Source organism: Roseateles sp., from assembly GCF_019237615.1.
Taxonomy (GTDB): domain Bacteria; phylum Pseudomonadota; class Gammaproteobacteria; order Burkholderiales; family Burkholderiaceae_C; genus Pelomonas.
On the sequence record NZ_JAFAGT010000078.1, the window covers coordinates 1 to 50,870 of the forward strand.

Below are 50,870 nucleotides of genomic sequence, written 5' to 3' on the forward strand. Positions count from 1 at the left end.
CTCGAAACGCTGCGTCAGCATCATGTTCAGGCAGGTGACGTTGAGCCCGCTGCCCGTGAGGAAGAGCGCCAGCCCCCAGTACATGAGCCCGACGGTACCGCCCGCGATACAGGCGCAGCCGATCACCTGCAGCACCATGCCACCCACGAACAGGTTGCGGTTGCTCAGGAAGCGCCCGCCCAGGTAACCCCCGAACAGGTGCAGCCCGTAGTTGAAGGCGCCGAACAGGCCCATCATCAGTGCCGCGCCGTCGTTGCTGAAGCCCATGCGGCGGGTGGCGTAAAGCACCAGCGTGGACTGCAGCACCGCGAAGCCCAGCGTCGCGAAAACCTGGATCATGAAGAGCACGGCAGACCCTTCGGGAATGCGTGCCTGGAGCTGTCGGAGTCGGTTCATGGGGCGGCGATTGTCCAGGCGCGGTCGCGCCGCGGGCCCGGGAGTCATCCCTGGGAGATGATCGCGGCCCGTCCGCGCCGATTGCGCCATGACCACCCGCCTGGACCTCGTGCATGCCTACCTGGCCGCCTACGCCGGGCGCGACCTCGCCGCCATCGCGCCGATGCTGGCCGAGGGCGTCGTGCTGCGCGACTGGAAGATCCGCGTCGTGGGCAAGGCCGCGGCGCTGGCCGAGACGCGCCGCCACTTCGACGCCGCAGAGCAGCTGCGGATCGACGTGTTGGCGGCCTACGAGCGCGAAGGCGGCGTGGCGGCCGAACTGCGCATCATCGTTGACGGGCGAGACACCCTCTTCGTCGTGGACGTGTTCGACATCGACGCGGACGGCCGCATCTCGGCCATCCGCGCCTACATCGGCCGCGGCGATCAGGAGGAGGGTGCGGCGGCCGGCCTGAACGAGCGATAGACCCCGCCCCGCTCCGGCCTGCTCAGCACCAACTGCCAGAGCTGGCCTTGGCGCGAGCGAAAGAAGCCCGCGCAGCTCAGCAGGTAGTAGCGGAACATGCGGCGGAAGGCTGCGTCGTAGCGGGCGCTGAGCCGCGGCCAGGCGGCCTCGAAGCGCTCGGCCCAGCACATCAGCGTGCGGTCGTAGTCGAGGCCGAAGTTGTGCCAGTCCTCGATGATGAAGCAGCCCTCCAGCGCGCCGCCCAGCTCTGCGGGGGAGGGCAGCTTGCCGTTGGGGAAGATGTAGCGCTCTATCCAGGGGTCGGTGTGCGGCGTGCGGCGGTCCACGCCTATGGTGTGCAGCAGGAACAGGCCCGCGGGTGCCAGCAGGCGGCGCGCGGTGTCGAAGTAGGTGGCGTAGTTCTTCAGCCCCACATGCTCGAACATGCCCACCGACACGATCTTGTCGAAGCGGCCCCGTAGCGAGCGGTAGTCCTGCAGCAGCAGCGTGATTGGCAGACCGGCGCAGCGCTGCTCGGCGAGCGCCAGCTGCTCCTTGCTGATGGTCACGCCGGTGACCGCCACGCCATGCCGCTCGGCTGCGTAGCGGGCCAGTCCGCCCCAGCCGCAGCCGATGTCCAGCAGCGTCTCGCCGGGTCGCAGCTCCAGCTTGCGGCAGATCATCGCGAGCTTGTGCTCCTGGGCCTGTTCCAGGTCTTGCGCATGCTCCCAGTAGCCGCAGGAATAGATCATGCGCGAGTCCAGCATGGCTTCGAAGACGTCGTTGCCGACGTCGTAATGGCGCTCGCCGACCTGATGGGCGCGCGCCACGCTCTGCAGGTTGAACAGGCGCTGGCGCAGGCCTTCCAGCAGCAGCCTTAGCCGCGCCGCGGGGGGCGCCGTGCGGTCGAGGTCGGTGCGCAGCAGGCGCTCGAACAGCAGGTCCAGGCGCTCGCAGTCCCAGTCGCCGTCGACATAGGCCTCGCCTGCGCCAAGAGACCATTGCGTCAGCAGCCGGCGGTACAGGCGCGGGTCGTGCACCCGCATGTCCCAGGGCCGCGTGCCGTTGAAGCGCACGTCGGCGCGCGCCAGCAGCTGGCTCAGCACGGCCGGCGGTTCGACGTTGAGGGCGGGCAGGGACAACATGCGTGGCGTTCTCGAAGCTGTGCCCAAGTTTGCCCGCGCCGCACGGCCCTGTCGTCTCAAGTCGTCAATGCCCCCGATAGCGGCAGTGCATCGGCGGTCAGGCAGCGCGAGTCGTCCTAGAACGACGCCCATTCATGGTCGGCTGCCGCGGCGGTGGCGGGGGCGTCCTGTGCGAGCAGGGGGGCGGGGCTGGCCCTGGCAACGATGGCTGCGGGTCGTGGCGCGGAGCCCCTGGCCGGCCGCGGTGCCGCGTCCAGCTTGAAGGCCGCCACAGCCTCGGCCAGCTGGCCGGCCTGCACGCGCAGGCTCTCGGCCGCGGCGGCGCTCTCCTCCACCAGGGCGGCGTTCTGCTGGGTGACCTGGTCGAGCTGGCTGACGGCCTCGCCGATCTCGCCCAGGCCCTTGCTCTGCTCGCTGCTGGCGGCGCTGATCTCGCTGATCAGGTCGGCCACGCGGCGGACCTGGCCGACGACCTCGTCCATGGTGCGCCCCGCCTCGCCGACCAGGGCGTTGCCGGCCTGCACGCGCTCGACGCTGGCGCCGATCAGTGTCTTGATCTCGCGCGCCGCGGCGGCGCTGCGCTGCGCCAGGGTCCGTACCTCGCCGGCCACGACGGCGAAGCCGCGGCCCTGCTCGCCGGCGCGCGCGGCCTCCACCGCGGCGTTCAGTGCCAGGATGTTGGTCTGGAAGGCGATGCCGTCTATGGTGCCGATGATGTCGACGATCTTCTTGGAGCTGGCCGTGATCTGCTCCATCGTGTCGACGACCTGGCCCATGATCTGGCCACCGCTGCTGGCGACGCCGGCCGCGCTGTCGGCCAGCTGGGCGGCCTGGCGCGCGGTGTCGGTGTTGTGCCTGACGGTGGCGCTCAGCTCCTCCATCGACGCGGCTGTTTCCTGCAGGTTGCTGGCCTGTTGCTCGGTACGCTGGCTGAGGTCGGCATTGCCCTGCGCAATCTGGCCGCTGGCGGTGGCGACGCTGTCGGCGTTGCCGCGCACCGCGCCGACGATGCCGACGAGGGCATCGTTCATGCGCTGCAGCGCGCCGAGCAACTGGCCGGGCTCGTCGCGGCGCTGGGTGGTCAGCTTCAGGCGCAAGTCGCCCGTGGCGACGGTCTCGGCCGCATCAACGGCCTGCCGGATGGGAATCACCACCGAGCGCGTGATCAGCAGGGCCAGCGTCGCGCCGATGGCGATGGCGGCAGCGGCGGCGACGAGCATCGCGACGGCCGCGAAGTTCACCAGGCGGTCGGCGCTCTTGGCCGAGGACTGCATCAGCTCCTTCTGGAAGTCGATCAGGCCTTCGAGCGCCGTCAAGTAGCGCTGCTGCAGCGGCCGGGTCTCGCCGAGCAGCAGGTCGCGCGCGGCGTCGGCCTCACCCTTCAGGCCCAAGCCCAGCACGCGCTGCACCGACGCGTTGTAGGGCGGTCGCGCCTCGGTCACCTTGGCCAGCAGGTCGCGACCCTGGTCGGACCGGATCGAGGCTTCCAGCGTCTGCAGCAGTGCGGCGTTGCGCGAGCGCGCCTCCTCGATGGTGGCGATCTCCTTCTGCTGGGCCGCCGCGTCGTGCAGCAGCGCGACGTTGCGCACCGCGCGGGCGATGCGGTTGAGGTTGTCCTTGATCGTATGCAGCTGCTCGACCTTGACGAGGCGGTCCTCGACCATCAGCGTGAGCTCGTCGTTGACGCGCTCGAGCTGGCTGCGGGCATACAGTGCCAGCAGCACGCTGAAGGCGATCGAGATGGCAAAGGCCAATCCCAGGCGCAGGCCGATGCGCAGGTCGGTGAGCAATCTCATCTGTTTCCCTCCCTGTGACGTGATGCCCCCGCAGGGTTGTCGCCGCCTCGCCGTTGTGGCGACGCAAGTCTGTGCCATTCTGTTGGCGTGGCGCAAGACCCTGGCTGCGTTTGAGCCACGGACGGCGATGGAGTGCGGGCATGGGAATCGAGACGAATCTGAGCGAGAGGGTGCTGGCTCTGGTGGTGCAGCCGCCCGAACCCGGCTGCACACCGAGCCCGCGGCCGCGCGACGCTGCGGTGCGCGCCATCGATGGTGCGGCGGGCAAGGCGGCGCTGGCCGCCGGCACCCTGGCGCTGCCACCGGGCCCGCTGGGCTGGGCCACCATCGCGCCGGAGATGCTGGCCGTCTGGCACATCCAGCGCCAACTGGTCGCTGACATCGCTGCCCTCTATGGCCGCAGCGCCGAGCTGGGCCCGGCGCAGATGCTGTGGTGCCTGTTCCGCCACACGGCCGCGCAGGCGCTGCGCGACCTGGGCGTGCGCGTCGGCGAGCGCGTCATCGTGCGCCCGGCTGCCCAGGCGCTGCTGCAGCGCGCGGCCGAGGCGGTCGGCATCCACCTGGGCCGCAAGGCGGCCAGCCGGGCGCTGTCGCGCTGGGTGCCGCTGGTGGGCGCGGCGGGCGTGGGCGCCTATGCCTGGTGGGACACGCGCCAGGTCGGCCGCGCGGCGCTGCAGCTGTTCGAGCGTGAGCAGGTGATCGACAACCCTGTGTAACTTGTGCATCAGGCCGCTTCATACTCGGCCGATGCAGTTGCCGCCCATCCTCGACATCGAAGCCTCGGGCCTGGGCCGCGGCAGCTACCCCATCGAGGTGGGCTTCGTGGCAGCGGACGGCGACCTGTTCTGCGGCCTCGTGCGGCCGGAGCCCGACTGGCTGCATTGGGACCCCGCCGCCGAGGCCTTGCACGGCATCAGCCGCGAGCTGCTGCGACGCCACGGCCGCAGCGCCGCCTGGATGGCCGAGCAGCTCAATGAGCGTCTGGCCGGCCAGACCGTCTACTGCGATGGCTGGGGCCAGGACTACTCCTGGCTGGCGCGGCTCTTCGATGCCGCGGGCCGGAGGCAGAGCTTCCGGCTGGATGACCTGCGCCGGCTGCTCAGCGAGGCAGAGGCGCAGCGCTGGCGCGGTGTCACCGAGGCCGTGCGTCTGCGCGAGCAGCTCACCCGCCACCGCGCCAGCAGCGACGCGCGCGTGCTGCAGCTGGCCTTGGGCGAGATCAAGAACTAGGACAGGAACAGTCCGGCCTGCTGCTCGCGCAGCAGTTTCTTCTGCACCTTGCCCATCGCATTGCGCGGCAGCTCGGTCGTGACGATGACGCGCTTGGGCACCTTGAAGCCGGCGATGCGGGCCTTGAGCGTGCGGATCAGCACCTCGGGGTCGGGTCGGTCGGCTCCGCGCGGCGTGACGACGGCGACGACGGCCTCGCCGAAGTCCGGATGCGGCACGCCGATGACGGCCGACTCGCCGACGCCGGGCAGCTCGTTCAGCAGGCCCTCGATCTCGGCCGGGTAGACGTTGAAGCCGCCACTGATGATGAGGTCCTTGCTGCGGCCGATCAGCGTCAGATAGCCGTTGGCGCCCACGCGGCCGACGTCCCCGGTCTTGAACCAGCCGTCGGCCGTGAACTCCTCGGCCGTCTTCTCCGGCATCTGCCAGTAGCCGGCAAAGACGCTGGGCCCGCGCACCTGCACATGGCCGATCTCGTCCGTGGGGCAGGGGCCGCCGTCGTCGCGCACGATGCGCAGCCCGACGCCCGGCAGCGCCGGGCCGACGGTGCCGCCTATGCGTCGGCCCTGCTCGCCGTCCCCGGGCCTGCAGGGGTTGGAGGTCAGCATCAGCGTCTCGCTCATGCCGTAGCGCTCCAGGATCATGTGACCGGTGCGGGCTTGCCAGTCACGCCAGGTCTCGATGAGCAGCGGCGCCGAGCCGCTGATGAAGAGGCGCATGCGACCGCAGTCCAGCGCCTTCTCCTGCAGCAGCCGCACGTAGAGCGTCGGCACACCCATGAAGACGCTGGCCTCGGGCAGGCGGCGGGCCACGGCGGCGGCGTCGAAGCGGTTGAACCAAAGCATGCGACTGCCGTTCAGGAGCGCACCATGCGAGGCGACGAAGAGGCCGTGCACGTGGAAGATGGGCAGCGCGTGCAGCAGCACGTCATCGGGCTGCCAGTCCCAGAAGCCCTTCAGCGTCTGCGCGTTGCTCAGCAGGTTGCCGTGGCTGAGCATGGCGCCCTTGCTGCGCCCGGTGGTGCCGCTGGTGTAGAGGATGGCGGCCAGGTCGCCGCTGGCGCGCGCCACGGGCTCGTGCATGTCGCTCATCTGCATGGCGCGGTCCAGCAGCGTGCCGCTGCGGTCGTCGTTGAGCGTGAAGACCCAGCGCACGCCGCGCTGGAAGGCCAGCTTGCTGACCCAGCCGAAGTTCCGGCCCGCGCAGACGACGACGCCCGGCGCCGCATCGCCGATGAAATGCTCAAGTTCGCCGGCCTGGTAGGCCGGGTTCAGCGGCAGGTAGACGAAGCCGGCGCGCAGCACGGCGAGGTAGAGGAGCAGCGCCTCGACGCTCTTGTCCGTGTGCGCGGCGATGCGGCTGCCGGCCGGCAGGTCGAGTCGCTCCAGCCAGTTGGCCAGCATCGCGCTGCCGCGCTCCAGGTCGCGCCAGCTGTAGAGGGCGCCTTCGGCATCGATGGCGGTCGCGTCGAGGTCGGCCGGGAAGCCGGCGCGCAGGGCGGTGTAGAGGTTCATGACCGCGCGATTATCAAAGCCGGCGGCACGGCGTCCCCTCGGGGGACCACCCAAGGTACTCCCTGGGCGAGGGGCCCTCAGTTCTGCTCGGGCAGCTTCAGCCAGCGCTGCAGCCGCGTGCGCAGCGCGACGAAGTCCAGCGGCTTGGTCAGGTGCTCGTCCATGCCGGCCTCCAGGCTGGCCGCCACGTCGGCGTCCAGCGCGTGCGCCGTCAGCGCGAGGATGGGGAAGGCCGGCAGCCGTCCCTCGCGCTGCAGTGCGCGGATGCGGCGGGCGCATTCCAGGCCATCCATGCCGGGCATCTGGATATCCATCAGCACCAGATCAGGGGCGGCGGCGGCGCAGGCCGCCAGGGCTTCGATGCCGTTGCGGGCCAGGCGGGCCTGTACGCCCATCAGCGCAAGGAACTCCAGCGCGACGACCTGGTTGATGTGGTTGTCCTCGACAAGCAGAACTTGGGCCTGGCGCAGGCCCGGCGAGATTCCACCCTCGCCCGGTTCCGGCATGTCGACGCCGGCACCCTGGGCGGCGGCGTTCAGCCAGAACGGAACCAGCACCGGTGCTGGTTCGGGCAACCTCAACTTGTCCATCCCATGTCCTTGATCAGTTTGTTCTTCTACTCTGGCCCCGCATGGACCGTGAGCCATTGTTGCCGCAGCCGCAGCCCCGCGCAACCCACGAGCCTTCACAAAGCCGTTGAGTCGCGGTCGGTCGCCGATGCCGATCGACAGCCTGGCGGCCGTGTGTGCTGACAGTTTTCGTCAACCCGCGTCCCTACACTGCTTGCCTTCGTCGTTTTGGCCCCCTACCCAGCAATGTCTGACGGTCTGATCCGCATCCGAGGCGCTCGGCAGCACAACCTCAAGAACCTCGACCTGGATCTGCGCACCGCGGAGCTGACCGTCGTGACCGGGCCCAGTGGCTCGGGCAAGTCCAGCCTGGTGTTCGACACCCTCTATGCCGAGGGCCAGCGCCGCTATGTGGAGACCTTCTCGGCCTACGCGCGCCAGTTCCTGGATCGCATGGACCGCCCCGCCGTCGACAAGGTGGACGGCGTGCCCCCGGCCATCGCCATCGACCAGACCAATCCCGTGCGTACCAGCCGCTCCACGGTGGGCACGATGACGGAGCTGAATGACCATCTGAAGCTGCTTTATGCGCGCGCGGCCGAGTTGTTCGATCGCAAGACGGCGCTGCCGGTCAGGCATGACACGGCGCAGAGCATTTATGCGGAGCTGATGGCCAGGACCGCGGCCGAGGACCCCAGGCTGGTGCTCAGCTTCCCCGTCGAGCTGCCCGCCAACACGACGGCCGAGCAGGTGCAGCAGTGGCTGTCCGCAAGCGGCTTCACACGCGTGCAGGGCGAGCGCGAGGTGGAGGGCAAGAAAGTGCTGGACGTGGTGGCCGACCGCTTCCGCATCCAGGGGGCCGACAGACAGCGTGCGATGGAGGCCATCGAGCTGGGCCTGAAGCGCGGTGGCGGCCGGGTGAATGTTCACGTCGGTGACGATGGCGCCACGCTCTGGCGTTTTTCCACCGGCCTTCATTGCCCTGAAAGCGACATCCGCTACGCCGACCCGCAGCCGGCGCTGTTTTCCTTCAACTCGGCCTTCGGCGCCTGCGACAGCTGCCGCGGCTTCGGCCGCGTCATCGGCGTGGACCTGGGGCTGGTCATCCCCGACGAGCGCAAGACCTTGCGCAACGGCGCCATCAAGCCCATGCAGACGCCGGCCTGGAAGGACTGCCAGGAGGACCTGCTGAGGTACGCCGGCGAGGCCGGCATCCCGCGCGATACGCCGTGGAAGGAGCTGAGCCAGGCCCAGCGCGAATGGGTCATCGCCGGCACGCCGAACTGGAGCGGCAACTGGAACAAGCAGTGGTACGGGGTCAAGCGCTTCTTCGACTACCTGGAGAGCAAGGCCTACAAGATGCACATCCGCGTGCTCTTGTCCAAGTACCGCAGCTACACCGAATGCCCGGCCTGCCGTGGCGCTCGGCTCAAGACCGAGGCACTGTTGTGGCGCGTAGGCAGCAAGACCCTGGCCGATGCCGCGCTGCCAGCCGCGCAGCGCTTCCTGCCGGTCGGCGTGGACTGGAGCCGCGAGCAGCTGGAGACGCTGCCGGGCCTTTCCCTGCACGACCTGATGCAGTTGCCCATCCAGCGCCTGCGTGACTTTGTCGACGGCCTGCAACTGCCCAGCACGATGCTGGATGAGGCGCTGAAGCTGCTGCTGGACGAGATCCGCCACCGCAGCCGCTACCTCTGCGACGTGGGCCTGGGCTATCTGACGCTGGATCGCCAGAGCCGCACGCTGTCCGGCGGCGAGGTGCAGCGCATCAACCTGACGACGGCGCTGGGCACCTCGCTGGTCAACACGCTGTTCGTCTTGGACGAGCCCAGCATCGGCCTGCACCCGCGCGACATGGGCCGCATCAACCAGGCCATGCTGCGCCTGCGCGACGCCGGCAACACGCTGGTCGTCGTCGAGCACGACCCGGCCGTCATGCTGGCCGCGGACCGCCTCATCGACATGGGCCCAGGCCCCGGCGAGCGCGGCGGCCAGATCGTCTTCGACGGCACGCCCGAGCAGATCCGCGCGGCCGACACGCTGACTGGCGCCTACCTGGGCGCGCGCAAGCATGTGGGCATGGGGCTGAAGCGCCCCGTCGAGGAGGGCACGCCCAGGCTCCTTCTCGAGGGCGTGCGCGAGCACAACCTGAAAGGCGTGTCGGTCGAGTTCCCGCTGCAGCGCCTGGTGGTCGTCACCGGCGTGTCCGGCTCGGGCAAGAGCACGCTGATGCAGGACGTGCTCTACCCGGCCCTGGCCCGCCAGTTCGGCAAGGCCACCGAGGCGCCCGGCGCGCACGAGCGCCTGCTGGGTGCGGACCACCTGGCCGATGCGGTCTTCGTCGACCAGTCGCCCATCGGCAAGACGGCGCGCTCCAACCCGGCCAGCTACGTCGGCGCCTTCGACGAGATCCGCAAGCTGTTCGCCGATGCGCCGCTGGCCGTCGAGCGCAGCTACAGCGCCGGCATGTTCAGCTTCAATGCCGGCGACGGCCGCTGCCCCACCTGCGGCGGCTCGGGCTTCGAGCATGTGGAGATGCAGTTCCTCAGCGATGTCTACCTGCGCTGCCCGGACTGCGACGGCAAGCGCTTCCGCGCCGAGATGCTGGATGTCAAGCTGGCGCTGAAGGATCGCGACCTGAGCGTTTCCGACGTGCTGGAACTGACGGTCGCCGAGGCCGTGAACCTGTTCGGCGACTACCGCGCCGTGGTGACCAAGCTGCAGCCCATCGTCGACGTGGGCCTGGAATACGTGCGCCTGGGCCAGCCGGTGCCGACGCTGTCCGGCGGCGAGGCCCAGCGTCTCAAGCTCGCCGGCTTCCTCGCCGAGGCCGCGAGCAACCCGCGCTTCGGTGTCGCCAAGAAGGGTACGCTGTTCCTGTTCGACGAGCCGACCACGGGCCTGCACTTCGACGACATCGCCAAGCTGATGCGCGCGATGCGCAAGCTGCTGAGCGCCGGCCACTCGCTCATCCTCATCGAGCACAACCTCGACGTGATCCGTGCGGCCGACTGGCTCATCGACCTCGGCCCGGAGGGCGGCGAGGGCGGTGGCGAGCTGGTCTGCGTCGGCACGCCCGAGGCCGTGGCCCAGCACCCGACCTCGCACACGGCCGCGGCGCTGCGCGACTACGCACTGCACATGGACCGCCCGGCCGTCGTCGTGGAAGAGGGCCGGCCGCTGCAGTCCATCGTGCGCGCGCGTCGCGCAGCCGACGAGGCCATCAAGATCGTCAACGCCCGCGAGCACAACCTCAAGGGCATGAGCGTCGACATCCCGCGCGGCAAGTTCAATGTCGTGACGGGCGTGTCGGGCTCGGGCAAGTCCACGCTGGCCTTCGACATCCTGTTCAACGAAGGCCAGCGCCGCTACCTCGAATCGCTGAACGCCTACGCCCGCAGCATCGTGCAGCCGGCGGGCCGGCCCGAGGTGGATGCGGTCTGGGGCATTCCTCCCACGGTCGCCATCGAGCAGCGCCTGAGCCGCGGCGGCCGCAAGAGCACGGTCGCGACGACGACCGAGGTCTGGCATTTCCTGCGCCTGCTGTACGTGAAGCTGGGCGTGCAGCACTGCGTCAACGACGGCGCGCCGGTGCGGCCACAGAGCGTGGAGTCCATCGCTGCCCAGCTGATGCGCGACTACCGCGGCCAGCATGTGGGCCTGCTGGCGCCGCTGGTGGTCAACCGCAAGGGCGTCTACACCGACCTCGCCAAGTGGGCCAAGGGCCGCGGCCACACCCATCTGCGCGTGGACGGCGAGTTCCTGCCGACATCGCCCTGGCCGCGCATCGACCGCTTCAAGGAGCACACGCTGGAGCTGCCCGTCGGCGACCTCGTCATCGAGCCCGAGCGCGAGGCCGAACTGCGCGAGCTGCTCGCCAAGGCGCTGGACGCCGGCAAGGGCGTGCTGCACCTGCTGGCGCCGCTGGATGGATTGAGCCTGGAAGACGGTGCGACCGGCGCCGGTGTCGGCACGGTCAAGGTCTTCTCCACCAAGCGCGCCTGCCCGGTCTGCGGCACCAGCTATCCCGAGCTGGACCCGCGACTGTTCTCCTACAACTCCAAGCATGGCTGGTGCACCAGCTGCGTGGGCACGGGCCTGAGCCTGACGCGCGAGCAGCGCAAGGCGCTGGACGACAGCGTGCAGGCCGACGACAACCGCGGCCGCGAGCAGAGCTTCCCATCGGAGGAGGCCGAGGTCGAGGGGCTGACCGACGCCGTTTGCCCCGACTGCCACGGCACCCGACTGAACCCGACCGCGCGCTCTGTCGAGTTCGAGGACAAGGGCATTGGCGACGTCGCCGCCTGGAGCGTGGGCGAGGCGCGCGAATGGGTGCAGGGCCTGCGCCTCGAAGGCCGAGATGCCGACATCGCCCGCGACGTCGTCAGCGAGATCCTGGGCCGGCTGGAGTTCCTCGAAGAGGTCGGCCTGGGCTATCTGACGCTGGACCGCGCCGCGCCCACGTTGTCGGGCGGCGAGGCCCAGCGCATCCGCCTTGCCGCCCAGCTCGGCAGCAATCTGCAGGGTGTCTGCTATGTGCTGGACGAGCCCACCATAGGCCTGCATCCGCGCGACAACCAGATCCTGCTGAAGGCTCTGGCAACGCTGGGCGACAAGGGCAACACGCTGGTGGTGGTCGAGCACGACGAGGACACGATCCGTCGCGCCGACCACATCATCGACATCGGCCCCGGCGCCGGCAAGCGCGGTGGCCGCGTCGTGGCCCAGGGCACGGCGGCCGAGCTGGCGTTGCAGCCGGAATCGACGACGGGCCGCATGCTGGCCAGGCCGTTGATCCACCCGCTGCAGCCGCGCCGTTCGATCGACCGCGAAGCGCCCAAGCTGACGGTGCTGAACGCGGCGTTGCACAACCTCAAGGGCGTGACGGTGGATGTGCCGCTGTACCGCCTGGTGGCCGTGACGGGCGTGTCGGGCTCCGGCAAATCCACGCTGGCGCGCGACGTGCTGCTGGCCAACATGGCCGTGGCCGTGCCGTTGAGGAAGGCGCCCGCGACGTGGGCGGGTTGCGACGGCATCGCTGGCCATGCGCAGGTGGACCGGGTCCTGGAGGTCGACCAGACACCCATAGGCAAGACGCCGCGCTCCTGCCCGGCCACCTACATCGGCTTCTGGGACGCCATCCGCAAGCTGTTCGCCGAGACGCTGGAGTCCAAGGCGCGCGGCTACGCGCCGGGGCGCTTCAGCTTCAACACCGGCGAGGGCCGCTGCCCCGGCTGCGAAGGCCAAGGCATGAAGACCATAGAGATGAGCTTCCTGCCCGATGTGAAGGTGCCCTGCGACCAATGCCACGGCCAGCGCTTCAATCCCGAGACGCTGGGCGTCAGCTGGCGCGGCAAGAGCATCGGCGATGTGCTGGCCATGGAGGTCGACGAGGCGGTCGAGTTCTTTGCGTCCATGCCGTCCATCGCGCATCCGCTGCAGCTGCTGAAGGACGTGGGCCTGGGCTATCTGACGCTGGGCCAGCCGTCGCCGACACTGTCGGGGGGCGAGGCCCAGCGCATCAAGCTGGTGTCCGAACTCGTCAAGGTGCGTGACGACGTGACGCGCCGCGGCCAGAAGGCGCCCCACACGCTCTATGTGCTGGACGAACCGACGGTGGGCCTGCACATGGCGGACGTGGAGAAGCTGATCCGTGTCTTGCACCGCCTGGTGGCGGGCGGGCATTCGGTCGTCGTCATCGAGCATGACCTGGACGTCATCGCCGAGGCGGACTGGGTGCTGGACCTGGGGCCGGAGGGCGGGGATGCGGGGGGGCGTGTCGTTGTCGCGGGCACGCCTGAGCAGGTGGTGGCCGGCGGCAGCCACACCGGCGTGGCGCTCAAGCCGGTGCTCGCCAGGACGGCGGTGTGAGGACGCTGCGGGTGTGACGAGTGGGGGAGGCGGTGTGGGTTCCCTAGAATTCGCCGCCCCTAACCCTAGGGGGCGAATTCAGGAGACCCCCCTTGAAGCCCGTGACCTTCGCTGCCGTCGGCAGCCTGGCCCTTGCCCTGGCCTTGTCGGCCGCCCTGCCGTTGCAGGCGCAAACGCCCGCCGCCGCCGTTCCCTCGCTGGAGCAGATCTTCCGCGCCGAGCCCTATCGCAGCGAGCCGGCCAAGGATGCCGCCTTCAGCCGCAGCGGCCGCTACCTCGCCTACCTCTGGAGCCCCTTCGGCGAGCCCGGCACCGACCTCTGGGTGCATGACACCAAGACCGGCAAGACCCAGCGCGTCACCTCGCCGCAGGTGATGGCCGCCTTCGAGGCGCCCGAGGATATGGAGCGCTTCGACAAGAAGCTAAAGCAACGCCAGGCCGAGTACGCAGAGCGCCAGGCCCGCGAGGTCGCGCAGCAGGCCTATCTGCGCGGCGAGAAGGTCGACCTCTCGCAGTGGGAAACCACCGCCATCGAGACCTTGAAGAAGGAGCTGGCCGAGAAGAAGGCCAAGGACGACGCGCAGAAGGCCGCCGACAAGGCCGATGCCGATGCGGAGAAGTACGCCGCCGCCGTGCTGGCCGCCCAGCGCGCCGGCAAGCCTGCTCCGGCCCCGGCGGCCGCGGCCTCTGCGGCAGAGAAGAAGGACGACAAGGAGAAGGAGCTGTGGGAGCTGCGTGACGAGCTGAAGAAGAAGCTCGCCCGCGACAAGCTCAAGCCCGCCGACCTCTACCCCGGCCCGGTCCAGTTCGCCTGGGCGCGCAAGGCGGACGAGCTGGTCTTCCAGTACCGCGGCGGCCTCTACCGCTGGAAGGCGGACGACAAGGCGCCCACACCGCTGGTTGCCACGCAGCGCGAGCTGCGCCTGGTGGGCTATACGGCCGACGATGGCGGCGTGCTCTACACCGACGAGACCCGCGTGCTGCGCATGGGCTTCAAGCAGGCCGGCGTGCAGGTCGTCAACCGCGAGCTCATCCACCCGGACGACGAGCAGAAGAAGTACAAGATCGACCAGACCGCCGTCAGCGAGGACGGCCGCTGGATGTCGCTGCTGGCCAAGGCGCCGCTGAAGACGGCCGACGACAAGCCCGCGCCGGCCGGCCGCCAGGTCGAGATCATGAGCTACAGCGAGCGCTGGGCCACGGCCAAGAAGGTCAACCGCGAGGTGTCGGACGACAAGCGTACCCAGCCGCCGCTGGCCCTCTACATCCGCCAGGTGCCCGCTGGCGCCGGTGAGGCACCGCGCAAGCAGCCCGCGCCGGTGTTCACGAACGCAGGCGGCGACGTCTGGTTCGAGATGAGCGACGTGGCCTGGGCGCGCGACGGCAGCCGCTATGCGTTCACGACCTGGGAGCGCGACAAGGAGCTGCTGCGCGTCTACCTCGGCAAGGCCGATGAGGCCGCCAAGCCCGAGATGGTGCTGGAGCGCCGCGGCGACGTGGGCCACGAGGTCGTCAACGTTCTCAGGCCGCGCTTCACGCCGGACGGCAAGACGCTGGTGCTCGTCCTCGACGAGTCCGGCTGGCGCCAGCCCTGGGCCATTGACGTGGCCAGCAAGGCGCTGCGCCCGCTCGTCAAGGGCCAGTTCGAGGCCCACCAGATCGCCGGCTTCACGCCCGACAGCAAGGCGCTTTTCGTGCTGGCCAACCAGGGCGACATGGCGGCGATGAACGTGCTGCGCGTCGACATCGCCAGCGGCGCCACCCAGGCCCTGGGTGCAGCCGGTGAGTTCCACCGCGCCGCGGCGTCTTCGGAGGACGGCCGCTGGGTCGCCGCCAACGCAGGCAACTGGGCCCAGCGCCCCGAGCTCAAGCTGCTCTCCGCCGACGCCAAGGCGGCACCGCGCACGCTGACCGACAGCAGCGACAAGGCCTGGGCCGACCTGAAGCTGCTGCAGCCCGAGCGCTTCCACTACACCAACCGCCACGGCGACCGCATCGAGGGCTATGTCTTCAAGCCCGCCGGCTGGCAGGCCAGCGACAAGCGTCCCGCCGTCGTCTACGTCTACGGCGGCCCGCTGAACGACCGCCACATCGTCGAGGTCGACAGCTTCCAGGCCACCGCCTACATGTTCGGCCAGTACATGGCCGCCAAGCATGGCTACGTGACCGTTGCCGTGGACCCGCGCGGCCACAGCAACTACGGCCGCAAGTTCTCCGACGCCAACTGGGAGCGCGCCGGCGAGCCCCAGGCCGAGGACCTGGAAGACCTCGCCAAGTTGCTGCCCCGGCAGTTCGGCGTTGACGCCGGCCGCATCGGCCTGAACGGCTGGAGCTTTGGCGGCTTCCAGACCCAGTACACGATGTACACGCACCCCGACGTGTTCGCCGCCGGCATCGCCGGCGCCGGCCCGACCGAATGGGAGAACTACAACAGCTGGTACAGCGGCCGCACCATCGGCAAGGCCACGGACCGGACCAAGCCCGTGCTGCGCAAGTACTCGCTGCTGCCGCTGGCCAAGGGCTTGAGGAAGCCGCTGCTGCTGGTGCATGGCATGCAGGACCCCAACGTGCTGTACCAGGACACCGTCAACGTCTACCGCGAGCTGCTGGACTCGGGCAAGGAGTCCCTGGTCGAGCTGTTCCTGGACCCGGACGGCGTGCATGCCCTGGGCGGCGTCGTCAAGCCCGCCGGCTGGCATCGCAAATACGAGGCCTTCTGGCTACGCAACCTGGGCCGCGCGGCGCCCTGACCCGGCCCGGCCGGGGCGGCACGTTGCCATGGCGCCGACAGGCCCTAAGCTCTCGGCTATGGTGATCCCGCCCCCGCCGCCCGACGAAGACCGACGCCTCGAACGGCTGGCGGCGCTGTCCATCATGGACAGCGAGCCCGAGCCGCTGTTCGACCACCTGGCCGCGCTGGCCGCGCAGATCTGCGGCACGCCCGTTGCGCTGCTCGGCCTGCTGGACGAGAGGCGCCAGTGGTTCAAGGCCGCCGTCGGCTTCGGCCGCAGCGAGACGCCGCGCGCGCTGACCTTCTGCGCCCACACGCTGCTGGCCGATGGCCTGTTCGAGGTCCAGGATGCGCGGCTGGACGCGCGCTTCGTCGACCACCCCGACGTGCTGGCCAGCCCGCCGCTGCGCTTCTATGCCGGCGTGCCCATTCGCCTGGACGACGGCAGCCATCCCGGCACGCTGTGCGTCGTCGATTTCCGGCCGCGCGAGCTCAGCGAGGCCCAGCGCGAGGCGCTGACCCGTCTGGCCGATGTCGCTGCCGAGGCCTTGATGATGCGCGAGAGGACCCTGCATCGCGCCGACCCGGAGGCCGCCGCCCAACCCTTCGGCGTGCTGGCCGAGACGGCGCCGCTGGGCGTCTTCCGCACCGACGCCCGTGGTCGCTACATCTACACGAATGCGACCTGGCAGCGCCTGTGCGGACTGTCGGCGCAGGCCAGCCTCGGCGAGGGCTGGGCCGAGATACTGGCGCCACAGGACCTGGTCTCGGTGCTGGACCATTGGCAGCGCAGCGTCGCGCAGCGCCAGCCCTTCGAGATGCGCTATCGCCTGCGCCGCGGCGGCGGGTTGCGCCAGGTCTGGGCGCGTGCCCGGCCGCTGCTGGCGCCGGACGGGGCCTTGCGCGGCTTCGTCGGCATCGTCGAGGACGTGACCGACCGCATCAGCACCGAGCGCGAGCTGCGCGACAGCAAGGCCTTGCTGGACCGCACCGGCCGCGTCGCCGGCGTCGGTGGCTGGAGCCTGGACCTGCAGACCGGCGAAGTCATCTGGAGCGACCAGACCTGCCGCATCCACGACGTCGAGCCGGGCCACCGGCCGACGCTGCAGGAGGGCATAGGCTATTACAGGCCCGAGGCCCGACCGCTCATCGAGGCCGCCGTGCAGCGCGCCATCCAGCATGGCGAGCCCTGGAGCCTGGAGCTGCCCATGGTGACCGCACGCGGCCGCGAGATCTGGGTGCTGACCCAGGGCCAGGTCGACTGGCAGGACGGCGTGCCGGTGCGCCTGGTGGGCGCCGTCCAGGACGTCACAGAGCATCACCGTGCCGCCGCCGAGCTGGAGCGCAACCGCCAGCGCCTGCGCGCGCTGTACGAGTCGACGCCGGCGCTGATGCACTCGGTCGACGCCGACGGCCGCGTGCTCAGCGTGTCGGACCGCTGGCTGGAGCGCCTGGGCTACGAGCGCGCCCAGGTCGTCGGCCGTGCCGTGGAGGAGTTCATGACGCCCGAGTCGGCCCGCCGGGTGCGCGAGGTCTACCGTCCGGCGCTGTGGCGCGACGGCCAGGTCGGCGACAGCCCGGTGCAGTTGGTCTGCGCCGACGGCATGCTGCGCGACGTGTTGATCTCGGCCGTGGCCGAGTACACCCCCGAGGGGCAGCCGTTGCGGGCGCTGGCGCTGGTGAACGACATCACCGAGGACCTGCAGCGCCGCGCCGAACTGGCCCACGAGCAGCGCATGCGCCGCCGCACCGAGCGCCATGTGCAGGAACTGGACCAGCTGCTGCGCGAGCGCTCCGAGATGCTGGACGTTCTGGCCCATGAGGTGCGCCAGCCGCTGAACAACGCCAGCGCGGCGCTGCAGAGCGCCGCTGCCAGCCTGGCCGGCCGTGGCGAGCGCCAGGCGCAGGAGCGGCTCACGCGCGCCCAGGCCGTGCTGGGCACCGTGCTGGCCGGTGTCGACAACACGCTGGCCGCCGCCAGCCTGCTCGCCGGCGGCGGCCGCATCACCCGCGAGGACACTGACATCGACACGCTGATCGCCGTGACCATCGCCGACCTGCCGCGCGAGCTGCGCGACCGCGTTGTCGTGAACCGGCACACGGCCACGCGCACGGCGCTGATGGACATGAGCCTGCTGCGGCTTGCGTTGCGCAACCTGCTGTCCAACGCGCTGAAGTACGCGCCCGGCGTCAGCACCGTCACGCTGCATGTGATGGACTTCGACGAGCCACCAGCCCTGCAGCTGGAGGTGGCCGACGCCGGCCCGGGTATCCCGCGCGAGCTGCTGCAGCGGCTGTTCACGCGCGGCGCTCGCGGCAGCGGCGTAACCGAATCGGGGCATGGTCTGGGCCTGTACATCGTGCGCCGCGTTATGGACATGCACGGCGGCAGCGCGGAACTGTTGCGTACCGGCCCATTGGGGACGGTCATGAGGCTGACGCTGCCACAGGCAGACTAGAGCGGACTAGACTGCCGGCGCCCCAAGCTTCGCTCCCTGCCGCGATGCCCTTGCGCCCCGATGCCGCCCCGCTGGAGGAATTGGCCGACCTGGCCCGGTCGGGCCGGCACCAGCGCCTGATCGATGCCAGCGCGGTTTGGCGGGCCGAGGGACGGGGGCTGGAGCCGCGTGTCGAGAGCTTCGTCGCGCTGGGCGACCTGGCCGCCGTGGCGGTGGCTGCCCAGGCGCTGGCCCGGCTGGTTGCCCAGCCGCCCCGCCTGGCGGTTGCGCGCCCGCCTGAGGCAGGGCGGGGTGCAGATGCGCCGCGGCGAGCTGCTGGTGGCCGCGCCGGCGCAGACGCGGCCGCAGGGGAGTGCGCCATGAGCGCCGCGCCCGAAGCGGAGCTGGAGGTCGTTCGTGGCGCCCAGCGGGGCCTGGCTGCGCCGCTCGATGTCGACGCCGTCGTCGCGGGGGGCGGCGACAAGCTGCGCGGCCAGCGGGGGGCGGATAACGCCGGGCGTGAGCATGGCTACAGCGAGGCCGACATCCGGCTGGCCGCCACCCTCGCCGGGGAGCCGGCGCCGACGGCGCCGCGCCTGGACGCCGGCCTCGGCGGCCGCCACCTGCTGCGCATCCTGCTGGTGGAGGACAACGCCGTGAACCAGAAGCTGGCGCTGCGGCTGCCGCAGCAGATGGGCTACCGGGCCGACCTGGCGGCGAACGGGCTGGAGGCGGTAGAGACGGTGCGGCGCCAGGCCTACGACATGGTGCTGATGGACGTGCAGATGCCGGAGATGGACGGGTTGGAGGCGTCGCGGCGCATCGTGGCCGGAGGCGAGCGGTCGCGCATCGTCGCGATGACGGCCAATGCGATGCAAGGCGACCGCGAGGCCTGCCTTGCCGCAGGCATGGACGACTACCTGAGCAAGCCCATCCGCGTCGAAGCGCTTGCGGCGGCGCTCCTCAGAACAACGGCCAGGGAGGCCTGAATGACCGCGCAGAACCAAGGCACCGAGGTCGACGAGGCGCAGCTGCTGGCGGTCCGGCTGCAGATCCTGGCCGACAACATGCGCGCCGGCATGGCGGCCGCCCTGCTGGTGCTGCCGCTGCTGGCGGCGGCCCTGGCCTATGGCGGAGGGCTGGACAGGCAGCGCTTCCTCGGCTGGGCCGCCATGGTGCTGCTGCTGCTGGCCGTCTTCTACGGGCTGCTGCTACCGCGCCACCAGCCCTGGGTGGCCGCCGGCCGCGCCCGCGACTGGCTGCGCCTGCAGTGGGTCTTCCACCTGGTGCTGGGTCTGACCTGGGGGCTGGCGGGCGCGCTGTTCTTCGAGCCCACGGTCATACGCCTGACCGTGCTGCTGGTGCTGGTGCTGGGCATGTTCGTCAGCTGCGCGACCGCGACGGCCGTGCTGCTGCCGCTGGCCTATGCCTTCATCCTGCCCTGCGCGCTGCCCTTCCTGCTCAGCTGCCTGGCGGCCGGCGCCGACCTGACCAGCCTGTTCGGCATGACGACGCTGCTCATCATGTTGAGCTCGCTGGCGTATGCGCATGTGTTCGCCAAGGCGCTGAGCAGCTCCATCCGCATGCGCTTCGAGAACCGGCGCCTGAACGAGGCGCTGACCGAGCAGCGCGTGCGCGAGCGCACCGCCGTGCTGGAAGCGGCGAGCGCGCACAAGTCGGCCTTCCTGGCCACCGTCAGCCATGAGATCCGCACGCCGATGAACGCCATCATAGGCATGAGCGGCCTGCTGCTGGACACGCCGCTGAGCGCCGAGCAGCGCGACTACGCCGCCACCATCCGCGACAGCGGCGAGACGCTGCTGACCATCATCAACGACATCCTGGACTTCTCCAAGATCGAGGCCGGCCGCATGGGCATAGAGCAGCACCCCTTCGAGCTGCGCGACTGCATCGAGTCGGCCCTGGACCTGATGGCCGTGCGCGCGGCCGAGAAGGGGCTGGAGCTGGCCTTCGAACCAGAGACGGAGCTGCCGCAGACGCTGCTGGGCGACGTGACGCGACTGCGCCAGGTGCTGCTCAACCTGTTGTCCAACGCGGTCAAGTTCACCGAGCGCGGCGAGGTCGTCATCAGCGTCCGGCTGCATGCCGGCGAGCTGCATTTCGCGGTACGCGACACCGGCATCGGGCTGACTCAGGAGGGGCTGTCCCGGCTGTTTGCGAGCTTCAGCCAGGCCGACAGCAGCACCACCCGCAAGTACGGCGGCACCGGCCTGGGCCTGGCGATCAGCAAGCGCCTGGTGGAGCTGATGGGCGGGCGCATGTGGGCCGAGAGCGACGGTCCGGGCCGGGGCAGCTGCTTTCGCTTCACGCTGCCGGCCGTGGCGGGCAGCGAGGCGCAGGCGCCGCGGCGCGAGTTCATCGGCGCCCAGCCGGCGCTGAAGGGCCGGCGCATGCTGGTCGTCGACGACAACGCCACCAACCGCCGCATCCTGGCCCTGCAGGCCGCCAAATGGGGCATGACCGTGCGTGACACCGAGAGTGCGCCGGAGGCTTTGCAGATGGTGATGGCCGAGTCATTCGACCTGATCGTCGTCGACATGCACATGCCGCAGATGGACGGCGTGGCGCTGGCGCACCGGCTGCGCGACGTCAAGCCAGAGCTGCCGCGCGTGCTGTTCACGTCGCTGGGCCGGCGCGAGGTGGAGGAGTCGCTGTTCGCCGCCGTCATGATGAAGCCGCTGCGCCAGAGCCAGCTCTTCGATACCCTCGTGACCGTGTTGCACCACGAGGCCGTCCATGCGCCGGAGCCGCCCGCCGCGCCGCGGCTGGACGCGCAGCTGGCCGCGCGCCATCCGCTGCGCATCCTGCTGGCCGAGGACAACGCCGTGAACCAGAAGCTGGCGCTGCGCCTGCTGGGCCAGATGGGCTACCGCGCCGATGTGGCGGCCAACGGCGTAGAGGCCGTCGAATGCGTGCAGCGCCAGCCCTACGACCTGGTGCTGATGGATGTGCAGATGCCCGAGATGGACGGACTGGAGGCCACGCGGCTCATCGTCGAGCGCCTGGGGGCGGGGCGGCCGCGCATCGTCGCGATGACGGCCAACGCGATGCAGGGCGACCGCGAGGCCTGTCTCGCCGCGGGCATGGACGACTACCTGACCAAGCCCATCCGCGTGGAGGCGCTGGTGCAGGCCTTGCAAGACTCGGCGCCGCGGTCATGATGGCGGGCCTGGCATCGGTCGTTGACGCGCGCCGCGGCGGCGCGGCGCAAAGGAGGGTCCTATGGCGGTGATCGACGAACAGGTGTTTGCTGCCCTGGTGGACAGCGCCGGGGCGGACTTCATGCCCGAGCTGATCGACTCCTTCCTGGAGGACGGACCGCAGGGCCTGGCGGCGCTGCGTGCGGCTGTCGCGGCCGGCGATGCCGCGGCCTTCCGCCGCGGCGCGCATTCACTGAAGAGCAACGGCGTGACCTTTGGCGCCCGGGCCTTCGCCGACACGGCGCGCGAGCTGGAGCACACGCCGCTGGCCGAACTGGGCGGCACTGCGGCGGCCCGCGTCGACGCACTGGGCGCGCTGTTCGACGCCGTCGCCGCCGCGCTGAGGGAGCGCCGCCATGCGTGACCGCCGTGCCAAGCGCGCGCGCATCCTGCTGGTCGAGGACAACCGCGTCAACCGCCTGCTGCTGGCCCGCCACGTCGAGCTGCTGGGCCACCAGGTCGAGATGGCGGAGGACGGCCTTGCCGCGCTGCAGCGGGTGCAGCAGGAGGGCTTCGACCTGCTGCTGGTTGACATCCACATGCCGGGCATGGACGGCATCGAGCTGCTGGAGCGGCTGCGCGCCAGCCCCGAGCTCAGCGAGCTGCCGGTCATCGTGACCTCGGCCGTCGAGGAGCTGGACCGCATCGTGCGCTGCATCGAGCTGGGCGCGGAGGACTACCTGCACAAGCCCGTCAACCTGGTGCTGCTGAAGGCGCGCATCAACGCCAGCCTCGAGCGCAAGCGCCTGCGCGACCAGCAGCGCGAGCTGGTGCGCCGCTTCGCGACTCGCGAGGTGGCCGAGGAGCTGGAGGCCGAGGGCTTCGCGCTGGGCGGGCGCAAGGTGCAGGCGACGGTGATGTTCTGCGACATCCGCGGCTTCACGACACTGGCGGAATCGCAGCCGCCAGAGGACATCATCGAACTGCTGAACACCTACTACACGCTGATGTTCGCGGCCATCAATGGCCATGGCGGCGTCGTCAACCAGATGATAGGAGACGGCCTGATGGCCATCTTCGGCGCGCCGCAGCCGCTGCAGTCGGCCGGCCGCTGCGCCGTGCTGGCAGCGGCCGAGATGATAGAGATGGTGGCTCAGTTCAGCCTGGAGCAGCGCGCCGGCGGAAGACCCGAGATCCGCGTCGGCGTCGGTATTGCCAGCGGCGACGTGGTGGCCGGCTACACCGGCACCCGCCAGCGCGCCACCTACACCTGCATCGGCGACACGGTCAATGTCGCCGCGCGCCTGGAGGCGCACACCAAGCTGGCCGACCGCGCGGTGCTGTTCGACGCCGCGACCCTGACCCAGCTCGGCGACGCGCTGCCCAGCGAGCCCCTCGGGCCGGTGCAATTCAAGGGCAAGACGAGCGCGATCGATGTATTCGCGTTGGTGCTGGAATGACCGGCGGTTACCACGATCGCCTGCTCGACGAGCTGCTGGCCCGGGCCTTCGGCGAGCTGGACGCGGCCACGCTGTCCCTGCTGCGCGGACAGCTGACCTGGGTGGAGCTGGCCGGCGGGCAGGCGCTGATGCGCCAGGGCGAGGCGGGCGACTCGATGTACCTGTCGGTCAGCGGCCGGCTGCGTGCCTATGTGGGCCAGGACGGCGAGGCGCCGCGCATGGTCAGGGAGCTGGGTCGGGGCCATGTCATCGGCGAGATGAGCCTGTACACGGATGCGCCGCGCTCGGCCACCGTCGTCGCCATCCGCGACTCGCTGCTGGTGCGCCTGGACAAGGCGCAGTTCCTGCAGCTCATCGAGCGTCAGGCGGGGGTCGGGGTCGCGTTGACGCGCCAGATCGTGCACCGGCTGCAGACCGAGCATGTCGTGGCCCCTTTCGCAGCGCCAGTCGTGCAGGCCATCCTGCCCATCACGGCAGGCGTGGACGTGGCGGCCTTCGCGGCGGGTCTGGCCGCGCAACTGGGCCGCTTCGGCCGCGCCTGCGTCATCGACGCCGCGGCGGTGCAGGCCGCCGTGGGCGCCAACGCCGCAGTGCATGACCGCGAGGTGTCGCGGTGGCTGGACGAGGTCGAGTCCGCCCACGACTACGTTCTGCTTGTCGCCGATGCCGCGCCGACGCCGTGGACGCGCAACTGCTGCCGCCATGCCGACGAGGTGCTGCTTTTGGCCGATGCGGCCGCCGTGCCGGCCGTGCATGCCAGCGAGACGCAATGCCTGGTCTCGCGGCCGCCGCGGGCGCAGTCCGCCGAGGCGGCCGAGATCCTGGTGCTGCTGCACGCGGCCGACGTGCCGGCGCCGCGCGGCACGGCGGCTTGGCTGGCGCGCCGGCCGGTGGCAGAGCATTTCCATGTACGGCCGGCCCTGGACCGCGACATGGCGCGGTTGGCGCGCCTGCAGGCGCGCCGCGGCGTGGGCCTGGTGCTGGCCGGCGGCGGCGCGCGAGGCTTCTCCCACCTGGGCCTGCTGCGCGCTTTGCAGCGGCATGGCGTCGAAGTCGACTGCGTCGGCGGCACCAGCATGGGCTCGGTGATGGCCGCGCTGGTGGCCTGCGACCAGCCGTTGCCGCGCGTCACGGATGTGGCGCGCGAGGCCTTCAGGCTCAACCCGACGGGCGACTTCAACCTGCTGCCGCTGATCTCGCTGATCCGTGGCCGGCGGCTGCGCGCCAGCCTGGACCGTGCCCTGGCCAACCTGGTCGGCGAGCGGGCCGGCATCGAGGACCTGTGGAAGCCCTTCTACTGCGTCGCCACCAATTACTCCCAGGCCAGCGAGCTGCTGCTGACCCATGGCCCGTTGGAGCGCGCGCTGCGGGCCAGCACGGCCATCCCCGGCGCGCTGCCGCCCGTCGTCATTGACGGTGACCTGCTCTGCGACGGTGGTAGCTTCAACAACTTCCCCGTCGACCTGATGCGCGCGCGGCGCGGCATCGGTTGCGTCATCGGCGCCGACCTGAGCCTGCACAAGGCCCGCAAGCTCGACTTCGACGAGGTGCCCGGCCCCTGGGCGCTGCTGCGCGACCGGCTGCGTCCGCGCGGCCGGCGCCGCTACCGCCTGCCCGCGCTGCCGGCCTATCTGCTCAATGTGACCATCCTCTATAGCAGCTCACGCCGCCGCGCCGCGCAGGCCGCCTGTGACGTCTATTTCAACCCGCCGCTGGAGCGCGTGGGGCTGCTGGCCTGGCAGCGCTTCGACGCCATCGTCGAGCAGGGCCATACCCACGCCGAGGAGGTGCTTGCGCGCCCCGAGGTCCAAGCCCTGCTGAGGGACCATCGGCACTACCGGACGGAGTCGCGTTGATGAGCAAACAGGCTGCAGGCAAGGCGCGAACCGGCGCCGGATCGGCTGCCCGGCGAGGATGTGCAGCGCCACATGCGGCCTGTTTGCCCATCAACCCTTCGAGAGGGCCCGTCGCAAGGGGGCACTCGGTGTTGCAGCACCTGCCCGCCAGACGGCGCGTACAGCGCACTGCCCCTGGATCGGCCCCTTGCGGCGGACCTTCTCGACCCTTCCCGTAGCGCTGATAGGCCCTTCATGACCGAAACCCTCGCCACCCTCCTTGGCTTGATCGGCGCTGCGCTGATGCTGGCCAGCTACCTGATGAAGAGCATGCTGCCGCTGCGCGTCGCGGCGCTGTCGGCCTGCTGCTTCCTCGTCGCCTACGGTGCGCTCAAGTCGGCGCTGCCGACGCTGCTGCTCTATGGCGCGCTGGTCCCCATCAACGTCAAGAAGACGCTGCAGATCAGGAAGCTGGTCAAGGCCATAGAGAACGCGCGCGCCGACACGCCGGTCTCGGAGTGGCTGCTTCCGCACATGCACCGCCGCACCGTGGCGGCCGGCACCGTCCTGTGGCGCAAGGACGATGTGGCGACCGAGATGCTCTACCTCGACGCTGGCACGCTGCGCCTGGTCGAGTACGACGAGACCCTTCGGCCCGGCGTCCTGGTCGGCGAGATCGGCCTGTTCGCGCCCGACAGGCACCGCACGCTGACGCTGGAGGCTACGAGCGACTGCGTCGTCTACAGCCTGACCGCCGAGGAGATGGCCTTGCTCTACTACCAGAACCCCAAGCTCGGCTTTCACGTCATGCGCCTCATCGTTGCCCGGCTGATGCGCGACGTGCAGCGCAGCCATCCGGTCGCCCCGGTCGAGGCATGAGGGGAACGCGCAGCCTGCGCCGCCAGCTCAGCCTGTTGCTGGGCGGCCTGGCCCTGGCAATCCTGGGCCTGGTGGGGGGCTATCTCGGCGCCATCGCCGCCGACGAGCTCTACACGGCCCAGCAGGCTGCCGTGCGCGCCACCGCCCAGTCCGCGGCCGAGCTGCTGGCCACGCAATTGCGCGACCGCGAGCGCGAAATCGAGCTGCTCAGCGGCGCGCCCCATCTCGTCGAGGGACCGCTGGACGCCGAGCGCGTGCGCGCCGCCCTGGAGCGGCGTGCGGCCCTGCACGACGAGTTTGCGTGGATGGGCGTCGCAGACCCTGCCGGCAAGGTGCTGCAGGCCACGGGCGGCATGCTGACCGGCCGCTCGGTCGCGCAGCGCCTGTGGTTCATCGCGGCGCGCGAGCGCATCTATGTGGGCGACGTGCACGACGCCAAGCCGCTGGCCGCGCTGCTGCCGGCCCAGCCCAACGACGAGCCGACCCGCTTCATCGACTTCGCCGCGCCCATCCGCGACGCCGAGGGCCGCCTGGCCGGTGTGGTCGGCGCGCACGCGCATTGGCGCTGGATCACCGGCATCGTGGACGGCGTGACGCGCCGCCAGCAGCCCGGCGGCGTCGTCGACGCTCTCATCATCGACCGTGAGGGCCGTGTGCTCTACCCCGAGGCACTGAAGGTGGCCCAGGCGGCCGGCGAGCCGGTGCTGCCCAAGGCGCCGCTCAACGGCCGCTTCGAGGGCTCGCTGCGCTTCGGCGACGGCAAGGACTACCTCGTCAGCGAGGCGCCGCTTCTGGCGCGCACGAACGCCGAGCTCGGCTGGCGCATCGTCGCCCGCCAGCCCATGGAGCTGGCCCTGCGCCCGGTGCACGAGCTGCGCCGCGAGCTGGTGCTGCTGGGCATCGTCGCGGCCGCCGCGCTGACGCTGGCGGCCCTGCTGCTGGCGCGGCGCGTCAGCAAGCCCGTCGAGCAGTTGGTGCGCATCGCCGAGCGCGTGGAGGCCGAGCGTCGGATTCCCGACTTCCCTGCCGAGCCCGCCACCCGCGAGCTGGCCAGACTCAGCGACGCGATGCGCTCGATGGCGCACTCGCTGCTCGAGACCGAGCAGGCCTTGCAGAGGACCAATGCGACGCTGGAAATCCAGGTGCAGCAGCGCACCGCCGAGCTGCAGGCCACCAACGCGGCGCTGGCGCACCTGGCCACGCGCGACCCGCTGACCGGCCTGCACAACCGCCGCAGCCTCGATGCCCGCCTCGCCGAGGCCCTGGCCCTGGACCGCCGCTACGGCGCCGCCAACGGCCGTGTGCACGGCCTGCTGCTGATCGACGTGGACCATTTCAAGCGGGTCAACGACGTCCACGGCCACCAGGCCGGCGACGCGGTGCTGCGCCAGCTCGCGCAGCTGCTGCTGGCCACGCTGCGCGTCAGCGATGTGGCGGCCCGCTTCGGCGGCGAGGAGTTCGCCGTGCTGCTGCCCGAACTGGGCGGTCCGCTGGATGCCGTCCTGACGGCGGAGAAGATCCGCTCGGCCGTGGAGGCCGCGACCTTCCCCGAGGTTGGTCGGCTGAGCGTCAGCATCGGTATCAGCCTGGTGTCCCCGGAGGACGCGGACGTGAGCCCGCTGATCGCCCGTGCCGACGCCGCGCTGTACGAGGCCAAGCGCGGCGGCCGCAACGCCGTCGTGCTGAAGCCGTGATCAGATCAGCTGCAGCGGCGCGCGGAAGACATAGCCGACGCGCGACTTGCTCTGCAGCGGCACCAGCGTGGGCGTGGCCCGCTCGATGCGGCGGCGCAGCCGGTAGATGGTGGCCGACAGGCCGTCGTCGGTCTCGCCCTCGGCCACTTCGCGGCCCAGCTTGTTCAGCAGGGCCTCGCGCGTGACCGGCTCGCCGCCGGCCTGGGCGAAGCATTCCAGCAGCTGGCGGTCCGCCTCGCTGAGTTGGATGCGCGTGCCGTCGGGCACCACCAGCTCGCCGCTGGCGCGGTCCAGCTTCCAGACGGCATCCGCCGCCGCAGGCTTGGCGACACGGCGCTGCACGGCGGCGATGGCCAGCGCCACCTGCTCGAACTGCACGGGCTTGACGAGGTACATGTCGGCGCCGGCCGTGATGACCTCGCGGAACACCTCGGGGCCGAGGCGGCCCGACACGACCACGACACCGGCGTCGGTGCGGCGGCGCAGGATCTTGATGAGTTCCACGCCGTTGACGCCGGGCAGCATCAGGTCGACGAGATAGAAGTCGAACGAGAACGCGTCAGGCGCCGCCAGCAGCGCGTTGCTGTCGTCGAAACGGCTGACCGCGATGCCCTGTTCCTGAAGGAACTGGGCCAGGAATTCCGAATACTCCGCGTCGTCGTCGATGAGGGCTAGGGTCTTGGGCTGCATGGCGGGCTGTGGGCTCGAGAGCAACCGTAGAGTTTGCCGCATGACGGAGGAGTCAGCATGCTTTCAATCGCTCCCGGCGTGTCGATTTACGCAGTCTTTATGCCATAAATGATTGACAACGGCGCGCCATTGTGTGAGATCTGCGAAAACCAGGCGGCCGGCGGTAGGTGGCCTCGCCCGCGGCGTAGGCCACGACGCACTGGGGTGCGGACATCGCGGCCTGTCGGCGGCCCCACATGGCGGCAGCGGAGCGCCGTCCGGCGTCAGGGTGTCGGCTTCTTCAGGCCAAGCGCCGCCCAGCCCGCGTGGCCCAGGCGGGCCAGCGTGTCGAGGTTGTTCTCGTAGATGTCGGCCGTGTCGGGCATGGCTTCGACGGCGCGCGCAATGCTGTCCTCGCGCAGCAGGTGCAGCGTGGGGTAGGGCGAACGGTTGCTGTAGTTGCCGATGTCGTCGGCCGTGCTGCCCTCGAACTGGTAGTCGGGGTGGAAGTCCGCGATCTGCAGGATGCCGTCGAGCTTGAGCTCCTCCACCAGCGCGTCGGCCGCGTCGAGGAAGTCGTTGAAGTCCAGGAAGTCGGTCAGCACATGCGGGTGGATGAGCAGCGTCGTGTCCACGTCCTCAGGGTCGGCGCGGTTCAGCGCCAGCAGCTCGCGGGCCAGCTCCTTCAGCAGCGCCTCCGGGTCGGTCGCGTCGCTGACAACATAGCGGATGCGTTCGTTGACATGGACTGCCTTCGCGAACGGGCAGAGGTTGAGGCCGATGACGGCCTTGACGACCCAGTCGCGGGTGTCGGTGATGACTTGATCGTGGTTCATTTCAGTATCAGTCTCGAAGATTGCGGGCACGAGCGCCGTGCCGCTCCCGAGCCGGCCCGCCGGGCGATGCGCCCGCGGCCCGATGTCGCGGGGATCGCCGTCCGCCCGAGGGCGCGGCTGGGGGTGTCCGCGTTCAGCGCGACGTGACCGGACGAGGGGCCAGCCAAGCCTCGGCCATGCGCACCCACATGGAGCCGCCCAGCGGGATCAGCTCGTCGTTGAAGTCGTAGCTGGGGTTGTGCAGCGTGCAGGGCCCCAGGCCGTGTCCGCCGATGCGGTGCTCGCCGTCGCCGTTGCCGATCAGGAAATAGCAGCCCGGCTTGTCCAGCAAGTAGTAGCTGAAGTCTTCGGCGCCCATGGTCGGCTCGAACTCCTGCACGTTCTCCGCGCCGACCATGTCGGCCAGCACGCGGCGCACGAAGTCGGTCTCGGCGGGGTGGTTGATCGTGGGTGGGTAGTTGCGGCTGAACTCGAACTCGGCCGTCAGCTCGAACGCGGCGGCCAGCTGCTCTGTCATGGCCTGCATGCGGCGCTCCAGCAGGTCCAGCAGCTCCAGCGTGAAGGTGCGCACCGTGCCTTCCATGACGACGGTGTCGGGAACCACGTTGGTGGCCTCGCCGGCGTGGATCATGGTCACGGAGATGACGCCGGGGTCTATGGGCCGCTTGTTGCGGCTGACGATGGTCTGGAAGGCCGTGACGAGCTGGCAGGCAGCCGGCACAGGGTCTATGCCCAGATGCGGCATCGCCGCGTGCGAGCCTTTGCCCCTGAGCGTGATCTTGAACTCGTTGCTGGACGCGAACACCGGCCCGGTCTTGACGGCGAACTGGCCCGCCTTCATGCCGGGCCAGTTGTGGGCGCCGAACATGGCTTCCATCGGGAACTTCTCGAACAGGCCGTCCTTGATCATCTCGCGGGCGCCGCCGCCGCCCTCCTCGGCGGGCTGGAACACGAGGTAGACCGTGCCGTCGAAGTTGCGGTGCGTCGCCAGGTGCTTGGCCGCGGCCAGCAGCATGGCCGTGTGGCCGTCGTGGCCGCAGGCGTGCATGCGGCCCAGGTAGCTGCTGGCGTGGGGGAACTGGTTGCGCTCCGTCATCGGCAGCGCGTCGATGTCGGCGCGCAGGCCCACGGCGCGGTCCGACGTGCCGTTCTTGACGATGCCAACGACGCCGGTCTTGCCCAGGCCGCGGTGCACGGGGATGCCCCAGTCCGTCAGCGCCTTGGCGATGACGTCGGCGGTGCGCTCCTCGTGGAAGCAGAGTTCGGGGTGCTTGTGCAGATCGCGGCGGATGGCCGTGATCGCCGGCGTGTCGGCCAGGATGGTGTCGATGAGCTTCATGAGCGGGTGACTTCAGGCGCTGTCATGGCTTGAGTTTAGGATTACGGCCGTGAACCTGCATCGCAACATCCGCGGCTGGCTGCTCTGGCTGGCATTTCTCCTGCCCATCGCGCAAGCGATGGCGGGGGTGCACGCGCTGTCGCACGTCACCGGCGAGCGCCAGGGTGACGGCATTGCCCACCTGGTTCATTGCGACCTCTGCCTGACCGCGGCCGACCTGACCGGCGCCGCGCCGCCCGCCGAGCCCAGCGTGCTGCCGGCCGGCGTCGCTGTCGAGGCCTGCGCCAAGGCGCCGTTGGCGGGCGTCGTCGAACGCGCCGCCGCCTGGCTCCCACCGGCCCGCGCGCCGCCCGCTTCCACCTGATTTCCCGGTCTTCCCGCGTCCCGATGATGGAGCGCGGGCTCCTGCGTTTTCTAGTGGAAGTTTTCCAATGCGTTCCTTTGCGCTGGCGCCTGTTGCGGCCGCCTGTTTCCTCTCGCTGGCCGCCCAGGCCGATCCCGCCCCGGCCGAATCCCTGGACAAGGTCGTCGTCACCGGCAACCCCCTGAAGAGCCAGGTTCTGGCCCAGCCCAGCGACGCCCTGTCCGGTGACCAGCTCGTGCTGACCCGCGCGGCCAGCCTGGGCGACACGCTGCAAGGCCTGCCCGGCGTGGCCGCCACCAACTTCGGCCCCAATGCCAGCCGGCCCAGCATCCGGGGCCTGGACGGTGACCGCGTGCGCATCCTGAACAACTCGGGCGCGTCGGTGGACGCGTCCAACCTCAGCTTCGACCACAGCGTGGCCATCGACCCGCTGGTCATCGACAAGGTCGAGGTGCTGCGCGGTGCGGCGGCGCTGCTGTACGGCGGCAACGCGGTCGGCGGCGTCGTCAACACGCTGGACAACCGCATCCCGCGCGTCTTCACGTCGGGACTGAGCGGCGCGGCCGAAGTCCGCCTGGGCGGCGCCAGCCGAGACAAGAGCGGCGCCGTCGTGCTGGACGGCGGCAGCGGCCAGGCGAACTCGGGCTTCGGCTGGCACGTCGACCTGGCCGGCCGCGATGCCGGGGACCAGGCCGCGCCGCGCTTCGACAGCGACGGCGAGAGCCGTACCAGCGTGCGCAACTCCGCTGCCCGCAGCCATGGCGGCGCCATGGGCGGCTCGGTGTTCTTCCAGGGCGGCTTCGCCGGCGTGTCGCTGGACGACTACCACACCGACTACGGCACCACGGCCGAGCCGAACGTGACCATACGCATGCAGCGCCAGCGCCTGGCCACGGCCGGCGAATGGGCCACGACGGACGGCCCGCTGCACCGCATCAGCTGGCAGCTCAGCCGCAACCGCTACGAGCATGTGGAGATGGAAGGCGACGTGGCCGGCACCACCTTCAAGAGCACCGGCACGGACGGCCGGCTGGAGCTGGAGCATGCCGCCTTCGGTCCGATCAAGGGCCTGGTGGGCCTGCAGACCGAGGCGCTGGACTTCTCGGCCCTGGGCGAGGAGGCCTTCGTGCCGAGCACGCGCACGCGCAACACCGGCGTCTTCCTGCTGGAGCAGGCCAAGCTGGCCGGCGTGGACTGGTCGGCCGGCGCGCGCACCGAACGCGTGACGGTGGACTCGGACGGCGGCGACCGCTTCGGGGCGCCCCAGTCGCGGCGCTTCCGCCCGCTGAGCCTGGCGCTGAGCGGCGTCGTCCCGCTGTCCGAGCGCTGGAGCCTGAGCGCCAACCTGAATCGCACCGAGCGCGCCCCGGCCTACTACGAGCTGTTCGCCAACGGCCTGCACGTGGCCAGTGCCGCGTTCGAGCGCGGCGACGCCAGCCTGGGCCTGGAGCGTTCCAAGGGCCTGGACGTCGGACTGAAGTGGGAGGGTGATGGCAGCCATCTGCACGTCAACGTCTACGAGACCCGCTTCGCCAACTACATCGCGCTGCAGGCCACCGGCGAGACGGCCGCCAATGGCAGCGAGAGCTTGCCGGTCTATGCGTTCCAGGCCGTGCCGGCGCGGCTGCGCGGCGTGGAGTTCGAGGGCCGCTGGCAGGTCCAACCGGCCCTTGCCGTGCTGAGCCAGCTCGACGCGGTGCGCGGCGACAACCGCGCCACCGGCGAGCCGCTGCCGCGCCTGGCGCCGCTGCGCGCCATGCTGGGCCTGGAAGCCAAGCATGGCGACTGGTCGGGCAAGCTGGAATGGCGCGGTGCCGCCCGCCAGACCCGCGTGGCCGAGTTCGACACGCCCACGCCCGGCTACGGCACGCTGCGCCTGTCGCTCGCCCGCCAGCTGCGCTTGGGCCAGACGGATGCCCTCTGGTACCTGAAGCTGGACAACCTCGCCAACAAGCTGGCCTACAACGCGACGGCCGTGCCGACGATCCGCGACCTGGCGCCCCAGCCGGGCCGCTCGGCCAGCACCGGTCTGCAGGTCAGGTTCTGACGCGAACAGCCGGGGCCCCGGTATAAATCCGGTGCCCCGGCGCCCTGGCGGCGGGCATCCTGCACCTGAGCAGTGCCTGCGCACCAGAAGCCGCCGCCCCGCGCGGGCGCGGAACTTGCGTCGCTGGCCCTGGGAACAGGAGCGACGATGCAGACCGCCTTTGACGAGATGACCGCCGCGGGAGGCACCACCCGCGCGCATTACGAGTCCTACGCCCGCTGGCTGGCCGAGCAACCCGAGTCGCTGATGCGCGAGCGGCGCGAGCAGGCCGAGCTGATCTTCCGCCGCGTGGGTATCACCTTCGCCGTCTATGGCGACAAGGACGCGGGCGAGGGCACCGAGCGCCTCATCCCCTTCGACCTGATCCCGCGCGTGATCCCGGCCGGCGAGTGGGCGTCCATGCAGTCCGGGCTGGCCCAGCGCGTGACGGCGCTGAACCGCTTCATCCACGACGTCTATCACGACCAGGAGATCCTGCGCGCCGGCATCGTGCCCGCCGACGAGATCCTGAACAACGCGCAGTTCCGCAAGGAGATGATGGGCGTGGACGTGCCGGGCGGCGTCTACAGCCATATCGCTGGCGTCGACATCGTGCGCGCCGGCCATGCCGACGGCAGTGGCCACTACTACGTGCTGGAGGACAACCTGCGCGTGCCCTCGGGCGTCAGCTACATGCTGGAGAACCGCAAGATGATGCTGCGGCTCTTCCCCGACCTGTTCGTGCAGCACCGTATCGCACCGGTGGCCCATTACCCCGACTTGCTGCTGGACACGCTGCGCAGCGTCGCGCCGCCCGGCGTGGCCGACCCCACCGTCGTCGTCATGACGCCGGGCATGTACAACTCGGCCTACTTCGAGCACGGCTTCCTGGCCCAGCAGATGGGCGTGGAGCTGGTGGAGGGCCAGGATCTGTTCGTCGATGGCGGCTTCGTGTACATGCGCACCACGCGCGGCCCGAAGCGCGTGGACGTCATCTACCGCCGCATCGACGACGACTTTCTCGACCCGCAGGTGTTCCGCGCCGATTCGCAGCTGGGCTGCGCGGGCCTGGTGGACGCCTACAAGGCCGGCCGCGTGACGCTGTCCAACGCCATCGGCACCGGCATCGCGGACGACAAGTCCATCTACCCCTATGTGCCGAAGATGATCGAGTTCTATCTCGGCGAGAAGCCCATCCTGCAGAACGTGCCCACCTATGTCTGCCGCGAGAAGGAGGGGCTGGCCTACACGCTGGCCCATCTCTCCGAGCTGGTCGTCAAGGAGGTGCATGGCGCGGGCGGCTACGGCATGCTGGTCGGGCCGGCAGCCACCCGGGACGAGGTGGCGGCCTTCCGCGCACGCCTCGTCGCCAACCCGGGCAACTACATCGCGCAGCCGACGCTGTCGCTGTCCACCTGCCCGACCTTCGTCGACAGTGGCATCGCGCCGCGTCACATCGATCTGCGCCCCTTTGTGCTGTCTGGGGCGTCCGTGCGCATGGTGCCGGGCGGGCTGACCCGCGTGGCCTTGAAGCAGGGCTCCCTGGTGGTGAACAGCAGTCAGGGCGGCGGCACCAAGGACACCTGGGTTCTGGAGGACTGAGCGATGCTGTCGAGAACTGCTGACCACCTCTTCTGGCTGAGCCGCTACATCGAGCGGGCCGAGAACACCGCGCGCATGCTGGACATCGCCTACCAGACCTCGCTGCAGCCGCAGTCCGCCATCGAGTCCGAGCAGACCTGGCGCAGCCTGGTCTCGATCTCCGAGCTGAACGGCGTCTACGGCGCCAGGCATTCGGCGATCAACAGCCGCAACGTCATGGAGTTCATGGTGGCCGACGAGAGCAATCTGTCGTCCATCTTCAACTGCCTGCGCGCCGCGCGTGAGAACGCGCGGGCCGTGCGCGGCGCGCTGACCACCGAGGTCTGGGAGACCATGAACCAGACCTGGCTGGAGCTGCGCCGCCTGCTGCGCGAGGGCGCGCTGACGCGCGACCCGTCGCAGCTCTTCGAGTGGGTCAAGTACCGCTCGCACCTGTCGCGCGGCGTGACGGTGGGCACCATGCTGCAGGACGAGGCCTTCCACTTCATCCGCATCGGCTCCTTCCTGGAGCGGGCCGACAACACCGCGCGGCTGCTGGACGTCAAGTTCTACCGCCAGGACGACAGCGGCACGGAGCGCGACGCAGCGCGCGACTTCTACTACTGGTCGGCGGTGCTGCGCTCGGTGTCGGGCTTCGAGATCTACCGCAAGGTCTACAGCAACGTCATCCAGCCCGACAAGGTCGCCGAGCTGCTGATCCTGCGTCCTGACATGCCGCGCTCGCTGTCGCACTGCATCACGCGCATGCTGGCCAACCTCAGGCGCGTGGCCAACGCCCAGTCCGGAGAAACGCTGCGTCGCGCCGGGCGGCTGGAGGCCCAGCTGGCCTTTGGCCGCATCGACGAGATCCTGGCCCAGGGCCTGCATCCCTTCCTCGACGGCTTCCTCGTCGAGGTGGCGGACCTGGGCAACGGCATTTCCCGCGACTTCCTCGTCTGAGGGCTGCACATGGCCATCCACGTCGCCCTCAGGCATGTCACGCGCTACCGCTACGACCGCCCGGTTCAGCTGGGCGCGCAGGTCGTGCGCCTGCGCCCGGCGCCGCACTGCCGCACGCCGGTGCTGTCCTATTCGCTGCGCATATCGCCGGCGGACCACTTCATCAACTGGCAGCAGGACCCGTTTGCCAACTACCTCGCGCGGCTGGTGTTCCCCGAGAAGACGACCGAGTTCACCGTCACGGTGGACCTGGTCGCCGAGATGGCGGTCTACAACCCCTTTGACTTCTTCCTGGAGCCGCAGGCGCAGACCTTCCCGTTCGCGTACGACGAGGCGCAACTGGTCGAGCTGGCGCCGTATCTGCAGGCCGAGCCGGCCACGCCACGGCTGGCGGCCTATCTGCAGGACATCCCGCGCACCGAGCGTGCCACCATCGACTTCATCGTCGAGCTGAACCAGCGCGTGCAGCGCAGCGTGTCCTACCTGATCCGCCTGCAGCCCGGCGTGCAGATGCCCGAGGAGACGCTGGAGAAGGCCTCGGGCTCCTGCCGCGACTCCGGCTGGCTGCTGGTGCAGATCGCCCGCCACCTGGGCCTGGCGGCGCGCTTCGTGTCCGGCTACCTGATCCAGCTGGCGCCCGACGAGAAGGCGCTGGACGGCCCCAGCGGCACCGAGGTGGATTTCACCGACCTGCATGCCTGGTGCGAGGTCTACCTGCCCGGCGCCGGCTGGATTGGCCTGGACCCCACGTCGGGCCTGCTGGCCGGCGAGGGCCACATACCGCTGGCCGCCACGCCCACGCCGGCCAGTGCCGCGCCCATCAGCGGTGGCGTCGACATGAGCGAGGTGGCGTTCGGCCACGAGATGAGCGTCACGCGCATCTACGAGTCGCCGCGCGTGACCAAGCCCTACACCGAGGCGCAATGGGCCGAGGTGCTGCGGCTGGGCGAACAGGTGGACCGCGAACTGGTCGCCGGCGACGTACGGCTGACCATGGGCGGCGAGCCCACCTTCGTCGCCGTCGACGACCGCGACGCGCCCGAATGGAACACCGAGGCGCTGGGTCCGACGAAGCGCGTCTATGCCCAGCAGCTGACGCACCGGCTGCGTGATGAGTATGGCCGGGGCGGCTTCCTGCATTTCGGCCAGGGCAAGTGGTATCCCGGCGAGCAGTTGCCGCGCTGGGCGCTGTCCATCTACTGGCGCGTCGACGGCCAGCCCTGCTGGCGCAACCCCGACTGGTTCGCCGACGAGCGCGAGGGCCAGGCCTACACCAGCGTGCATGCCAAGACCTTCATGGCCGCGCTGACGCAGCGCCTGGGCCTGCCCGACACCCATGTGCAGCCGGGCTATGAGGACACCTGGTACTACCTGTGGCGCGAGCGCCGCCTGCCGGTCAATGTGGACCCCTTCGACTCGCGGCTGGACGACGAGCTGGAGCGTGTGCGGCTGCGGCGCGTGTTCGGGCAGGGGCTGTCGCATGTGGTGGGCTATGTGCTGCCCATCCGCCATGCCGGCGACCCACCGCTGGGCGGCAGCCGCTGGCAGACCGGGCCATGGTTCTTCCGTGACGAGCGCGTCTATCTCTACCCCGGTGACTCGCCGATGGGCTGGCGTCTGCCGCTGGATTCGCTGCCCTGGGTGGCCAAGGGTGACTACCCCTACCTGATCGAGCAGGACCCGTTCGCGCCGCGCGGCACGCTGCCCGCGGCCGCAGCGTTGCGCGCGCAGACGCAGGGCGTCACGTCGGCCGGAACGGTGCCGGGCCTGCTGCGCAGCGCCGCTGGTGGTGCGGGCAGGGGCGGCGCCAGCGATGCAGGTTCCGCAGCTGACGGCAGCGGGCTGGTCGCCGACGGCGCGCCGAGCCGCTTCGAAAGCGCCGACGGCATCACGCGCACGGCGCTCTGCGTCGAGGCCCGCGATCCGCGCCGCGCCAACGGCCCGTCGGCCGAAGGCAGGGGCGATGCCTGCGGCGTGCTCTACGTCTTCATGCCGCCGCTGGAAAAGCTGGAGCACTACCTGGAGCTGCTGGCGGGGGTGGAAGCCGCCTGCGAGGACACGGGCTACAAGATCGTGCTCGAAGGCTACCCGCCGCCGCGCGATCCGCGCCTGAAGCTGCTGGCCGTGACGCCTGACCCCGGTGTCATCGAGGTCAACATCCACCCCGCGCACAACTGGGGCGAGTTGGTCCAGCACACCGAGTTTCTCTACGAGGCCGCGCGCGCGACAAGGCTGTCGAGCGAGAAGTTCATGATCGATGGCCGCCATTGCGGCACCGGTGGCGGCAACCACTTCGTGCTCGGTGGCGCAACGCCCATCGACTCGCCCTTCCTGCGCAAGCCCTCGCTGCTCGCGTCGCTGCTGGCCTACTGGCACAACCATCCAAGCCTGAGCTACCTGTTCAGCGGTCTCTTCATCGGCCCCACCAGCCAGGCGCCGCGTGTGGATGAGGCTCGCAACGACCAGTTGCGCGAGCTGGAGATTGCGCTGGCCGAGATCCACAAGCTGGGCGATGAGCACGCGCCGCCGTGGATGATCGACCGCATGCTGCGCAATGTGCTGGTGGACGTGACCGGCAACACGCATCGCAGCGAGTTCAGCATCGACAAGCTCTACTCCCCGGACTCGGCCACGGGCCGCCTGGGCCTGCTGGAGCTGCGCGCCTTCGAGATGCCGCCGCATGCGCGCATGAGCATCGTGCAGCAACTGCTGCTGCGAGCCCTCATCGCCCGCTTCTGGCGCGAGCCCTACCGTGCGCCGCTGGTGCGCTGGGGCACGGCGCTGCACGACCGCTGGCTGCTGTCGCATTTCGTGCGCGAGGACTTCGCCGATGTCCTGCGGGACATGCAGGAGGCTGGCCATGCGCTGGACGCCGCCTGGTTCTCGCCGCACTTCGAGTTCCGCTTCCCCAAGTACGGCGAGTTCGCCGCGCGCGGCGTGCACGTGACGCTGCGCGGCGCGCTGGAGCCCTGGCATGTGATGGGCGAGGAGGGCGCGGCCGGCGGCACGGTGCGCTATGTGGACTCGTCGCTGGAGCGACTGGAGCTGCATGTCAGCGGCCTCGTCGACCCGCGCCACCGCCTGACGGTGAACGGCCGGCCCGTGCCGCTGCAGCCCACCGGCCGCGTCGGCGAGTTCGTCTGCGGCGTGCGCTACCGCGCCTGGCGGCCGCCATCGGCCCTGCACCCCACCATAGGCGTCCATGCCCCGCTGACGGTGGACCTCGTCGATGCCTGGCAGCAGCGGTCGCTGGGAGGCTGCCGCTACTTCGTCGCCCACCCGGGTGGGCGCAACTACGCCACGCTGCCCGTCAACGCCTACGAGGCCGAGAGCCGGCGCCTGGCGCGCTTCGCGGCACTGGGCCACACGCCGGGCCGGGTCGAGGTGGGCGAGCCCTGGCGCAGCATGGAGTTTCCATTCACGCTGGACCTCAGGACAGTATCCTGAAGCCATGCGCATCCAGATCCAACCCGGCGTCCATCTCTTCGTCGACATCGAGGGCCTCGGCCAGGTCCCCGACGGCCCGGTGCTGCGGCACAAGCCCACGCTGGTTCTCATCCATGGCGGCCCCGGCTTCGACCACACCGGCTTCCGGCCCTTCTTCAGCCGCTTCGCCGATCTCTGCCAGATCGTCTACTTCGACCTGCGTGGTCATGGCCGCAGCGACCCGCGGCCGCCCGAGGAATGGCGGCTGGACGTGTTCGCGGACGATGTGGTGCGGCTGTGCGACGCGTTGGGCGTCGTCAAGCCCATCGTGCTGGGCCAGAGCTTCGGCGGCTTCGTCGCGCAGCGCTACCTGGCGCGCCACCCGGCGCATCCGGACAAGGTGGTGCTGTCCAGCACCTCGCACCATTTCGGCCTGGCGCGCAAGATCGAGCGCTTCGGCGCGCTGGGCGGGCCTCAGGCCGCCGCGGCCACGCGCGAGTTCTGGGAGCACCCCGGCCCGGCGAGCTGGGCTGCCTACGAGAAGCATTGCCGCCATCTCTACAACACCCGGCCCAAGAACCCCGATGCCGGTCGCTGGATGATCTTCAAGCCCGAGATCCTGTTCACTCACACGCGCACGGAGCTGCCCGGCATGGACCTGCGCCCCGGCCTGGCCCGGGTGCAGTGTCCGGTGCTGGTGATGGCCGGCGAGGAGGACCCCGTCACGCCGCCGCAGGATGCCGAGGAGATCGTCGCCGCGCTGCCCGCGGCCTGGGTACGTTTCGAGCGTTTCGCCGGCGTCGGCCACGGACCCTGGCGCGACGACCCCGAGGCCGCCGAGCGCGTGCTGCGCGCCTTCCTGCAGAGCCCCTAGGCGGCCTGCCTCGCCCATGCCCGAGCTCACCCCCAGCCAGTGGAGCCTGCTGCCCGACGAGCCCGAGGAGGTGCTGGCGCCGGATCCGCTGGCGCAGGCGCTGTCGGCCGCGCTGCGCAGCCGTGACGGCCATTTCTACGAGCTGACCGGCCAGGTCAACCGCCCCGGCGAGCCGCAGGGCGGCCTGGCGCCGCGCTGGCAGCGCTTCTTCGCCGCCGGCGGCGCGGCCGGCTGGCAGGAGCTCAGCGCCAAGGCCTTGCGCGTGCAGCGCCGCGTGCTGGAGGACGGTGCCAGCTACAACGTGCACAGCGACGCGCCGCCGCTGCCCGGCCAGGACGACAGGGACGGCGCGCCGCTGGCCCGCCACTGGCCGCTGGAGCTGCTGCCGCTGCTGATCGAGCCCGGCGAGTGGCGCGGCATCGAGGCCGGCATCGCCCAGCGCGCCCGCCTGCTCGACGCCGTCATGGCCGACACCTATGGCGAGCGCCGCCTGCTGCAGCAGGGCCTGCTGCCGGCCTCCCTTGTGCTGGCCCATCCGCAGTACCTGCGTGCCATGCATGGCAGCCTGGCCACGGGCGGCGTGCACCTGCATGCGCTGGCCTTCGATCTGACGCGCTGCGCCGACGGCCATTGGTGGGTGGTGGGCCAGCGCACGCAGGCGCCCTCAGGCCTGGGCTATGTGCTGGAGAACCGGCTCATCATCGCCCAGCAGTTCCCCGAGGCCTTCCGCCAGATGGCCGTGCAGCGCCTGGCGGCGAGCTACCGTGACTTCATCCAGACGCTGACCCGACTGTCGCCGGCCGGCGAGCGCAGCCGCGTTGCGCTGCTGACGCCGGGGCCGCGCAACGAGACCTACTTCGAGCAGGCCTTCCTGGCGCGCTACCTGGGCATCACGCTTGTGGAAGGCGCCGATCTGACGGTGCGCGCCGACAAGGTCTACCTCAAGACGCTGGGCGGCCTGGAGCGCGTGCATGTGCTGCTGCGCCGCGTCGACGACACCTGGCTGGACCCGCTGGAGCTGCGCCCCGAGTCCATCCTTGGCGTGCCGGGGCTGCTGCAGGCGGCGCGTGCCGGCGAGGTCGTCATCGCCAACGCGCCGGGCGCCGGCTGGCTGGAGAGCCCGGGCCTCACCGCCTTCTGGCCCGGCGTGGCCCAGCAACTGCTGGGCGAGACGCTGACGCTGCCGGCCATCCAGAGCTGGTGGTGCGGCGAGGAGAGCGCCTGGCGGGCGTTGCGCCCGCGGCTGGCGGAGTACATCGTCGTGCCCACCTTCTCGGCCAGCGGTGCGACGCGCAGCTTCTCGCCCATCGTCGTGGCCGAGCTGGACGACGAGCAGCGGGGGCAGCTGGCTGCGCGCATCGACGCCGATCCCACCGCCTACACGCTGCAGGCGCGCGTCAAGCCCACCAAGCAGCCGGTCTGGACGCGCGGTGCGCTGGAGCCGCGTGTGGCCGTGCTGCGCGTGTTCGCGCTGACCGACGGCCAGGGCGGCTGGACCGTGTTGCCCGGCGGCCTGGCTCGCGTGGCGCCCAAGCGCGATCCGCTGGCCGACGCCTGGCTGTCCATCCAGCGCGGGTCCTTGAGCGCCGACACCTGGGTCATGACTGACGGCGAGGTCGACGCGACGACGCTGCTGCCCCAGCCATTGCAGGCCGCCGATCTGGCGCAGGTGCACTGGACCGTGACCAGCCGCGCCGCCGAAAACCTGTTCTGGCTGGGCCGCTACACCGAGCGCGCCGAGAACAGCGCGCGGCTTGCCCGCCACGTCATCGAGGCCAGCGTCATGGTGCGGCGCGGCGCCATGCCGGCACGCATGCTGCCGCTGCTGGACGCGCTGGCACGCCGGCACGGCCTTGTTGGCCCCGAGGCGCCGGGCTCGGCCGACGACCCGCGCGGCTTCGAGCGAGCGCTGCTGACGTCGCTGTTGCCGGGCTCCGGCGTCACCAGCGTCGGCTGGAACCTTCGCGCGCTGCAGGGCTGCGCCCAGGCCCTGCGCGAACGCCTGTCGCCCGAGGCCTGGCGCCTCATTCACGAGACGGCGGCGCAGTTCGAGCAGCATCTGCGCGCCGTGCTGGACCGCCCAGGCGCCGCCGTGCCGATGACCGACGTGCTCAACGTGCTGACCCGCGCCGACACCCACCTGGCCGCCATCACCGGCGCCCAGACCGACCGCATGACGCGCGACGATGGCTGGCGACTGCTGTCCATAGGCCGCCAGATCGAGCGCCTGTCGTTCCACGCCGAGGTGCTGGCCGAGACCTTCGAGCGCGACCTGGGCCTGACCGAGGACGGCTTCGGCCTGCTGCTGGGCGTGTTCGACTCCACCATCACTTATCGTGCCCAGTTCCAGGCGCGGCGCGAGGCACCGCCGCTGCTGCACCTGCTGGTGCATGACACCGACAACCCGCGCTCGCTGGCCTGGGTCGCGCGCACGCTGCGCGACCGCTTCACCAAGCTGGCCCGCCACGACCCCGGCTGGGCGGCCGATGTCGCCGCCGGGCTGCCCGTGCCCGAGGCCTGGCCGCTGGCGGAGCTGGCGGCCGCGGGGCCGGCGCTTGCGGAGCACCTCAGGCGCGCGGCGACGCAGGCGGGCGAGCTGTCCGGCCTCATCAGCCAGCGCTATTTCGCCCATGTCAGCGGCCCGGAGCAGCGGGTATGGCAGTGAGCGCCGCGCCGTGCCGCCCCAGCCAAGCTCGCTCCCGCTCGACGGTACAGCGCGCAGCGCCAGGGGGGTATCCATGACGGTGAAGCTGGCCGTCCACCATGTCACCGAGTACACCTACGAGGACTCGGTGGAATGGGCCTATCACGCCGCCTGCCTGGCGCCGCGCGACACACCCTGGCAGAAGGTGGGCAGCTGGCGGCTGGACATCGCTCCACTGCCGGACGGCTGGGGCATAGACGGCCTGGAGCTGGACATGGCCGAGCTGACCCGCCATCTGCGGCGCGACCCCTGGGGCAACCGGCATTTCAGCTTCGGTCATGCGCGCATGCACGAGAAGCTGGTTGTCGACAGCCGCTTCGTCGCGGAGCTGCAGGCCCGTCCGGCGCCGGACCCGGCGCGCGGGCCGGGCTGGGAGGCGGTCGCCCAGGGCCTGCGTTACCGCGCCGGGCGGGCGCTGCAGGAGGCCGACGAGTTCGCGCTGGCCTCCGCCTATGCCGCACCCGATGAGGCGCTGGCCGCCTATGCCCGCCGCGCCTTCGCCCGCGGCCGCACACCGGCCGCGGGCGGCCTGTCGCTGATGCGCCAGATCCACGCCGACCTGCGCTATCTGCCGCACAGCACGACGGTCGCCACCCGCGCGGCCGACGCGCTGGCGCAGCGCAGCGGCGTCTGCCAGGACTTCGCCCATGTCTTCATCGCGGCCTGCCGCTCGCTGGGCCTGGCGGCGCGCTATGTGTCGGGCTACCTGCTGACGCGCCCGCCGCCGGGGGCGCCCCGGCTGGTCGGTGCCGACGCCTCGCATGCCTGGGCCGAGCTGTGGTGCCCGGAGCAGGGTTGGCTGGCGCTGGACCCGACCAATGCCCAGCCCGCGGGCCTGGACCATGTCACACTGGCCTGGGGCCGCGACTACGCCGACGTGGCACCGCTGCGCGGTGTGCTGCGCGGCGGCGGGTTGGCGACGCTGCGCGTGGGCGTGACGGTGGAACCCTGGGACGGGGACGGCCAGGGCAGCCCAGCGACTAGCGCCTGACCTTGCCGTCGGCCGTCAACATGGACAGCTCGACGAAGCTGGAGCCCACGTGCCGGTTGGGCGAGAACTGCAGCCGGTAGCCGCGCGACTCGTAGCCTGACAACGTCTCCAGCGCGGCGACCAGGCCCTCGCGCGTCGGGCGACTGCCCAGGCGGCGCAGGCCGTCCACGACGACACGCGCCGCCAGATAGCCCTCGATGCTGGTGTAGTTGGGCTCGGACTTGGCGTCGAAGCGCCGCAGGGCCTGCTGGTAGTCCTCCACCAGGCCCGCTGCGGCGCCGAAGGGAGAGGGCATCACCTGCGAGACGACGACGCCGGCGGCGTCCCTGCCCAGCTCGTCGGCCAGCGCCTGGGTGCCGACGAAGGAGACGTTGTAGAACTGCCCGCCCCAGCCGGCCCGGCGGGCCTCGCGGATGAAGGCGGCGCAGCTCTTGTAGGCGCTGATCTGCACTATGGCCTCGGGCTGGCCCGGCAGCAACGCCTTCAGCGCGGCGGCCACGTCGGCGCTGTTGCGCTCCACGGTGGCGACGGCCAGGGGCTGCAGCCCGCGCTTCTCCAGCGCGCGCTGCACGCCCTTCAGGCCAGCCTGGCCGTAGGCGTCGTTCTGGTGGAAGACGGCGATCTTCTTCAGGTCCAGCTGGGTGAGCTGTTTGACGATGAGCTCGGTCTCGTCGTCGTAGGACGCGCGGATATGGAAGACCAGGCGGTTGAAGGGGGCGCGCAGCGATTCAGCGCCGGTGAACGGCGCGATGAACGGCAGCCTGGCGGCGGTGGCCAGCGGCAGTGCCGCCAGCGACGTGGGCGTGCCGACGTAGCCGAACAGCGCGAAGACCTCGTCGTGGACGAATCTCTCGGTGTTGGCCCTGCAGCGCTCCGGGTCGTAGCCGTCGTCCAGCGTCTTCAGCACGATGGGCAGGCCGCCCACGCCGCCGGCGGCGTTGACGGCCTCGAAGTAGGCGCGGGCGCCGATCTGCATCTGCAGGCCCAGCTGGGCCGCCGGGCCGCTCAGCGGCACCGACTGGCCGAGCACAAGGCCGCGCTCCTGGGCGCGGGCGGCATCGGCCGCCGGTAGCGCGAGGCCGGCCAGCGCGAGCTGATGGAAGCGGCGTCGGGTCTGCATGGGCCATGATGCCGCGGCGGGTCGCCCGGCGCTGTGAAGTCAATCAGCTCCTGCCGGCACTTGTACGCAGTCGGCCGGCGCGTTTGTTGGCAAACATGGCCTCGTCCGCACGGCGCATCAGCGTCTGCTCAGTGCGGCCGTCGGCAGGGAAGTGGGCCAGGCCCAGGCTGCTGCCGACGGCCACCGACGCGCCCGTGGCCAGCGTGATGGGCTGGCTCAGCGCATCCAGCAGCCGGCTCAGCACCGGCCCCGAGTCGGCCTGCGCCTGCTGCGGCGTCAGGAGCACGACGAACTCGTCGCCGCCCAGGCGGGCCACCGTGTCGCCGTTGCGCAGGCCGGCGTTCAACCGGGCGGCCACGACCCTGAGGACCTCGTCCCCGGCGTCGTGGCCGTGGGTGTCGTTGATCTGCTTGAAGCCATTCAGGTCCAGGTAGGCCAGCGCGAAGACATGGCCGCCACGTTCGGCGGCGGCGATGGCCTGCCTAAGACGGTCGGCCAGCAGCAGGCGGTTGGGCAGGCCGGTCAGCGCGTCGTGCAGCGCGGCGCGCTCCATGCGCGCCTCGTGGGCCTTGCTTTGCGTGATGTCCACCATCATCCACAGCGATTCGCTGCCCCGTTCTCCGGAGGCGCTGGGCAGGTCCACGCTGGACAGGTCCACCCAGAACGGAGTGCCGTCCTTGCGGCGCATCTGCAGCTGCGTGCGGAAGCGCCCGCCAGCCTTGAGCTGCGGGTAGGCCAGGGCGCCCAGCGTCTCGTAGGAGGTGTCGTCGAGGTAGAACTGCCGAGCCGGCACGCCCAGCAGCTCGCCCTCGGCGTAGCCGAACATGCGCTCCAGCGCGTGATTGCGCCAGATGGTGCGGCGCCCGCGCAGCTTGACCATGCCGACGAGGTCGCTCTCCAGCATGGCCTCCTGGTCCAGCGTCAACTGGTGCAGCTGCTGGCGGATGCGGTGCGTCTCGCTGATGTCGAACATCACCGAGCGGCTGCGCAGGTAGGCGCCGTCCGCGTCGTAGACGGCCGTGGCCGACAGGCTGACGCGGCGCGTCTGGCCCTGGCGGCCAGTGATGTTGAACTCCAGCCCCGAGACCCGGCCCTCGCGCATGAAGCGCGGGAAGGCGTCGTTGAAGACGGCGCGGCCCTCGTCGTCGAAGAAGTCGGCCGGGCTGGCGTGGCCGATCAGCTGCGCGGCCGTGCAGCCCAGCCAGCTCAGGCCCAGCGCGTTGATCTGCAGGAAGCGGCCGTTGCCGTCCAGCGCGTAGTAGGCGCAGGGCGCGTTGTCGTAGAGGTCTTGCAGGCTCTGGCGTGCCTCTTCGGCCTGGGCTTGCAAGGCCTTGCGCGCCGTGATGTCGGACTGGATCACCATGAAGCCCGTCAGCGCGCCGGCGTCGTCGTACATCGGCTGGACCTCGATGTCGACCCAGTAGTCGCGGCCGTCCCGGGTGCGGTGCATCAGCTCGGCTTCGCAGCCCATGCCGACGTTCATCGCCTCGAGCATGCCGTGGACGGTGTCGCTGTCCGTGAGCTCGGACTGCAGCAACTCGCCGGGCAGGCGGCCCAGGGCCTCGGAGCCGGTGTAGCCACTCAGGCGCGTGAAGCCTTCGTTGACCCAGACGATGCGGTGCTCGGTGTCGGTGATCAGGACGCCATTGGTCGTGTGGCTGGCCACGCGCGCCAGCCGCGCGAGGTCGGCCGTCATGTCGCGCGCCATCTGCTCGGCGCGCGCTCGGCCGCTGGCCAGCAGATAGACCGTCATGGCCAGCAGCAGGCTCAGCAGCGCGCCGCCCAGTCCCGGGCCCAGGCCGGACAGGCCCAGCAGCGTCACGGCGGCGCCATGCGTCAGCGCCGTATCCAGCATGAACTCGCGCCCGGCCACCGTGAAGTACAGCGTCTTGGCCGTCGGCTCGGCCGCCAGCGTGTAGGTGGCAGCCTCCCCGGGCGTCAGGGCCTGGCCCCGGCGCATTGCCAGCAGCGGCTTGAACTCGCCATTGCCGGCGCTGGCCGACAGCTTGAGGTCCAGCAGCGCGGCCGCCGGCTCGGCCACGCCCTGCAGCAGTTCGTTGGCCACCAGCGGCGCGCACAGCACGCCTTGCAAGGCTTGGCGGCGCTGCTCCGGCGTGCCTGGATCCGTCCCCTGCCGATAGACCGGCACCAGCAGCAGGAAGCCGGGCCCCTTCAGCGGGTCCTGCACCAGGCGTACGGGGGCGGACAGCGTCGCCTCACCACTGTCTATGGCCCGCTCGATGGCTTGGCGGCGCACCGGATCGGCGCCCAGGTCCGTGCCCCAGGCCGGGAAGTTGCGCGAGAAGGGTGCGATCTGCGTGACAACGTAGAGCGTCGCGTCGCGGCTCGAGCTGTACACGCGAAAACCGCTGGAGTCCGCGTGCTGGTGGGCGGTGACGAAGGCGTCCAGGTCGCGGCGCGCCACTCGCTCGATGAAGCCGAAGCCGCGCACGCCGGGGAACTCCTCGGGCATGTCGCGCGATTCGACATAGGCGTCGAAGGTCTCGCGGTTGAGCTTGCCCTCCAGCGCGGCCAGCGCGCCGCGCGCGCCCTTGAGACCGTAGACCGGCATCGTCAGCCGCTTGACGACATCGCCCTGCAGGCGCTCGATCTGGCGCTCCTGCAGGTTGTGCGCCTCGGCGCTGGCGCGCTGCTGCTGCCAGACGACGGCGCCGGCCGTCAGCGCGAGGCCGATGGACAGCACTGCGGCGGCCGCCATCCAAGCGGTTGCGTTGGCCATCTTCGGCCTGGCGAAGCGGTCTCCGAGGCGCACGCTGCGGGCTCTCTTCCTGTCGGCTGCCGGCCATTGAAGCATGTCCGGCGCCGGCCGTCATCCACCGCGGCGCGCACAATCGGGCGCCATGGACCTCTTCCTCATCCAGGCTCGTGCCAACCGTCTCGCCAACCGGCGTCTGCTGGCTGCCGTGGCAGCGCTGTCGGAGGCTGACTTCCATGCACCGCGCACGAGCTTCTTTCCCAGCCTGGCGCTGACGTTGAACCACCTCCTCAACGTGGATCGTTACTACATCGCCGCGCTGCAGGGCGACGCGGCGATGCGCAGCATCTGGGCGGGCTATGTGCCGGCACAGACGGCGCTGGAGCTGGCGGCGCGACAGGATGAGAGCGACCAGCGGCTGATCGGTTTCTGCGCGGGGCTGAGGCCCGGCGACGAGGAGTGCATCGTCGCCTTCGACCGCGGCGCCGGCATCGAGGCCGGTCCGCGCGAACCGCTGGGGCGGGTGTTGGCGCATCTGTTCATGCACCAGACCCATCACCGCGGGCAAGCGCATGCGATGCTGGCCGGCACTTTGGTGAAGCCGCCGCAGCTGGACGACTTCATCTTGCTGGGCGACAGCGTCCACCGCGGCGGCGACATGGCCGCGCTGGGTTGGCAGGAGCCGGTCTGAGCAGGCCTCGCCTCAGAGTTCCGCCACGCCCTTGACGCGCACCGGCATCGCCACAGGCTGCGCCACCGCCTCCACCGCGCGGCCGTGGAAGCGGTCCAGCAACGCCTGCCACTGCTGCTTCACCGCGACGACGTTGGCGTGCTTCACATGGCCGTAGCCGCGGATCTTCTCGGGCAGGCGGGCCAGCGCGACGGCCGTGTTCAGGTTGTCGGCGGACAGTGAGGCCAGGATCTCGTCGACCAGCTTCTCGTAGTCGACGATCAACTGACGTTCCATGCGGCGCTCCTCGGTCTTGCCGAAGAGGTCCAGCGCGCCGCCGCGCAGGCCCTTGAGCCTGGCCAGCCACTTGAAGGCGGTGAAGGTCCACGAGCCCAGCTCGATCTTCTTCGCGCGGCCATCGGCGCCGGGCCTGGCGAGCAGCGGCGGGGCGAGGTGGAAGCTCAGGCGCTCCCAGTTCTCGAACTGGGCCTTCATCGCCGCCTCGAAGCGGCCGTCGGTGTACAGGCGCGCAACTTCGTACTCGTCCTTGATGGCCAGCAGCTTGGCGTAGTAGCGGGCCACGGCCTGCGTGAGGCGCTGGCCCTTGCCGAGTGCGGACTCGGCCGCGCGCACGCGCTCGACCAACCCGCGATAGCGCTGCGCATAGGCCGCGTCCTGATAGTCGGTCAGGAAACTCGCGCGCCGTTCGATGAGACCGTCAGGGCCGTCGAGCTGGTCGAAGTTGAAGAGCTTGACGACATTGACGTCCCCGGCCAGGCGCTGGATGGCGTCGGGTGCGGCGATGGCCAGGCGGCCCAAGGCAAAGGCCGTCTTGTTGGCCTCGGTCGCGACGCCGTTCAGCTCGATGGCGCGCATCAGCGCGGCCTCGCTGACTGGGATGAGCCCGCGCTGCCAGCAGGCGCCCAGCATGATGATGTTGCTGGGCAGCGTGTCGCCCATCAGGCGCTGCGAGATGTCCTGCGCGTCGACGGTGTCGAGGGCTCCTTGCTCGCCGACGGCGAACCTCATCTTGGCGAGCAGCGACTCGCCCTGCAGCGACGCGTCCGGGTTGCGCACGAAGCCGGCGGTGGGCAGCTCATGCGTGTTGGCAAGGATGACCGTGCGGCCGGCCTTGACGGTGCCCAGCGCATCCGGCGAGGCGCCGACGACCATGTCGCAGGCCAGCAGCACGTCGGCCTGCTGGGTGTCGATGCGCACCTGGTTCAGCAGGTCCAGCGTCGGCGCGACGCGCACGAAGGACAGCACCGCGCCGCCCTTCTGCGCAAAGCCCATGAAGTCCAGTACCGAGGCCTGCTTGCCTTCCAGATGGGCGGCCATGGACACCAGCGCGCCGACCGTGACGACGCCCGTGCCGCCGACGCCGGTGACCAGCAGGTCGAACGGCCCCGTCCACTGCCACGCCGTGGGCGGCTGGACGGCCGCGATCTCGCGGGCGAGGTCGTGCGCCGTGTAGTTCGCGCCGGCCTTCTTCTTCAGCACAGGGTCATGCACCGACACGAAGCTGGGGCAGAAGCCGTTCACGCAGGAGAAATCCTTGTTGCAGCTGGACTGCTCGATGGCGCGCTTGCGGCCCCAGTCGGTCTCGACGGGGACGACGCTCAGGCAGTTGCTGGCCACGCCGCAGTCGCCGCAGCCTTCGCAGACAGCCTCGTTGATGAAGATCCGGCGCGGCGGGTCCGGGAACTCCTTCTTCTTGCGGCGGCGGCGCTTCTCCGCGGCGCAGGTCTGGTCGTAGATCAGGACCGTGACGCCTGCTAAGTCGCGCAGCTCGCGCTGCACGGCGTCCAGCTCGCTGCGGTCGTGGAAGGTCGTGCCGGGCGGGAATTGGCCGTGCTGCCCGTCGTACTTGCCGATCTCGTCAGAGACGACGCACAGCCGCTTCACGCCCTCGGCCTCGACCTGGCGCGCGATCTGCGGCACGCTGGTCTGCCCGTCCACCGGCTGGCCGCCGGTCATCGCGACCGCGTCGTTGTAGAGGATCTTGTAGGTGATGTTGGTCTGCGCCGCGATGGCCTGGCGGATGGCGAGGTAGCCGGAGTGGTAGTAGGTGCCGTCGCCCAGGTTCTGGAAGACGTGCTTTTCCTTCGTGAAGCGGCTGTGCGCCGCCCAGTCCACGCCCTCGGCACCCATCTGGATCAGTCCTGACGTGCCGCGATCCATCCAGCTCGCCATGAAGTGGCAGCCGATGCCGGCCAGCGCGCGTGAGCCCTCGGGCAGCTTGGTGGACGTGTTGTGCGGGCAGCCCGAGCAGAAATAGGGCTGGCGCCGCACCGCGTCGGCCGCGTTGGACAGCAGTTGCGGCGTCAGGAAGTCGACGACGAGATGGCGGCGGTCCAGCGCCGGGTTCAGTCGCGCCAGCCAGTCGGCCACCGTGCCCATGATGCGGCTGGGGCGCAGCTCGCCCAGCGCGCTCAGCACCGCACAGCCGTGCTCGTCCGTCTTGCCGACGACGCGTGGGCGCTGGAAGTCGGGCAGGTGGTAGAGCAACTCCTTGATCTGGCGCTCGACGACAGGGCCTTTCTCCTCGATGACCAGCACATCGGTCAGGTTGGAGCAGAACTCATTGATGCGCGTCGGCTCCAGCGGGAACACCAGGCCCACCTTGTAGACGCGCACGCCGGCCGCGGCCAGCGCGTTGGGGTCCAGGTCCAGTCGGCGCAGCACCTCCATGAAGTCGTAATGCGCCTTGCCCACGGTCACGATGCCCAGCGTCGCGGCGGGGCTGGTGACGATGTGCTTGTCGATGCTGTTGAGCCTGGCGAAGGCCTTCACCGCGTCCAGCTTGTGCGCGAGGCGGGACTCCAGCTCCAGCGACGGCAGGTCCACCGCGCGGATGTGCAGGTTGGTCGGCGCCACGTAGTCGACGGCGTGTTCGAAGTCCAGCGGCACGGCATCCAGGTCCACCGTCATGCCGCTCTCGACGACCTCGGAGATGGCCTTGAAGCCCACCCAGGCGCCCGAAAAGCGCGACAAAGCCCAGCCGTAGAGACCGAACTCCAGGTACTCGGCCACGTTGGCCGGGTGCACCAGCGGCATGCTCCAGGCCTGCAGCGCCAGGTCGCTCTGGTGCGGGGTGCTGCTGGAGACGCAGCCGTGGTCGTCGCCGCAGACCACCAGCACGCCGCCCTGCGGCGCGCTGCCGTAGACGTTGCCGTGCTTGAGCGCGTCGCCCGAGCGATCCACGCCGGGGCCTTTGCCGTACCACATCGCAAATACGCCGTCGACGGTGCGCTTGGGGTCGAGCGCAGCGCGTTGCACGCCCAGGCAGGCGGTCGCGGCCAGGTCTTCGTTGATGGCGGGCAGGAAGTTGATCTGCGCGGCGTCGAGGAACTTCTTCGCCTTCCACAGCTGCTGGTCGACCATGCCCAGCGGGCTGCCCCGATAGCCGGACACGAAGCCGGCGGTCTTG

At 70.4% G+C, this 50,870-nt stretch carries 33 protein-coding genes; 22 read left to right on the forward strand and 11 right to left on the reverse strand.

The window, feature by feature from the left end; genetic code table 11:
- A partial coding sequence (locus JOY88_RS15525) for an MFS transporter (protein WP_293503535.1) occupies positions 1-396 on the reverse strand: 396 nt, incomplete at its 3' end.
- A gap of 88 nt (positions 397-484) precedes the next feature.
- On the opposite strand from JOY88_RS15525, the gene JOY88_RS15530 reads away from it, so the two are divergent.
- Entirely contained in the window at positions 485-862 is a 378-nt protein-coding gene (locus JOY88_RS15530) for a nuclear transport factor 2 family protein (RefSeq protein ID WP_293503536.1), read from the forward strand.
- Here the strand turns inward: JOY88_RS15530 and cfa are convergent.
- Both cfa and JOY88_RS15540 read right to left on the reverse strand, forming a co-directional pair.
- The gene (gene cfa / locus JOY88_RS15535) at positions 823-1,986 is read right to left on the reverse strand and encodes a cyclopropane fatty acyl phospholipid synthase (protein WP_293503537.1); all 1,164 of its coding nucleotides are present in this window, start codon (positions 1,984-1,986) and stop codon (positions 823-825) included. The genes JOY88_RS15530 and cfa overlap by 40 nt on opposite strands.
- Before the next feature lie 116 nt (positions 1,987-2,102).
- Complete coding sequence (locus JOY88_RS15540) at positions 2,103-3,782, reverse strand: methyl-accepting chemotaxis protein (protein ID WP_293503538.1); 1,680 nt, start codon at positions 3,780-3,782, stop codon at positions 2,103-2,105.
- Between the two features lie 140 nt (positions 3,783-3,922).
- Between JOY88_RS15540 and JOY88_RS15545 the strand changes: the two genes are divergently transcribed.
- On the forward strand, positions 3,923-4,498 hold the full coding sequence (locus JOY88_RS15545) for a hypothetical protein (RefSeq protein ID WP_293503539.1): 576 nt from the start codon (positions 3,923-3,925) through the stop codon (positions 4,496-4,498).
- Positions 4,499-4,529: 31 nt separating this feature from the next.
- The gene (locus JOY88_RS15550) at positions 4,530-5,012 is read left to right on the forward strand and encodes a 3'-5' exonuclease (RefSeq protein ID WP_293503540.1); all 483 of its coding nucleotides are present in this window, start codon (positions 4,530-4,532) and stop codon (positions 5,010-5,012) included.
- Here JOY88_RS15550 and JOY88_RS15555 read toward each other — a convergent pair.
- Positions 5,009-6,526, reverse strand: a complete 1,518-nt coding sequence (locus JOY88_RS15555; protein ID WP_293503541.1) for a malonate--CoA ligase — start codon at positions 6,524-6,526, stop codon at positions 5,009-5,011. The two genes, JOY88_RS15550 and JOY88_RS15555, sit on opposite strands and share 4 nt — an antisense overlap.
- A gap of 77 nt (positions 6,527-6,603) precedes the next feature.
- Positions 6,604-7,116 (reverse strand): response regulator, encoded by a 513-nt coding sequence (locus JOY88_RS15560; protein ID WP_293503542.1) that lies wholly within the window; start codon positions 7,114-7,116, stop codon positions 6,604-6,606.
- A gap of 225 nt (positions 7,117-7,341) precedes the next feature.
- Between JOY88_RS15560 and uvrA the strand changes: the two genes are divergently transcribed.
- The 10 genes from uvrA (at position 7,342) to JOY88_RS15610 (ending at position 27,164) form a co-directional block, all read left to right on the forward strand.
- The gene (gene uvrA, locus JOY88_RS15565) at positions 7,342-12,966 is read left to right on the forward strand and encodes an excinuclease ABC subunit UvrA (RefSeq protein ID WP_293503543.1); all 5,625 of its coding nucleotides are present in this window, start codon (positions 7,342-7,344) and stop codon (positions 12,964-12,966) included.
- A gap of 101 nt (positions 12,967-13,067) precedes the next feature.
- Positions 13,068-15,716: a S9 family peptidase gene (locus JOY88_RS15570; RefSeq protein WP_293503567.1), complete on the forward strand. Its 2,649-nt coding sequence runs from the start codon at positions 13,068-13,070 to the stop codon at positions 15,714-15,716.
- A 58-nt stretch (positions 15,717-15,774) separates the two neighbouring features.
- A complete protein-coding gene (locus tag JOY88_RS15575; RefSeq protein ID WP_293503544.1) occupies positions 15,775-18,156 on the forward strand; it encodes a sensor histidine kinase in 2,382 nt (793 codons plus the stop codon).
- A 44-nt stretch (positions 18,157-18,200) separates the two neighbouring features.
- Complete coding sequence (locus JOY88_RS15580) at positions 18,201-19,124, forward strand: response regulator (protein ID WP_293503545.1); 924 nt, start codon at positions 18,201-18,203, stop codon at positions 19,122-19,124.
- A complete protein-coding gene (locus JOY88_RS15585; protein WP_293503546.1) occupies positions 19,125-21,317 on the forward strand; it encodes a response regulator in 2,193 nt (730 codons plus the stop codon). It begins immediately after the preceding gene.
- Between the two features lie 61 nt (positions 21,318-21,378).
- Positions 21,379-21,720, forward strand: coding sequence for an Hpt domain-containing protein (locus tag JOY88_RS15590; protein ID WP_293503547.1), 342 nt, complete (start codon positions 21,379-21,381; stop codon positions 21,718-21,720).
- Positions 21,713-22,756: an adenylate/guanylate cyclase domain-containing protein gene (locus JOY88_RS15595; protein ID WP_293503548.1), complete on the forward strand. Its 1,044-nt coding sequence runs from the start codon at positions 21,713-21,715 to the stop codon at positions 22,754-22,756. Before JOY88_RS15590 ends, JOY88_RS15595 begins: the two co-directional genes overlap by 8 nt.
- Positions 22,753-24,612, forward strand: coding sequence for a patatin-like phospholipase family protein (locus tag JOY88_RS15600; protein WP_293503549.1), 1,860 nt, complete (start codon positions 22,753-22,755; stop codon positions 24,610-24,612). The genes JOY88_RS15595 and JOY88_RS15600 overlap by 4 nt, the downstream gene beginning before the upstream one ends.
- Before the next feature lie 234 nt (positions 24,613-24,846).
- The gene (locus JOY88_RS15605; RefSeq protein ID WP_293503550.1) at positions 24,847-25,470 is read left to right on the forward strand and encodes a Crp/Fnr family transcriptional regulator; all 624 of its coding nucleotides are present in this window, start codon (positions 24,847-24,849) and stop codon (positions 25,468-25,470) included.
- Positions 25,467-27,164: a sensor domain-containing diguanylate cyclase gene (locus JOY88_RS15610; protein ID WP_293503551.1), complete on the forward strand. Its 1,698-nt coding sequence runs from the start codon at positions 25,467-25,469 to the stop codon at positions 27,162-27,164. Before JOY88_RS15605 ends, JOY88_RS15610 begins: the two co-directional genes overlap by 4 nt.
- On the opposite strand, the gene JOY88_RS15615 is transcribed toward JOY88_RS15610, so the two are convergent.
- From JOY88_RS15615 to JOY88_RS15625, 3 genes are all read right to left on the reverse strand, one after another.
- Positions 27,165-27,854 carry a response regulator transcription factor gene (locus tag JOY88_RS15615; RefSeq protein ID WP_293503552.1) on the reverse strand — a complete coding sequence of 230 codons (690 nt, stop codon included), beginning with the start codon at positions 27,852-27,854 and terminating at the stop codon, positions 27,165-27,167.
- Positions 27,855-28,117: 263 nt separating this feature from the next.
- The gene (locus JOY88_RS15620; protein ID WP_293503553.1) at positions 28,118-28,669 is read right to left on the reverse strand and encodes a DUF1415 domain-containing protein; all 552 of its coding nucleotides are present in this window, start codon (positions 28,667-28,669) and stop codon (positions 28,118-28,120) included.
- Positions 28,670-28,802: 133 nt separating this feature from the next.
- Positions 28,803-30,008 (reverse strand): M20 aminoacylase family protein, encoded by a 1,206-nt coding sequence (locus JOY88_RS15625; protein WP_293503554.1) that lies wholly within the window; start codon positions 30,006-30,008, stop codon positions 28,803-28,805.
- A gap of 49 nt (positions 30,009-30,057) precedes the next feature.
- Here JOY88_RS15625 and JOY88_RS15630 point away from each other — a divergent pair, with 49 nt between their 5' ends.
- From JOY88_RS15630 to JOY88_RS15665, 8 genes are all read left to right on the forward strand, one after another.
- The gene (locus JOY88_RS15630) at positions 30,058-30,372 is read left to right on the forward strand and encodes a hypothetical protein (protein ID WP_293503555.1); all 315 of its coding nucleotides are present in this window, start codon (positions 30,058-30,060) and stop codon (positions 30,370-30,372) included.
- A gap of 67 nt (positions 30,373-30,439) precedes the next feature.
- Entirely contained in the window at positions 30,440-32,419 is a 1,980-nt protein-coding gene (locus JOY88_RS15635) for a TonB-dependent receptor (RefSeq protein WP_293503556.1), read from the forward strand.
- 147 nt (positions 32,420-32,566) lie between these two features.
- Complete coding sequence (locus tag JOY88_RS15640; RefSeq protein ID WP_293503557.1) at positions 32,567-34,000, forward strand: circularly permuted type 2 ATP-grasp protein; 1,434 nt, start codon at positions 32,567-32,569, stop codon at positions 33,998-34,000.
- A 3-nt stretch (positions 34,001-34,003) separates the two neighbouring features.
- Positions 34,004-34,939 carry an alpha-E domain-containing protein gene (locus JOY88_RS15645; RefSeq protein WP_293503558.1) on the forward strand — a complete coding sequence of 312 codons (936 nt, stop codon included), beginning with the start codon at positions 34,004-34,006 and terminating at the stop codon, positions 34,937-34,939.
- 9 nt (positions 34,940-34,948) lie between these two features.
- Positions 34,949-38,386 (forward strand): transglutaminase family protein, encoded by a 3,438-nt coding sequence (locus tag JOY88_RS15650; protein WP_293503559.1) that lies wholly within the window; start codon positions 34,949-34,951, stop codon positions 38,384-38,386.
- Between the two features lie 4 nt (positions 38,387-38,390).
- A complete protein-coding gene (locus JOY88_RS15655) occupies positions 38,391-39,239 on the forward strand; it encodes an alpha/beta fold hydrolase (protein ID WP_293503560.1) in 849 nt (282 codons plus the stop codon).
- Between the two features lie 16 nt (positions 39,240-39,255).
- Positions 39,256-41,904 carry a circularly permuted type 2 ATP-grasp protein gene (locus JOY88_RS15660; protein ID WP_293503561.1) on the forward strand — a complete coding sequence of 883 codons (2,649 nt, stop codon included), beginning with the start codon at positions 39,256-39,258 and terminating at the stop codon, positions 41,902-41,904.
- A 73-nt stretch (positions 41,905-41,977) separates the two neighbouring features.
- On the forward strand, positions 41,978-42,934 hold the full coding sequence (locus JOY88_RS15665) for a transglutaminase family protein (protein WP_293503562.1): 957 nt from the start codon (positions 41,978-41,980) through the stop codon (positions 42,932-42,934).
- Here the strand turns inward: JOY88_RS15665 and JOY88_RS15670 are convergent.
- Positions 42,924-44,054 carry an ABC transporter substrate-binding protein gene (locus tag JOY88_RS15670; protein WP_293503563.1) on the reverse strand — a complete coding sequence of 377 codons (1,131 nt, stop codon included), beginning with the start codon at positions 44,052-44,054 and terminating at the stop codon, positions 42,924-42,926. The two genes, JOY88_RS15665 and JOY88_RS15670, sit on opposite strands and share 11 nt — an antisense overlap.
- Positions 44,055-44,097: 43 nt before the next feature.
- Complete coding sequence (locus JOY88_RS15675) at positions 44,098-46,794, reverse strand: sensor domain-containing diguanylate cyclase (RefSeq protein WP_293503564.1); 2,697 nt, start codon at positions 46,792-46,794, stop codon at positions 44,098-44,100.
- Between the two features lie 121 nt (positions 46,795-46,915).
- On the opposite strand from JOY88_RS15675, the gene JOY88_RS15680 reads away from it, so the two are divergent.
- The gene (locus tag JOY88_RS15680; RefSeq protein ID WP_293503565.1) at positions 46,916-47,461 is read left to right on the forward strand and encodes a DinB family protein; all 546 of its coding nucleotides are present in this window, start codon (positions 46,916-46,918) and stop codon (positions 47,459-47,461) included.
- A gap of 12 nt (positions 47,462-47,473) precedes the next feature.
- Here JOY88_RS15680 and JOY88_RS15685 read toward each other — a convergent pair.
- A partial coding sequence (locus JOY88_RS15685) for an indolepyruvate ferredoxin oxidoreductase family protein (RefSeq protein ID WP_293503566.1) occupies positions 47,474-50,870 on the reverse strand: 3,397 nt, incomplete at its 5' end.

What these genes read in the sequence shown, in the direction of transcription:
- JOY88_RS15660 (WP_293503561.1), top strand. Translation starts at nt 39,256, where the DNA reads ATGCCCGAGCTCACCCCCAGCCAGTGGAGCCTGCTGCCCGACGAGCCC.
- JOY88_RS15590 (WP_293503547.1), top strand. Translation starts at nt 21,379, where the DNA reads ATGGCGGTGATCGACGAACAGGTGTTTGCTGCCCTGGTGGACAGCGCC.
- JOY88_RS15665 (WP_293503562.1), top strand. Translation starts at nt 41,978, where the DNA reads ATGACGGTGAAGCTGGCCGTCCACCATGTCACCGAGTACACCTACGAG.
- JOY88_RS15555 (WP_293503541.1), bottom strand. Translation starts at nt 6,526, where the DNA reads ATGAACCTCTACACCGCCCTGCGCGCCGGCTTCCCGGCCGACCTCGAC.
- JOY88_RS15635 (WP_293503556.1), top strand. Translation starts at nt 30,440, where the DNA reads ATGCGTTCCTTTGCGCTGGCGCCTGTTGCGGCCGCCTGTTTCCTCTCG.
- JOY88_RS15610 (WP_293503551.1), top strand. Translation starts at nt 25,467, where the DNA reads ATGAGGGGAACGCGCAGCCTGCGCCGCCAGCTCAGCCTGTTGCTGGGC.
- JOY88_RS15620 (WP_293503553.1), bottom strand. Translation starts at nt 28,669, where the DNA reads ATGAACCACGATCAAGTCATCACCGACACCCGCGACTGGGTCGTCAAG.
- JOY88_RS15550 (WP_293503540.1), top strand. Translation starts at nt 4,530, where the DNA reads ATGCAGTTGCCGCCCATCCTCGACATCGAAGCCTCGGGCCTGGGCCGC.
- JOY88_RS15625 (WP_293503554.1), bottom strand. Translation starts at nt 30,008, where the DNA reads ATGAAGCTCATCGACACCATCCTGGCCGACACGCCGGCGATCACGGCC.
- JOY88_RS15575 (WP_293503544.1), top strand. Translation starts at nt 15,775, where the DNA reads ATGGTGATCCCGCCCCCGCCGCCCGACGAAGACCGACGCCTCGAACGG.
- JOY88_RS15615 (WP_293503552.1), bottom strand. Translation starts at nt 27,854, where the DNA reads ATGCAGCCCAAGACCCTAGCCCTCATCGACGACGACGCGGAGTATTCG.
- JOY88_RS15655 (WP_293503560.1), top strand. Translation starts at nt 38,391, where the DNA reads ATGCGCATCCAGATCCAACCCGGCGTCCATCTCTTCGTCGACATCGAG.
- JOY88_RS15605 (WP_293503550.1), top strand. Translation starts at nt 24,847, where the DNA reads ATGACCGAAACCCTCGCCACCCTCCTTGGCTTGATCGGCGCTGCGCTG.
- JOY88_RS15530 (WP_293503536.1), top strand. Translation starts at nt 485, where the DNA reads ATGACCACCCGCCTGGACCTCGTGCATGCCTACCTGGCCGCCTACGCC.
- JOY88_RS15580 (WP_293503545.1), top strand. Translation starts at nt 18,201, where the DNA reads ATGCCCTTGCGCCCCGATGCCGCCCCGCTGGAGGAATTGGCCGACCTG.
- JOY88_RS15585 (WP_293503546.1), top strand. Translation starts at nt 19,125, where the DNA reads ATGACCGCGCAGAACCAAGGCACCGAGGTCGACGAGGCGCAGCTGCTG.
- JOY88_RS15560 (WP_293503542.1), bottom strand. Translation starts at nt 7,116, where the DNA reads ATGGACAAGTTGAGGTTGCCCGAACCAGCACCGGTGCTGGTTCCGTTC.
- uvrA (WP_293503543.1), top strand. Translation starts at nt 7,342, where the DNA reads ATGTCTGACGGTCTGATCCGCATCCGAGGCGCTCGGCAGCACAACCTC.
- JOY88_RS15640 (WP_293503557.1), top strand. Translation starts at nt 32,567, where the DNA reads ATGCAGACCGCCTTTGACGAGATGACCGCCGCGGGAGGCACCACCCGC.
- JOY88_RS15545 (WP_293503539.1), top strand. Translation starts at nt 3,923, where the DNA reads ATGGGAATCGAGACGAATCTGAGCGAGAGGGTGCTGGCTCTGGTGGTG.
- JOY88_RS15680 (WP_293503565.1), top strand. Translation starts at nt 46,916, where the DNA reads ATGGACCTCTTCCTCATCCAGGCTCGTGCCAACCGTCTCGCCAACCGG.
- JOY88_RS15600 (WP_293503549.1), top strand. Translation starts at nt 22,753, where the DNA reads ATGACCGGCGGTTACCACGATCGCCTGCTCGACGAGCTGCTGGCCCGG.
- cfa (WP_293503537.1), bottom strand. Translation starts at nt 1,986, where the DNA reads ATGTTGTCCCTGCCCGCCCTCAACGTCGAACCGCCGGCCGTGCTGAGC.
- JOY88_RS15675 (WP_293503564.1), bottom strand. Translation starts at nt 46,794, where the DNA reads ATGGCCAACGCAACCGCTTGGATGGCGGCCGCCGCAGTGCTGTCCATC.
- JOY88_RS15670 (WP_293503563.1), bottom strand. Translation starts at nt 44,054, where the DNA reads ATGCAGACCCGACGCCGCTTCCATCAGCTCGCGCTGGCCGGCCTCGCG.
- JOY88_RS15650 (WP_293503559.1), top strand. Translation starts at nt 34,949, where the DNA reads ATGGCCATCCACGTCGCCCTCAGGCATGTCACGCGCTACCGCTACGAC.
- JOY88_RS15540 (WP_293503538.1), bottom strand. Translation starts at nt 3,782, where the DNA reads ATGAGATTGCTCACCGACCTGCGCATCGGCCTGCGCCTGGGATTGGCC.
- JOY88_RS15645 (WP_293503558.1), top strand. Translation starts at nt 34,004, where the DNA reads ATGCTGTCGAGAACTGCTGACCACCTCTTCTGGCTGAGCCGCTACATC.
- JOY88_RS15595 (WP_293503548.1), top strand. Translation starts at nt 21,713, where the DNA reads ATGCGTGACCGCCGTGCCAAGCGCGCGCGCATCCTGCTGGTCGAGGAC.